This window comes from Paenibacillus sp. LRG-1 (genome assembly GCF_057220305.1).
On sequence record NZ_CM170126.1, the window covers coordinates 5,170,685 to 5,228,355 of the forward strand.

Genomic DNA, 57,671 nt, shown 5'->3' on the forward strand with positions numbered 1-57,671 from the left:
TCGCATGACTATGCGCCCGACCAGGCTCCGGAAAATCAAAGATTTGCGGGCACACAGGACACTTGGGCCGAGAATCTCGATCTGATGTTCACCTTCCGCGGAATACCCGCTATCTTCTATGGTTCCGAAATCGAATTCCAAAAGGGGGCTGTCATTGATCCGGGTCCAAACGCACCGCTAAGCAAAACGGGACGGGCTTATTACGGCGATCACATGGAAGGCAGTGTTACAGTACAAGATTACGGCAAATACACAAATGCTACCGGCACGCTTGCGGAATCGCTCAACCATCCTCTGGCCAAACATATCAGACAGCTTAATTTAATCAGAAGAGCTGTTCCCGCCTTGCAAAAAGGACAGTATTCCACAGAGAATGTAACGGGCAATCTGGCGTTTAAGAGAAGATATACCGACAGCGCCAAAGGCATTGACAGCTTTGCATTGGTCACGATTTCAGGAAACGCCACATTTACCGGAATTCCGAACGGAACCTATGTGGATGCGGTGACTGGTAATTCCAAAACCGTTACTGATGGCAAGATTACCCTGACATGCTCCGGCAAAGGAAACGCAAGGGTATATGTATTGAATGGCAGCGGTGGAATTGGAGAAACGGGAACCTATCTGAAGTAAACGGCAGTATGTCTTAGTTAACTGAAGCAACCTCAGTTCGGTATTGCACCGTGCTAAGGTTGCTTCCAATTAAAAAGTATATCCAAGAGAGAGAGTCAGGATATTGCTCTGGACTAAATTTTTAACGGATGGGGAGTGAACCAAGATGCACCAACGACAGCTTCTATGTGCGTACATTCCTCCGTATATTTAATGACCAACAACCATCAAGTATTAACGGGTTCTGACCGGTCATCCGGATATGTTCTACCGCATACAACGGGTACAAGCGTTAGACCAAAAGTACCTAAAGCATATGATAATTGAGGATGTCCTTCATGAATGTATAATGCTATTGCCATAATAATGATAGGCAAAACTGTAATACAATCATTATAGTTGTTTCCTCCATTTGCATTGTATTTCACACACGTTTCTTCAACAATTTTTTCAGCTGTGTGTTCGGGTCAGCAAAAGACTGAATAATCTCCTTCATGAAAATATCTAATATATCCCTTAGCTTAGGGATAGCCCAGGTGATTTGTATAAATTTAACCCACGAATTTTTCCTTCTAAGCAACGATTTTGATTTGAATTACGGATATGAGATTATAGGGGGTGTAAAAAACGCCGGTGACCTTAAGCAGGTGACCGGCGTTTCATATTAGCGTTTCGGCATTTTGCTCTCATCCATGTACAGCAGGTTCCAGCGGTGACCGTCCAGGTCGGCAAATCCTGCGCCGTACATCCAGCCGTCAATTTCACTCGGTTTGCCAAAGATGTTTCCTCCGGCAAACTCTACTTTTTGAATAAAGGCATCTACTTCTTCTCTGCTTTCAGCGCCAATGGAAAATATTACTTCTGCGGTATGGGAAGTATCTGCGATTTTTGAACCTGTAAATTTCTCAAACGCCGCATCCGGGAACAGCAGAATCGTTGTTTGGCCTATGGCAAGCTTGGCTCTCTCGTTACCAACGCTAGCCGCATGTAATCCAATCTCATTGAAAAAGGCAGTTGACCTCTCAACATCTTTGACCGGCAGATTAATCCAGATCTCCTGTGACATGGCTGTAGCCTCCTGGAATATATTTTCAACTACTCCTACTATACTCTACTTCTGGCAGCAGAAGCGAATCTTATAAAAGAAACCGCAAGGTATCGATCTAGCCAAGAATGGATTTCGCATCAAAGTAATGACTCTCTTACAACAATTCTGCACTCTTCAAGTTCTTCGGAATCCGTATCTAGGTAAAGAAGCTTCCAGTCAGTTGGGTATATTGAATGCGCATGCTGATAATGGATACCCAAAGGTGTCACTGAAGCAAAATCATATATTTTCAAAGAATCTGATTTTAGGGGCATCATCGTTCTTCCCTTTAGCTTATAACTATATTTATTGGTAATAAGATTTTTTATATTCACAAAACAATAAAATATCCTAGTATCAATAAACCAAATACGATTCAGTCAAGAATATATTCAACTCTTCATGCGTAGCTAGAGCTTTCACACTGAATTCCGTCTTCTAACCGAGATGGGGGGCGCTGAAGCTTAATCATGGAGCTTGCAACTGGAGCACTTGCGTAGGAAGCCCTGTTCAACTTTAACGGTGGAGAGTCTTAGCGAAAGAATCTCCATTTCAAGTTATTACTTAGTTATACAAATTCTTTAGATTTTCTTTAGAAATATACTCATTAATTCCTTAGTTTTTTTTATTATGCTTTCTGAAAGAAAAAGAGAGAAGTTCAAAATGGTCAGTAATAACTTAATAAATCTAATTAACGCTATGCCTATCTATTCTTATTTCGCCCTCTCTCTGAGTTCTTTTAGAATACAATCCCATATGAAACTACATCTAATATCCTCGTATCTGGCCCACGGTAAGGATGAAGCGTACGTAGCCACAATAATTGAACATAAACCCGCTTGTATACTCCCATCAACAATGCCGATCGTACGGAGTTGTTCATAGAGATTGCGCTAGGTGTAATCATCACACAGTACCCCGCAGGCAGCTTATTCACAGCCACTGCTAACTGAACCAAGTAGTTTGCTTGCCAGGCGGATATGGAAGCTATACTTAACCTGCTAGTTTATTTTGCTGACGCTATTTGTCCTAGCAACGCAGTTTGAATGAAAATGCTAACGGTTTACTGCTGGGTTCCTCCCCAAGAGTACTGATGGCTTGGGTCACGGACGAAGATCTCCTTCATTTACTGGATCTAATTAACCCCCGACCCCGAAAATGTCTGGATTGGAGGACCGCTCACGAATCTTTCACAGAAGTCCTGTCGCATTTGGTTTGACAATCCGTCTTGTATTAAAAATATCGATATTATTTTGTCCGAAGGTGGAGTCGACGACACAATGAGAGAATTGCTTCGAAAGCTTAAAATTTTACAGCTATTTTTGGCTTTGTACCGTGCTAAAATTATTAGGATACTGATTCCTGTAGCTATTTTAGTCATTATCTATGTGTATGGAAGACACGAGATTCAGAATATTAACTTAGCTAAAATTATTCATGAATTACGCATGATGCCCGTTCATGTCGTTATTCAATTGATCATTGCTTCTTTTATAGCGGTATCTGTAATGAGTACTTATGATTATTTAATACGAAAACAATTTAAGCTTGATATCAATTGGAAAACGACTTATCGATATGCATGGATAGCCAATACATTTAATAATATGATTGGGTTCGCTGGTCTTACCGGTCTAGGACTACGTACATTACTGTATAAGAGAAGTGGCGTTCCTATGAAAACAATGGGAGCTGCTGCACTCTTTTTATCGCCTATCGTATTAGTCGGTCTATCTTTACTTGGCTGTCTTGTACTGGTCGGTGTTTTTCCTGTAGAACCTATTTTTGAACAACTTCCTTGGCTTGGTATCGGTGTATGGGGAGTTTCATTGTACTTACCGTTCTTCCTATTAATGCAACGATCTTCCCTGTTCACCAAATGGTTTCATAAGGGCGAGGGCAAGTTACCTTGGAAAGTAGTCATCGCTTCTCTAGGTTCCTCTGTTCTAGAGTGGGCTTGTGCAGGGGCATTATTTTGGTTATTCACTTTTTATGATCTGAATCATTTACCGTTTGCCCCGGTATTCGGTGTGTATATTGTAGCAGCAATTGCAGGGATTATTAGTATGGCGCCAGGTGGTATTGGAGCATTTGATCTGATCGTGTTGCTTGGACTTCAGACATTAGGTGTTGATTCATCACGTGCACTAACGATTTTGTTATTATTCCGCATTTTTTACTTTGTAGTTCCTTGGTTGATCGGTCTTGTGCTAGCTACGTTTGAGATGAGTCCGAACAGTAAACAAATGCGTGAAATGATTACAACTAGTCTGGACGCTTCACGTAACACATGGGTCAAATTCTGGGGCTGGCCTTCTCATTTCGGTCTACTTAGTGATCTAGGAGCATGGGCACTTGGAAAGTTAGTATTCACCAGTGGTATCATATTACTACTTTCTGCGGCTACCCCAGGCCTAATTGCTCGCCTACGTTTTATGGAACATGTGTTATCTTTACCTATTATGCGTTTTTCAGAACAGTTATCTGTGACTATCGGTATTATGCTTATTGTCGTATCACGTGGTATTTCAATGCGCACTCGTCGCGCTTACATATGGACAGGAGCATTGTTGTTAGCAGGTGCTATCTTCACATTTGCCAAAGGGTTCGATTACGAGGAAGCTATTATTTTACTTATTGTTGCATTGGTGCTATGGATATCTCGGGCTCGATTTAACAGTGAAAGTGCTAGTATTTCTTTACGTAGTATCTGGATTTGGGCGTTCCTTGCTTTTATCTCATCGTTATCGTATTACGTTATTGGTACACATATTCATCCAGCTATTTTGCGACATCTACCAATGCGTGCTCAACAATGGTTTTTGAACCCGCATGAATATGCAGTGACGGCCCTTGTTGGATTAATCGGTGCTTTAATTTTAATGGCATCTATATTCACATTACGCCCGCATCGCTACACAGGAATACGTCCAGATGAGGCGGGTATAGAGAAATTAACTCAATTTATTGCCAAAGAAGACGGTAATCTTTTGACTCATCTTCTCTATCTAGGAGACAAAAATTTTTATTGGGCGCAAAATGATCAAATTTTAATTCCCTATTCTCGAATGCGTCACAAATTAATTGTACTTGGCGACCCAGTTGGTAATAAAAATCTTGTCTCTGCTGCGATTCAAGAATTTCAGAGGTATGCGGATCAGTATGCATTAACCGTTGTTTTTTATCAAGCAACACCTGAATATCTATCGATCTATCATGAGAATGGTTACAAATTCTTCAAACTAGGCGAAGAAGCTTTGGTTCCTCTAACTACATTCACATTAAGTGGGAAAAGTAAGCAGAACTTGCGAACTGCTAAAAATAAATCAGATCGTGAAGGTCAAATATTTGAAGTGCTTGCCCCACCCTATCATTCAGAATTACTGTCTGAATTACGTCAGATTTCGGATGAGTGGCTAGGCGATCGTAAAGAAAAAGCTTATTCTTTAGGCTGGTTCAACGAAGCGTATATTCAACGCTCTCCCTTAACATTGCTTCGTAATTTTGAGGGTCACATTTTGGCTTTTGCAACATTAGCTCCAGCTTATGACCAAAATAAAGTGATCTCAATTGATCTGATGCGCCATTTGAATGATACACCGAATGGAACGATGGATGTGTTATTTGTACGTATAATTGAATGGGCAAAAGAACAAGGTTATTCTTATTTCAATTTGGGTATGTCTCCTCTCTCCAGTGTGGGTGAAAATCAGAATGCGCATCGTGAAGAAAAATTAGCTCGGCTGGTGTTCCGATATGGTGGGCACTGGTATGGATTTGAGGGATTGCGCCGTTACAAGGAAAAATTCTCACCTGAATGGCAAGCAAGATATTTAGCTTATCCGGCAGATATGACACTTCCAATGCTTACGCTGGATCTTGTCCGACTAGTATCTCGTCGTCCAGAACAAGTAGAGCTTCTTTAACCTTCAGAATAAATTCTTTGGATAGGCTACAGTTACGTGGACTGAAAAAATGAGGGCAATAGAAAGAAAGCAATTATTTTTCACGGTTAGATATTCGGAATTCCTTCACATCCTAAGGTGGTCATTTGACCACCTTAGGATGTTTTGACTCAACTATTCTACCTACACTCTTCTAGACATAAAAAACGTGGTTTATTGTATTAGATAACAGATAAACTAGAGGTATTGGTTGGATCAATAAAAAGATATTTAAGGATCAGAGCTTGAAAAAAAAGCTTTTTTAGCAAAAAGAATACTGTCAGTCCTACTGCTTATTAGGTTCTTCCCAATCAGTTCATGAAATATATCTTAATTTAATATGTTTAGTAGCTCTGTACAGCGACGACTTCACGGCAGCTTCGCTCTTGTTTAAAATTTTAGCTGTTTCTTTTATGGAGTATCCTTGGACTAGGCGCAATTCGAGTACAGTCCTTTGCTCGTCATTACTTACCATCAAAAGAATTCGCTCGACTTCCTCTTGAATTACAAAATCGAGGGTATCCCAGTGATAATCAAATAGTTCTCTATGTGAAGAGTATTCTCTCGTCTTTTTTCGTTTTCTTAATACATCTATAACAAGATTTTTGGCATTACTTTTCCTTCCTGTTTCGATTGCTTTTCAACAAATACTGCACCCTCAACAATACCTATTTACGTTTCATGAACATTTTTCAATAAAATTATTCGTATCTCAATGCATCTATCGGCTTCAATCTCGCTGCTTTATAAGCTGGGTATACCCCAAATAAGATACCTATACCTGCAGAGCTAAGAAACGAATATATGATCGGCGAGACCGTGAATTCAATGGTCATACGAGTTGTTGCTTCAATTATTTTAGACGCTCCTATGCCAGCAGCAACCCCAAGTATACCTCCCATTAGACCGAAAATGACTGCTTCGAACAGGAATTGAATCATAATATCTCTAGGCTTGGCGCCAATCGCTTTGCGAATACCGATTTCTCTTGTACGCTCTATAACGGAGACCATCATAATATTCATAATTCCGATTCCCCCTACCACGAGCGATATTGCGGCTACACCTCCCAGCAATTTGCTCATGATATCATCTACACCCAAAGCTGCACCTGCTGCTTCGGACAGACTCATAGTTTGAAATTGATCCGGTTCTGAGGGTTTTAGCTGATGCGTCACACGCAAGCTATCCAATATATCTGAACGAGCTTGATCCATCATAGCTGGTGACTTGGCGGAGACATCCAGGCTGGTGATATTTCTCTCACCCAGACGGTTCATCATGGTTGTAGCAGGGATGTAAATTTGATCATTTGTACTGCGGCTTAAATTCGTAACGGGCTGAGAATTCAATACTCCGATCACTTTGAAGGGGATCTGTTTAATTTGAAACGTTCGTCCCACCACGTTTTTGGTATCCCCACCAAAAAGACGTACAACCGCTTGGCTTTCCAGAATAGCAACATTCATACGTTTATCCAACTCATCGTTGGTAAATGTCCTGCCTTCAGCAAAGGAAAACTTTTTAACTTTATAAAATGAAGCGGATGTTCCTATAATAGTTGCATTATAGTTATATCGACCCCATACAACTTTTGAATTGCTCGAAATACTGGGCATTAATGCCGCAATCGAACTCTTTTGTTCCATTGCCTTGATATCAACCCACGTAAAGGAGGGCAAGTTGTCCCCATTGACTTCTTCCTCGGTCATTGGCATGGCTGGAGCAACCATAATCACGTTATTCCCTAGACTATTTATTTCCTCCTTAATACTGGCTTTAGAACCGTTTCCGATTGCCATAATGGCAATAACCGCTGCCACCCCAATAATAATACCGAGTATCGTTAAAAATGAACGCATCTTGTTGGTGGTTAAGCTATTCATTGATACACGGATCGTTTCCATCACATTCATAGGCTTATCATCCTTGATGAAATTCGTCTATTCGTAATTTGCTCATCCCGCTCAATATTGCCATCCCGAAAACTAATCAATCGTTTGGCATATTCAGCTATTTCCAGCTCATGAGTAACCAGAACTATAGTTTTTCCCAGCTCATTCAACCCTTGAAACAGTTCCATAATCTCAATACTCGTTTTCGTATCCAGTGCGCCCGTAGGTTCATCTGCCAGCAGAATAACAGGATTATTCACCAATGCTCGGGCAATGGAGACACGCTGCTGCTGACCACCAGAAAGCTCGTTAGGCTTGTTATACATCCGTTCGGCAAGGCCAACGCTTCGTAGCGCCTCCACGGCTCGTTCCCGGCGTTCCTTGGCAGGTATACCTGCATACATCATAGGTAGCTCTACATTGGCTAATGCTGTAGTTCGGGGAAGTAAATAAAATTTTTGAAACACAAAACCTAGTTTCTGATTTCTAATCTCCGAAAGTTCGTTCTCACGAGCATCCAATATGGAATACCCATCCAGGTAGTATTTTCCGGTATCCGGATGATCCAGGCAACCAATGACATTCATCATGGTAGACTTGCCCGAACCTGAGGGTCCCATAATGGCAACAAACTCACCTTCGCTAATGGATAAATTCACGCTGCGCAGAGCCTGAATCTCCTGACCGCCTACTTCATACATTTTTTTCAGTTCTTTAATTTCGATCATCGTTTTATTGGATTGAGTTTCGCTCATTGTGCCTGCCCCCCTCCACTGCCATTCGGATCAGCACTGCTGTTCTGAGGAGGAATAACAATAGTTTCGCCTTCCTTGACACCAGACTTGATTTCGGCCTGATCCGCTGTATAGACGCCTAGTTTCACCGGTCTAAATCCATAATCAGCAGGATTTGCCGCGTTCTTCGCCACATATACTCCATCTACACCACCTTCAGATCTCAATGCAAACAATGGCACAGACAGCGCGTCTTTGTGTTCAGCTAACAGAAGGGATACATCCATGTTCATCCCCGGTTGCAGCCTTATTTTTTGGCTATCCAAAGACAATTCAACTTTGTATGTAGTCACATTGGATTCCACAACTGGCTCTGGAGAAACAAAAAGGACTTCTCCTTTGAATTGCTTGTCCGGAAATGAATTGGTATGCATTGTAGCCTGAAGTCCGGTCTTCAATTTGGCGATATCACTTTCGTTAACCTTGGCACTAACCTTCATGACCCCTGTATTGGAGTTATTCATTATGATAAAAGGTGCAGTAGGACTGGTGCCCACATCGCCGTTGACCTTCAAAACCATCCCATCCCACGGCGCCGTAACCTGTAATTTATTCAGAACACTTTTCTTTTGCTCCAATTCTGTTTCGGCCTGCTGTAAAGAAGCCTGTGCAGATTGAATGTTGGAAGCTTCAGGCGGGGACTGTGCTGCCTTTAATTGAATTAAAGCGGTTTTATAACCCATTTCAGCATCTTCAATAGCCTGGTTTTGTCTGATCTGTGCCTTCTTGTATTGAAGCTCGGCATTACTCATATCCAATTTTGCCTTATCCAAGCTTTGCTTGGCCGTCGCCAGGTCACTTTCTGCGGCCGCATCATTCTGAACTAGATAAGTCTGGTCATCATAATCCTTCTGGGCTTTATCCAAGGTCACCTTGGCAACCTCTTTTTGTGCAGCGGCTTCCTCTAACTCCGTCCCGTCCTTGGCTGTTTTAATCGCCATCTGTGTCTTTAGGACATTTGCCTTCTGGAGCTCAATATCACTTTGCTTTGGTCCACGCTTGGCTTCCTCTAGCTTGGCCCTTGCAATCGCAACATTGGACTGGGCATCTTTAATTTGTAATTTGGCATCTGAATCATCTAAACGAGCTAAAACCTGGCCCGCCTTAACACTATCTCCTGCTTTGACATTGACCGCAATGAGCTTGGCACCCTCGACATTTGTAAAATTAATATTCACTTCCTTGGAAGCCTGAACGGTCCCAGTCACGGCAAGCGATTCGGTTATATTGGTTTTTTTCACCTGAACAATCTGATTCGCAGGACCCTCCACGGGCTTTTCCTGCCCCCTATTCATATAAACAGTACCACCGATTCCCACTATAATGATCAAGGCCAGAATGCCTATGATCACTTTTAATCTTCTTTTTTTTCTTAATATTTGCAATGCATCTTTTTTTACTGTTTCCGGCAATGTCATATCCCCTTAAATATATTTTTTTAAATCCTATACACTCCACGGTTTGTTTAAAGCATGTTGTAACTGTGTCATTTGAACAATCAATTCATCCATATTCCGTTCTATTTGCTTCACTTTTAACTGATTAGTAGCGACCTCCGTACCTGTGGCAAATCCCCGTTCCTTTTTTTTACGAGAAATGTTTAATACTTTATTAGCGTTCTGCAGATTACTTTGGAGTTGTTCGTATTGCTCATCATTTTGCTGTAAATTAAAGTACATACTCTTCAATGTTTCTGCCAATTGGTCTTTGGTATTTTCCAGTCCACCTTGTGCTGAATCTACATCAATCTGTTTAATTTCATAATCATCATTCCCTGAGTTCCACGTGTAATATTTAACTTCCATCTTTGCCAGCTTGACAGCCTCCTCCTGTCTCCATACCGAAGGACTCGCCGAAATGGCACGTGTCACAAGCGTATCCAAATTCGTGCTATCCATTTTTCGGTAAACAGGTCGATCCACCAGTTCATAGACCGTACCTTGCGGTTGCCCCATTTGGGTATTTAGTGAATCCATCGCTTTTTGCAACGCAGCTTTTGCAATCTCTATATTTTTTTGTGCTTCTATACGAGTCTGAATAATGCTGCTTTGATCACTTGGAGAAATTTTTCCACGGTTGGCTTTTGCCTCAGCAGCTTTTTCCTCCAATAATGCAAGCGAAAGTACATCCTCACTGCTCTTCACCTTGTTATCAGCCAGAAGTACCTCATAATAGTTCTTCATTGTAGTGTAGTCTGTCTGATCTTGGGCAAGCTCGATTTGCTTCTTGGATTCCAGATAAGAAACCGTCGATGAGGCATACCCCTTCCATGCTGAACTACTGGCCGCATCCTCTTCTCCATTACCTGTACCTGCGGGAATGAAGTCCAGATTCTTACCTGCATTTTTCAAGTTAATCCGATTGCGATCTATCGTTTGCTGGGCCTCCTTCAAGCTAAAGCTATTGGATCGCGCCCATTGCTGGGCTTGACTCAATGTTAGTTTCACACTTGCATTGGAAGCCAATTGCTGCCCCTCTGCTTGAACAAAGGACCCTGAAAAAGAACTGGTTGATAAGGCCAACAGCAATAAAATGAACATACGTTTTTTCATAGAACCCCCTCTTTCTATTTTTAAATAATTGTACAAACACATTCTTATATGAATTATCTATTGTTCTCTTTTGAGCAACTACAAATGAATCATAGACACGTGCAGATTGCTTTCTGCTTTGGCTAAAAGTATTTCGGGATGAAACGATCTAGCAATGTAATCATATGTCAGGGTTTTCTCATAAAATGAGATATGAATGAGCGTCTCTCTTTACTCAGCAGAAACATGACGCTCGCCTCCTTTCAGAGTCAGGCGATTTCTATGTCCCTGTAGGTATGATAAGGCTATGCCCGCAGATCGGTACAACAGCTCTCCGGCTAGGATACCGCCAACGACATCCGCTAGTACATGCTGCTTGACCAGCAAAGTGGACGCTATAATGACAATAGACATCGCGGTGACTGCCCAGCGAATCGTTCTTCCGAATACCCTTGCTCCACGAAGCATCAGGTAGCTGGTTAGCACATGAATGCTCGGGAAACAGTTAAACGGCTGGTCATGGCTGTACACCAACCAGACCAAACGGTTGATGACGCCTGTCTGGGCTAGATTGTCTGGACGGTGAACAGCCGTTTGGAAAAGGGCATAGACGATATAAGAAAGGATCAGCCCTCCACAGAGCGCAAGTAGCGTCCGGTAATAAGCTGTTCTGTCCTTGAACGCAAGTCCGATCAGTACAGATGCAATGAACGGGTACCAAAGAACATAAGGAATAATAAAGGACGGAACGAATGGCGTTAGGCGATCTAGATCCGTTACGAGGCTATAGACGTGTTCGGTAGGATGGTTAAGTATACCGTAGAAAATATACAATAACGGAACCACTGTAAGCCATAGAAGAGACAGCCAAGTTGAAAGGAAGGTTTGTTTTGTAGGGTGAGTCACGTTATCATCTCCTGATTAGGTTCATCTATAGCAATGAACCCATCATAATGATAAACTCTGAAGAACTTTAGAGGATTTTTCTAAAGAATTTCTTAACATTAGTTGGTAAGGGGTATTCCCTCTCGCATCTTATTTATAGGGAATCTTATCAACAATTTACGTAATAAAAAGCCTCGCCAACTTTTTTGTTGGCAAGGCTTTTTGGGTTCTTCAATCAGATCAGCTTTCTGATTTTCATGCACTTCTTGCAAACTTCGAGTCTGAATAGTGTACATATCTTCAGATTTTCTTTAGATATATCCTCGTAAAATCCTTAGATTTTTTCGTTACTATTTTTATATTGATATAAATAACAAAACGAGGAGATATGGCAATATGTTTTGGATTATTCCTTCCAGTTGTTCGGTATATCATCCCTTTATTTGTTGGGTACCCAAAAGGGAGAAATTAAATAATGGGGGAAAAACAGTTGAATATCAGTGAATGTCTACTTTTTTTGCAAGGATTTCTCACAAATCCACAACGAGTAGGAAGTGTTATACCTAGCTCCCGATTTCTAGCAGCTAAAATCGTTGAGTCTATACCATGGAATGAGGTAAAGGCAGTCGCAGAACTCGGGTCAGGTACAGGTGCTATTACACGTTTCATGAAGCCACATTTAACCGGATCAACAAGAGTGCTATTGTTCGAAAGGGATAAGAAAATGAGAGCTACTCTGAAGAAAAAATACTCGGATTTCGCGTGTCATTCAAACGCTTGCCAATTAATCAAAAAATTGAATCAAGATGACATCGGCCAGCTTGATTGTATTATTAGCGGATTGCCATTTTTTAATTTTACGAGTGAAATGCGAGAAACCTTACTCAATGAGATTATTAAGGCACTAAAACCAGAAGGGATTTTTGTCGCTTATCAGTACTCACTTCAAATGAAAAAAAAATTTGCCGAAGATTTAATCATCGAAAAAATCGAGTTCGTACCTTTCAATTTCCCTCCAGCTTTTGTATATACCTGTCGCAAAAGGGGAGGCAATAATCGGTATTAATAAACTTTTCGTAGCAATCATTGGGTTTGCCTTAATTATAGAATTTTAGTAGCCGTAATCATAAAAAGTAGGAAAGGAGCATCATGTAATGGATACAATACTTGTTGTAGGTGACGATACAGAGATTCGAGATGTCATTCACGTTTATTTGCGCAATGAAGGATACTTTGTCATAGAAGCTGCAAATGGTCTGGAAGCGTTAGATTTAATAAGATCAATCTCTTTCGAACTTGTCATCTTAGATATTAAGATGCCACAAATGGATGGCATTAATGCTTGCATTAAAATAAGGGAAATATCGAGCACCCCCATTATCATGCTATCGGGGGAGGAAGAAGATATTGGTAAAATTTCGGGTCTTACTCCCGGTGCGGACGATTACATGATAAAACCTTTTAATCCTTTAGAATTACTCGCTCGAGTAAAAGCTCATTTGCAGCGACAATCATTAATAGGAAAAGAAGAATTTAATTCTGTTATATTCATCAAAGATCTTGTGATCGATAAGAGTAAACATTCCGTTACATTGAAAGAAAATAACATTTCGCTGACCCCTCTTGAGTTTTCAATTCTAGAGTTGCTTGCAAGCCACCCTGGGCAAGTATTTAGCTTTGATAAGATTTACGAAAGCGTGTGGAAAGATCCTATTGGGTATTCCGATAATACCGTGATGGTCCATATTCGTAATTTACGAGAGAAATTAGAGGAGTTTCCCAGAGATCCTCAGTATATTAAAACAATTTGGGGAGTTGGTTATAAAATTGACTGAACATGTGCAAAAACCAAAACGAAAAAAAAGGATGATTCAGGTCAATATTTTAATCAGAATGATGCTAAGTCTCATTATCGCCACAACCATAAATAACATGCTTATTTTACTTTTACTGGATATTGGCCATGGCATGGAATCCGAGTGGCTCCTCAATTTCATTCCGTATATTTTCCCCCCCCCTGTTTATGGTTAACTTTATTATTACTTTCCTAGCTTTAACTCGACGAATCGTAAGAGACTTAATTTCGTTGGAGCAGGGGCTTCAAATTATATCCGAGGGTAATTTAAGCTATCGAGTGCCTGTCATGCGAAATGATGAGCTTGGGAGGGTTGCGTTTAATATCAACTTGATGGCGGAACGTCTACAACAGCAGATCGAAAAGGAACGTGAACTAGAAATCTCCAAGTTGGAAATGATAACAGGCATATCACACGACTTGCGTACGCCACTTACAAGCATTATTGGCTATATAGAACTCTTAAGAACAAATTCATTTCAAAATAAAGATGAATATACGCGATTTGTTCAAAACACTTATAACAAAGCTATTCATTTAAAAAAATTGCTCGATGATTTGTTTGAATATACCCGACTTACTTCGGTCGATACCCGCCTGGACCTAAATAAAATCGATGTATTCCAGCTTCTAGATCAATTAATTTTTGAATTTGAACCGATCGCTCAAGAGAACGGTATCCATATTATTAAAGACTTAGGTAACTCTCCTATTATAACCGTTATTGACAGTAAAAAAATTGCCAGAGCAATCGATAATCTACTCATGAATGCCCTTAAGTACTCTGTAAAGCCAGGAACCGTACGTATTTTAATGAAGTTGGATAATAAGCAAATTAGTATTGAGATCGAAAATAAAGGGAATCCCCTCACACAAGAGCAAGAAAATAAACTCTTCAATCGTTTTTATAAAGTAGACCATTCAAGAAGTAGTGAAGGCATTCAAACGGGAGCAGGTCTGGGCCTTTCTATTGCTAGAAACATTATTGAGTTGCATGGAGGAACCTTAACGCTCATTCATATAAATAACATATTTAAATTTACTCTTACTTTGCCTTTCGAAGGAGTTCTGACCCGTTCCATTGGATCAGAAGAAGGCCACTCCGGCAACCTTGATGTATAAGTAAAAAAACTTAAGCCCCGAACAATACTTTGTCCCGGGCTTAAGTTTTGATTTTTAGTATCCAAATTAAACTTACTCTGTTTTTTAAGTATAATCTTCGAGAGTGCTGACAGATAATGTGTTTATGTAAAACAAAAAAGCCGCGCTTTTCACGGCCGTACCATAATTAATGCTCATATATTTAGCCTGTTCATTATGCAGCTCTTTTCTCATCTACTCTCTGAAAACAATACCCCGTATATAATGCTTCAATGATAAATTCATTTAATGCCTCCAACATGTATGCAGGTGCATCCCTGTCTGCTCCAAACGTTTGCCCGCTATCATGAAGAACGATAACAGCTCCACCCCTTAGCTTGGACAGCAGCCTTTGCTTAATTTTTTGCTTGCCGCCAGAGCTCTTCCAGTCACCTACAATAACAGACCAAAGAATCATGCGAAATTGCTTCATCAGAAAAAAATCAAATAGGTTAATGACTCCCCACGGGGGCCGATAATAGAAGGCTTTCTCTCCAATAATACGATTAATGACATTGGCCGTTTTGTTTACCTGCTCGCGAACCCTCTTAGGACTCATTAAAGCATTTGACCAATGTACATAATTATGGATTCCGACAAGATGTCCTTCATTGTGCATCCGTTGGATTAAATCGGGATATTTCTCTGCTTTGCGACCAAGGACAAAAAAGGTACCCTTTATATTATATTTCTTTAATAAATCAAGCAAAAGAGGCGTAAATTCTGGGTCTGGACCGTCATCAAAAGTTAACGCAATGGGCTGCTCGCCCGTTCCCCTTTTATAAACTCCGATTCCAAATAGTCGGATTATAAGGGTCGGGATAATCGTGTATACGAGTAATGCACTAATGAGAATTATGAATGTCTGCTTCATGATCCTGCTCCTTTTTAACAGTAATAAATCCATGCTTGCCTTTTTTCTAGGAGCATATCTTTATTTCACTGGATCTATTATTCATTGCAATAGTTCCAAAAATAACTTCTAATGAAGCAAACGCGGACTCTTTAGGATGGAACTGTTTAGTATTTTCTATCATATGTTGAAGAAGTTTTGCATCATCTAGTAATTCCGATAGGCGCTCGGTTAGATCCCCAGATGTCTCTGCATGAATGGCTACCCCAGAACGAACTAAAAATTTGGCATTATCCTGTTCTTGACCAGGGATTGGTTTACAAAGTAGCATCGGCAGTTCCATAGCAATCGCCTCAAAAGTCGTGACTCCTCCTGGTTTGGTAATCATAATATCAGATATAGCCATTAACTCATGAACATAGTTAATATAACCTGTTAAATAGATGCGATGTTTGGAAATTTTCAGACTCTCATTCAATTTCATTCGAAGTTTTTCATTATGCCCACAAACAAGGATGAATTGTACAGGCTGTGACAATAGATCAAATTTCTGAATAGTAGAGCTTCCATCGCCAATCATGCCGCAACCTCCTCCCATCACAAGCACAGTAGGCATATGAGGATCTAAACCATACTTCTTAGCTGTTTTCTCTCTTTCTATGGACTGAGAAAATTGCGGGCGAATGGGAATTCCCGTATCTGCAATCCGAGTCTCTTCAACACCTAATTGAATTAAAGAATCACGTACACTTCTGGAACCCACAATATATTGATCTGTATATGGATAAATCCATGAACTATGATCCGTGTGATCGGTAATGATAGTAACAGTATGAATATCGATTGAACCATATGATTTCAACTTCGACATCACGCCTGCCGCCAAGGGGAAGGTGCATACTACAATAGCTGGCTGTATTTCATTAATCAATTTCATCATTCGTCCGATTCCTGTAGAAAAAACGGTCTTTATAATATAGGATAGGGTGTTTTGTCTCCGCGTTTTCTGATATAGATATCCATAAACTTGAGGGAATGTTTTTACGGCTTGGAGATAAACATTTCGACTCAAATGATTCATATAAGGATGGACCCATTCCATAAAATCAATAATGACAGGTTCCATATGAGGAAATCGAATTTGCATCGCATCTTGTATCGCTTGGGCTACTTGAATGTGACCATCTCCATAATTTCCGGTAAGAATCAACATTTTTTCTTTCGTTCCTTTTTTCATGGAACACAGCTCTCCTTTTCAAAAAATCAAATCTCAGAAACGTTTAAGAATTACTTTCCTTTTATGTTAAGAGAAATTGGCATAAACTGAAGGCACAGAAAGGATGCTTTCATATGCCAAAGAAACGATTCTTATTATTGATGATGAAATGAAATTCGGGATTTGGTGGGGGTATATCTGACTATGACGATTAATATTTTTAAATCAGCATTTCGCCTTATGTGAAAATCGTTTGAGCTGCTAGAATATATAGCAACAGTGAAATCATAACTTTGTTGTATTTCCTTTAAATCTATCAAAAGTGAACTTGCGAACCTTCGGCCAAATCAAAAATGTATTTAAACATGTTTCGGGTCAGTTTAAAAAAAGGGGGAAATAAAGGCTGGTCTAGCTTTAGAAAAAAATATCCCGCTTGTAATCGATTTACAAACAAATTGATACAAGTTATTACAATGGTGAAACTGAGATATGCAATGACGAGACTGAAAACTAACGCCAAAAATATCTCAAAGCAAACATTTCTTTTGCCGTTTATCAGTTTCAATTTTCTACCCAACTCCCCAAACGGTTTTTATATATCGCGGCTCTCTTGGGAGATCATCTATTTCTCGTGTAAATTCAGAATTTGAACTCCTACCGTATTATCTAAATCTCCTAAAGGTTGATTCCACACATCACGCTTTGCTCCTTTTCCGACTTTTAAGAAACATGAATATGACAATTCCTATGATTAAGGCAAGTCCCACATATATACCGTAGTGATAAATCATTGTCCCGATTGTTTCCACATGACCACCTGCAAATTGGCCAACTACAAAAAAGACAGACGTCCAAACAAGACCGGCTGTATAGGAATAAAGAATATAACGGCGAAATGACATTTTATTAATTCCGACTAAATAGGGAACAATATGCCTCACCACCGGAAAAAAGTAGCTAAAACTCAATGCAATATTTCCATATTTATTTAGAAGGTGTTCTGATGTTTGTATATGCTTCCCCAAATTTTTTTTATGGCGAAGTTTATCCAGCACCGGCGAACCGAAAAACCTGCCTAGAATATAACCAAGAGATAGCCCGGAGATAACTCCTAAATAAGTGATAATAAATGCTGGGAAATAATGGAGTAATCCTACTTTGCTAACGGCTCCGCCGGTCATAACGACAACCTCGTCCGGTATTGGCATTCCAACAATTCCGAGCCATAATGCAAAGAATAAAGCAGCATAACCAAACTGCGCAATCCAATGAATTAGTGTGTCATAACTCACTTAAATCCCCCCCTTCTTACGGCATGTATAAACAAAAGCAGGAGGAAAATTGAGGGGCACAAAATCGATTTTATCAATAGCAGATCGATTTACTCGCAGTTCGATAAAGCGTGTGATAGCTCCTGTGCCAGAACCGAATTCTGCAATTGTGCTCACATCATCCCATGACACAGATTGAACCATTTTACTCGCCAGAAACCGTGAACTGGGCAAAACACTTCCAACTCGCTTTGGATTTTTAATAAATCGTTGCAAGAACATTGCATACTGATTTGAAGTCAAATGACTCTCCCCCTTTCTTCTATTTTTTTCATTTGTTCACCAGCTTATGCAGTAAAGTTGGATAATTTCGACTTGAACCACTTGGTTGTGATAAAGGTGCCAACGGCTATCATTAGAGCAACCACGGCCAATTTAGGATCGATCAAATCTAGCAAAGCCAATATATAATGTCCAAGGAACTTGCCAAAGGTAAAGAACGTAGCGGTCCAAACAAACGCGCTGGAATACGAAATCAAAGCAAACTTCTTGTATGAGGTACCGTTTAGACCAACGAATACAGGCAAAATATACCGAATGACTGGTATGAAATGTCCAAGACACATTGCGATATCTCCGTGCTGTTCAAAAAATTTCTCTGCTTTCTGAAAGTGACGGTTGTTTTGAAACTTTAGTTTAAATTTTTCTCCAAAGATTCTGCCCGCAAAATAAGCAATTGTAATTGCTGTAAATAAGCCAGCGAGAATAACAATATATACAATCCACGGGTTTAAAGCTCCGTTGTTACTCAAAATTCCACCTGTTAGTATGGTTATTTCATTTGGAACCGGGACGCCGAATGGGCCTAGGCAGAAGGCTAAGAAAAAAAAGAGATATCCATAATGATCGACTAGCTGTAAGACGATATCACTAATCATGTTCTAACCTCCTCGTTAATGTCGATGAAAGTATATTATTATAAAAATCTTAGGAGCTTATAGGGATATTTCTAAAGAAATTCTGAAGTAATACAAAAACGCCTTTAATTCTCCCCTCCAAGCCATGGCTTGACATCTTAAACTGTTTTACGCCCAATGTAGGAAAGGTCTGATCAGCTTTTAACCAAGCTAATCAGACCTCAACTTTATCCTAACACTTTGGTAATTCTACTTCTTTAGCACTGATGGAAATTGAAAAAGAGAGAGTTCACTCTCCTATTCCCACTCGTACTAGTGAAAACATAGCTTCACATACAAGTAGAAGAAAATACACGATCTCATAAACATCCCCCTCCCAACATTATGAAGGGATACAAATTAGAGTCGCACTAGGTCTTTCTATAGCCATAAATATCATTGAGTTGCGTGGCGGAACAGTTTGCCCTTATAAAAAAGCCTTACCGACTTGGTTGGTAAGGCTTTTTGGGTTGGATGATATAGATTTTAAACCTTCTATAGATGAATCTTTAGATTTTCTTTAGAAATATACTCATTAATTCCTTAGTTTTTTTCATTATGATTTCTGTATCGAAACAATAAAGAGGTGCAGAAATAGAGAGATTGGGCCATGTGCATCGGTATGTTCTTCCCAATCGTACGATATTTTCTCCCTATGTCTTCACTTCAATTTTCTCATTTTTAATCGTTTCGGTATCCATCCGTTTCGATAAAAGAAATAAATTTGTTTAATATTTGTGCCATATTCAGCATTGTTCCTGACAATAAAAACAGTAATGGAGGAAAATCAGTTGAAACTTAATGAATACCTTTTATTTTTGCAAAGCTTTATTCACAGCCCAAAAAATGTAGGCAGCGTTATACCAAGCTCCCAGTTTCTAGCGACCAAAATGGTTAAACAAGCCCCCTGGAACGAGATTAAGGCAGTCGCAGAACTCGGATCGGGTACAGGTGCCATCACCCGCTTTATCAACGCCCAGGTGAGTGAACCCACGAAAGTGTTATTGTTTGAGATGAATGAGACTATGAGGAATAATTTACAGACAGAATACCCAGACTTCTCCTGTCATCCGAACGCTGCTCAGTTACTAGAAGCAATGAAGAAAGAGAACATTCATCAGCTGGATTGTATTTTTAGCGGACTACCTTTTTTTAATTTTGAGCGTGAATTGAGAGATACCTTGGTTGAACAGATCTATAAAGCACTCAAACCTGGAGGCTTGTTTATCGCCTTTCAATATTCGCTTCAAATGAAAAAGCAGCTTTCCGAAAAATTTATCATTGAAAAAATTGATTTAGCACCTTTCAATATCCCTCCCGCTTTCGTTTACGTCTGTCGCAAAAAGGAAACAATTTAAATGATGATGACACTTTCATTCACTCCATTAAATGTTTCGCTTATGCCTATGTAGAAAAAGTGAAGACTTTACCTTATTATCAAGATATCTATACTAGTTGCGTAATTTCAGGTACCTTAAATACCTTAATTCTACCCAGTCAAAAAAGAAGGAGCAGTCAGTAATGAATACCATTCTTGTCGTGGATGATGATTCCGAGATTCGGGATGTCATTCATGTATATCTACGTAATGAAGGATACCATGTGATTGAAGCAGCCGATGGTGAAGAAGCCCTGGATGCCATAAAGACAACACCGATTCAACTGGTTATCTTGGATGTCATGATGCCACGAATGGATGGAATCAGAGCATGCCTTAAAATAAGGGAAATATCGAATACTCCGATTATCATGCTGTCAGCCAAGGAAGAAGATATTGATAAAATTAACGGACTGACTACCGGGGCCGATGACTACATGATCAAACCGTTCAATCCATTAGAATTGCTTGCTCGCGTAAAAGCGCAGCTACGTCGTCAAACATTAATAGGAAAAGAAGAATTTAATTCCCTTATTCTTATTAAAGACCTGATCATCGATAAGAGTAAACATTCCGTAAAGTTAAAGGGCAACGAAATTTCGTTGACTCCTCTGGAGTTTGCTATTCTGGTCTTGCTTGCCAGCCATCCTGGACAGGTTTTTAGTTCGGAGCACATTTACGAAAATGTATGGAAGGCACCATATGGATTTTCTGATAATACCGTAATGGTTCATATTCGTAATTTACGAGAAAAATTAGAGCAGTTCCCAAGAGATCCTCAGTATATTAAAACGGTGTGGGGAGTTGGCTATAAAATTGAATGAACATGTACAAAAGTCAAAACGAAAAAAACGGATTCAAGTCAACATTTTAATCAGAATGGTGCTAAGTTTTATTATCGCCACTGCTATAAATGATATTCTCATTTTACTTTTCTTGAAAATTAGCAGTACTATGGAATGGCATTGGTTTCGCAATTTTTTTCCTTATCTTCTTACCCCCTTGTTTATGGTAACGTTTATTTTTACTTTTTTAGTTTTGACACGGCGAATCGTTAGAGACTTAATTACATTGGAGCAAGGGCTTCAGATTATTTCCGAAGGTAATTTAAAATATCGGGTACCTGTTGTTCGGCAAGATGAACTTGGACGGGTTGCGCTCAACATCAATCGAATGACAGAACGTTTAGAGCAACAGATTGTAAAAGAACGTGAAATAGAGAAATCCAAGATGGATTTGATCACAGGTATTTCACATGACTTGCGCACGCCTCTGACAAGCATTATCGGCTATATCGAGCTTTTAAGAACAGACTCATATCAGGATAAAGATGAATATACGCGCTTTGTTCAAAACACCTATAACAAAGCGATTCATTTGAAGAAGTTGCTCGATGACTTGTTCGAATATACTCGGCTCACTTCAGTCGATACCCACTTAAATCTGAGAAGGATCAATTTATTTCAACTCTTGGATCAATTGCTGTTCGAGTTCGAACCCATTGCTCAAGAAAACGGTGTATATATCGTAAAAGATATCGGTGACTCCCCAGTGGTTACCTCCATTGATAGCGATAAAATTGCTAGAGCAATCGATAATCTTCTCATGAACGCCTTAAAGTATTCCTTGAAGCCGGGAGGCATTTGCATTCGACTGAAAACGAGTCATGAGCAAATTACGATTGAGGTCGAAAATAAAGGAGCTCCCCTCACGCAAGATCAAGAGGAGAAGCTATTTGATCGTTTTTATAAGGTTGACCATTCAAGAAGTAGCGAAGGTATCCAAACTGGAGCAGGACTGGGTCTTTCCATCGCTAGGAATATTGTTGAGTTACATCAAGGCACCCTAACGCTCAATCATAGTCATAACGTATTTACATTCCAATTGAATTTACCTTTTGTAAACAACTCAAGTAGCTAACCGCAGTCCTTAAAGAATATTTATACAGTGGCGGATTATTATAATTTTACATCTTAATAAATCCATTTACAGCGACTCAGGATATTCCTATTTCATAACCATTTCCTCAATATACTGAATGTCGCATATAACGTGCTTAAATGATCAATTTTCTTTTTCAAAGAATTATCTCTAATAATCTGTCCATCTTTAGTCCATTGTCCATATATTTGAACTAACCGCCCTGTAGTTCGTGAGAGTTCAAGAAGAAGTGCTGTCTTCAGATGCTCTTTTTGAACTAAAGTTAGGTTATTATCCATTTTTATTTTATTAAATTCTTCTATCAAATCTCTTACTAGTTCATTATTCACTTCTTTCAATGAAGCCATTGTCTTCTCCAAGAGCTTCACGTTTCCTTTTTATCTCTTGATACCCTGGAACTAAACATACTTCGGTTTGGACATCTTTGTACTCTAATTCAGCAGATTTATAGATTGATTTTCCGCAAATAGTTAAAAAGTAGCTCAATTTATCTAAGTTTGGTTTCGCTAAATTCTTTTTCCCATTAAGTTGACCCTTGTGAACATAGTCCTTAAGCGAATCAATTATATCCACCATTAAACCGATAAACTCTTCCTTCTGATCTTCCTTAAAATTTTTTTACTCTCTCAATTAAATTGTCATAATAAACTGACAATTGGTTCTCGTTCGAGATATTTGAGACAAGTGTATTTATAAGTAACGAAAGATGTAATACGCAACAATTAGCAATAATAAGAATTTATAACAGTTTGAACTCTTCTGTCATCTAGTGAATTCAAACTATCTATTATTGGTTTAATATTAGTAGGTAATGGAACAAAGTAATCACCCCCTTCATCATATTCTTCGTAATCGAGTTCAGTTCCGTTAACGTCTTCTTTTCTAATTGTTGATTCTTCCTCTTCAATGTTATAAACCAGTTTACCAATTGCAGGTACAGGTATTATATCCTCTTCGTCTGTAATCGTTCTAACTTTATAAAGTTCCATTATCGTGCTTTATTACTTTTATTTGTTGTTCTAAGGCTTCCAAGGTATCTAGTGTCACGGGAGCCGTACAGTCTTCGTGCCATCATACGATATTAAAAAACCTAATGAGGTAAGCCTATTGTTCGTTCAATTAACCGTGAGTGAGATAATGATCTGAAAACAAAAAAACTGGCACAAAAAATATCTCGATGGATAAGCCTTGAAAAAACAGCATCATTTTATGATAAATCTAAATGGGATTTATGCAGGAAATGCAGGGTATAAAGAGAGTCTTAAAAATCTCAATTCAGCTTATTCGACCCCTTTTACAAAAAAAACTACCAAGCAGATTTGGATGGTAGTCTGTTGTGTTTTGTCGATTTTCCAATAAATTGAAATAGTTACTCAGCGGCACTTGACGTCAGATTCCTGTGGTGGATTTTTCCCTTTCATTTGGAAAAAAACACCCGGCAGGATGCGTACCGAGAGAAATACGGCATACACCCAAGCCGGGTAAGGGATTAGAAAATAATATCAATGGCCTCTAGCACATCTTGCTCCTGTTCGGATTGCCCGTTCAGGGAAATATCCTTCAACAGCACCGAAGGCTGTTCGCAAATTTGGGTGATGATCACGAGCAGGTCCTGAGCGAAATTGTCGATCAGATTGAGCGTAAACAACTTGGTGGCATATTCAAACTGCCCGTTCATTCCCTCATCCAGCAACGAGATGACCAAGGTAAGATCAAATTGGGAAACCGTATGAGTTTCCGGATAAGATTCGATCTTGATATCCCCGAAGCTTTGAACGTTATCTTCCTTGGTTTCCAAAGCAAACATGACATCGAATACAGGATTGCGGCTTTGATCTCGCGGCGCCTGCAGCTTTTTCACAAGCTCCTCGAACGGATAATCCTGGTGGTCGTAGGCCCCCAGCATCGTTTCTTTGACTTCGTTCAAGTAAGCGAGGAACGTCTTCTCCCCGGACGGATAATGGCGAATCGCCAAAGTGTTGACAAACATTCCGATGAGCGGCTCCAGGTCGGCATGTGTGCGGCCCGAAACCGGCGTGCCTACAATGAAGTCTTCTTGTCCCGAGTACTTGCTGAGCAGGATTGAATAGGCCGCCAATAACACCATATAAAGGGTGGCACCGTTCTCATCGGCGATGCGCTGCAAGCTGTCGGTCATCTGCTTGTCGATGCTGAAAGGCAGCACATCTCCCTCAAAGCTGCGAGCGGCAGGTCTGACAAAGTCCGTAGGCAGTTCAAGCGTCGGCAGTTCGCCTTCCAGCACGTCCAGCCAGTAGGCTTCCTGACGTTTCAGCCGCTCTTTTACAGGTTCGGACTGCTGCCAAGCGGCGAATTCCTTGTATTGAATCCGAAGCGGTTCCAGAGTCTCGCTGTTATACAGGCGCAGCAGCTCTTCGACGAAGATGCCCATCGACATGCCATCCGTGACGATATGATGAATGTCCAGCATGAGCAGATGCCGTTCCGCTTCCCATTCGACTAAGCCCACACGCAGCAGCGGCGGCCGCTCCAAATCAAAGACGCGTACAAAGCCGTCTACGATGCTCTTCGTTTCACTTTCCGTCGCTTTCGTATACTCGACGGCAAACTTCAAGTCCGGATAAATCCGTTGTACCGGTTCGCCGTCGACCATTTCGAAGCCGGTTCGCAAAATTTCGTGACGAGCTATCAATCCTTTGAGCGCCGCCTCGAATTGATTCCGTTCCAAACGCCCGACGAGAACCGTCATGCCGGACATGTTGTAGCTAAGCTCGGCGCCTTCCATCTGCTGCTGGATGTACAGCCGTTTTTGCACGGAGGAAAGCGGATAGTAATCCCTCTTATCCAGAACCGGAATGGAGAGGTATTCCTGCCGCTCCAATTGGCTGATCGCTTCGGCCATCGCTTCGATGGTCGAGTGCCGGAACACATCGCGCAGCGGCAGGTCCACGCTCAGCTCCTTGTGCACCTTGCTGACCAGCGTCGTCGCCCGCAGGGAGTGCCCGCCGAGGTCGAAGAAGTTGTCCGTCACGCCAATCGTGACCGGCCCGAGCACGTCCTGCCAGATGGCGACCAGTTTCGCCTCCAGTTCGGTGCGCGGCGCCACGTATTCGCGGCCTGAGCTTGCTCCCCCTTCCGGCGCCGGCAGCGCCTTCCGGTCGATTTTCCCGTTCGGCGTCAGAGGCAGGCGCTCCAGCTCCACGAAGTACGACGGGATCATGTAACCCGGCAGCTCGCTGGAGATCGCCCGTTTCAGGTCTGCCGCCGTCAGTTCGCCATCCGTTGTGTAGTACGCGCACAGCGCTTTCTGCCCGTTCGCGTCACTTCGAACCAGCACCACCGCTTCGCGCACGCCTTCCACCCGCAGCAGCTGCGACTCGATCTCGCCCGTCTCGATCCGGTAGCCCCGGATTTTCGCCTGGTTGTCGATCCGGCCGATGAAGTCCACGTTGCCGTCCTCCATCCACCGCGCCAAGTCTCCCGTGCGGTACAGCCGCTCGCCCGCGGCGAACGGACTGTCTACGAACTTCTCTTCTGTCAGCTCCGGACGGTTCAAGTACCCGCGCGCTACCCCGACTCCGCCGATAACCAACTCGCCCAGCACCCCGACCGGCACCGGGTTCAGATGCGCGTCCACGATGTAGAATTTCGCATTCAGCCACGCTTTGCCGATCGGCACATGGCCTGTCTGCGGCAGCTTCGCCAGCTCCTCGTCGTAGAAGCTTGAGTCGATCGCCGCTTCCGTCACACCGTAGGCGTTGATGATCCGGAACAACGAGCCGAAGCGTTCCTGCAAGGTCCGGTAATCCGCCACGCTGCAGCTGTCCGAGCTCGTGATCAACAGTTCCATCCAGCTCATATCCAGTTGCTGCTCGTGCACGTACTCCAGGAACGGCACGATCAGCGCCGGCGTCGATTCGAAGATGGTGACCCGCTCCCGCTCCATCCAGTGGTGCAGACGAGACGGATCGATCCGGTCGTCCTTCGGCACAATCACCATCGTGCCTCCGTTGTACAGCGTCCGCGCGATATCTCCCACGAACACGTCGAACGAGAAGCTTGCGAGCTGCAGCAGCCGCACCGGGAACTGATCCAACCGGTATTCCCGCCGGTAGCCCGCCGCCGTGTTCACCAGGCTGCGGTGCTCGATCATCACGCCCTTCGGCTTGCCCGTCGTTCCCGACGTATAGATCACGTACGCCAGATCCTCTGGACGGGCTTCATGGAAGCTGTCGATGCCAACATTCTGATGGCTCTCATCGCCGTCGTCCACAGCATCCGTCAGCTTGCCGGAGACCATGCCGGAGCCAATCGGCGCATTCGCCCGCTCCTCGCTGTACGACGCTTCGTCGTCGAGGTACAGCACCGCCGCCAGCGCCAGCTCCTCTTCGCCGAGCCAGGCTTCGGCACGCTCTCGCAGCGGCGTTTGCGTCAGCAGCACCTTCGCTCCGCTGTCTTCAAGCATGAACCGCACGCGGTCTGCCGGATAATCCGGGTCGAGCGGCACATACGCCCCGCCCGCTTTCCAGACGGCCAGCACGGCCACCAGCAAGTCCACCGAACGCTCGGCGAGAATGCCGACGATTGACTCCCGGCCGATGCCGCTTGCGCGCAGCGTAGCCGCCAAGCGGTTCGCCCGCTCGTTCAGCTTCGCATACGTCAGCCGGTCGTTCTCGTACACGACGGCCGCCTCTTCCGGCGTGCGCTCCGCCTGTTCCTCAAACAGCCGGTGGAACGCGGCCGTAGGAGCCGCCTCCGGCTGCGCCGGGTTAAACGCGCCGAGAATTTGCTCTTTTTCCGCCGGTGTCAAAATGCCCAGCTCGGCAATAGTCGCCGATGGGTTGCGAAGAATGGATTCAAGCAGCTGCAAGTAGTGAGCGGCCAATTTCTCCACCGTTTCGGTTTTATAAAGAGCAGTGGCGTATTCAAACAGATATTCCAAGCCTTCCTCGATCTCCGTGACGTCCAAGCTGAGATCGAATTTAGAAACAATTTCTTCGCTGGCATACGTCGACAAATGGAGTCCGGGAAGCTGGATTTCCAAATTCTCTGTATTCTGCAAAGCAAACATCGTATCGAACAGCGGATTGCGGCGTAAATCACGAGCCACGTTCACCTTATCCACCAGTTCCTCAAACGGATAATTCTGATGTTCAAAAGCGCCCAGCATCGTCTCCTTGATTTCCTTCAAGTAGTCAAGGAACGTCTTACCGGCAGCCGGATAACTGCGGATGGCCAGGGTATTGACGAACATCCCGATCAGCGGCTGAATGTCGCTGTGATTTCTTCCCGCAATCGGCGTACCGACCACCACGTCTTCTTGCCCTGTATATTTATGCAATAATATTGTATAACCAGCAAGCAGAACCATGTAAAGCGTTGCGCCGTTCTCGGCTGCAAGCCGTTTCAGACCCTCGCTTTTCTCGCTATGCATAAACAATTGCAGCGTGCGGCCCTCGTAGCTCTGCATAGCCGGGCGCGGATAGTCCGTCGACAATTCCAAAACCGGCAGCTCTCCGCGGAACATGTCGAGCCAGTAGGCTTCCTGCTTGGCAAGCTGAGCTTTCTGCACGTCCGATTGCTGCCATACCGCATAATCTTTGTACTGAATGCGGAGCGGCTCCAACTGCTCCCCGCTGTACAAGCGGACGAACTCTTCGATCAGTACGTCAATCGAAACGCCGTCAGATACGATATGATGCGTATCGAACATTAGAATGTGCCGGTCCGGCGCCAGTTCGGCAAGGCCTACCCGCAGAAGTGGCGGCTTCGCTAGATCAAACGGACGAACGAATTGGCGCACCGTTTCTTCCGCCTGGTCCCCGCTGATCTGCACATATTCCACCTGGAAGGCGGCTTCTTCGTAAATCCGCTGAACCGCTTCGCCTTTTACCATCTCAAAGCCGGTACGCAGCGTTTCATGACGAGCTACGAGCCCGCGGAACGCTTCTTCAAACCGCTGCCGGTCGAGCTCCCCTTCGAGCAGCATAGCTCCCGGTATGTTGTAGCTCAGCTCGGCTCCTTCCAGCTGGTTCAAGATATAGAGACGTTTCTGAGCGGAAGAGAGCGGATAATACTCGCTAGGTTCCGCAGCCGGAATAGCCGTGAACGAGCCGATCTCCAGCCGCTCCATAGCCGCGGCCATTTCCTCAACCGTCGAGTAGCGGAATACGTCGCGAAGCGGGAATTCAACGCCTAGCTCCTTATGCATTTTGCTGACAAGCGTCGTCGCCCGCAGGGAGTGTCCGCCGAGGTCGAAGAAGTTGTCCGTTACGCCTACCGCCTTCTCCCGAACAAGCACATCGTGCCAAATGGCGGCCAGCTTCGCCTCCAGTTCGGTGCGCGGCGCCACGTATTCGCGGCCTCCGCCTGCTCCCCCTTCCGGTGCCGGCAGCGCCTTCCGGTCGATCTTTCCGTTCGGCGTCAGAGGCAGGCGCTCCAGCTCCACGAAGTACGACGGGATCATGTACCCCGGCAGCTCGCTGGCAATCGCCCGCTTCAGGTCCGCCGCCGTCAAGCCTTCTTCCGCTGTATAATAAGCGCACAAAGCTTTCTGACCTTCTTGATCTTCCCTGACGACGACGACCGCTTCCTTCACGCCACCTACACTCAGCAGCTTCGCTTCGACTTCGCCCGTCTCAATCCGGTACCCCCGGATTTTCGCCTGGTTGTCGATCCGGCCGATGAAGTCCACGTTGCCGTCTTCCATCCACCGCGCCAAGTCTCCTGTGCGGTACAGCCGCTCGCCCGCGGCGAACGGGCTGTCTACGAACTTCTCTTCCGTCAGCTCCGGACGGTTCAAGTACCCGCGCGCCACTCCGACTCCGCCGATGACCAGCTCGCCCAGCACCCCGACCGGCACCGGATTCAGATGCGCGTCCACGATGTAGAATTTCGCATTCAGCCACGCTTTGCCGATCGGCACATGGCCTGTCTGCGGCAGCTTCGTCAGCGGCTCGTCGTAGAAACTTGAGTCGATCGCCGCTTCCGTCACGCCGTAGGCGTTGATGATCCGGAACAACGAGCCGAAGCGTTCCTGCAAGGTCCGGTAATCCGCCACGCTGCAGCTGTCCGAGCTCGTGATCAACAGCTCCATCCAGCTCATATCCAGCCGCTGCTCGTGCACGTACTCCAGGAACGGCACGATCAGCGCCGGCGTCGATTCGAAGATGGTGACCCGCTCCCGCTCAATCCAGTAGTGCAGACGAGACGGATCGATCCGATCGTCCTTCGGCACAATCACCATCGTGCCTCCGTTGTACAGCGTCCGCGCGATATCTCCCACGAACACGTCGAACGAGAAGCTTGCCAGCTGCAGCAGCCGCACCGGGAACTGATCCAACCGGTATTCCCGCCGGTAGCCCGCCGCCGTGTTCACCAGGCTGCGGTGCTCGATCATCACGCCCTTCGGCTTGCCCGTCGTTCCCGACGTATAGATCACGTACGCCAGGTCCTCTGGACGGGCTTCATGGAAGCTGTCGGCATTCGTCCCCTCCTCGCTGTACGAAGTTTCGTCGTCGAGGTACAGCACCGCCGCCAGCGCCAGCTCCTCTTCGCCGAGCCAGGCTTCGGCGCGCTCTCGCAGCGCCGTTTGCGCCAGCAGCACCTTCGCTCCGCTGTCTTCAAGCATGAACCGCACGCGGTCTGCCGGATAATCCGGGTCGAGCGGCACATACGCCCCGCCCGCTTTCCAGACGGCCAGCACGGCCACCAGCAAGTCCACCGAACGCTCGGCGAGAATGCCGACGATCGTCTCCCGGCCGATGCCGCTTGCGCGCAGCGTAGCCGCCAAGCGATTCGCCCGCTCGTTCAGCTCCGCATACGTCAGCCGGTCGTTCTCGTACACGACAGCTGCCGCTTCCGGCGTGCGTTCCGCCTGTTCCTCGAACAGCCGGTGGAACGCCGACGCAGGAGCCGCTTCCGGCTGCGCCGGGTTAAACGCGCCAAGAATTTGCTCTTTTTCCGCCGCCGTCAAAAGCTCCAACTGATTCACGCGGATGTTTGGGTTAGCCGCAACCTTCTCCAGTGCCCGGGCAAAATGACCGTGGATCAGCCTGATGTCTTCCTCTCTGAACGTCAGCGCATTGTACGTAAACCGCAGCAAAATATGCTCTTCCGGAATGACGGTAATGTCCAGGTCGTAGTTCGTTTGCTCCGGCGACTGGATATTAGCGATTTTCAGCGCTTCTTTGTCTCCGCCGACGACCTGCTCAATCTGTTCTTCCATCGGATAATTTTCGAAGACCATGATATGGTTGATCAAATCGCGCTTTTGCTCGCTCAGCGACTGAATTTCGAACAGCGGGAACGTTTCGTAAGCTCCCGATGCCAGCGCTTGATCCTGGGTTTTTCTCAAGATATCGGCTACCGTCTCCTCGGCTTTGCCTTGAATACGGACCGGGATCGTATTAATAAACAGGCCGATCATGCTTTCGATGCCCGGAATTTCCGCCGGACGCCCGGATACGACGGAGCCGAATACGACATCCTCGCTGTTGTTGTATACCTGCAGAACCAGTCCCCATACGGTCTGCATGAACGTATTGAGCGTCACCTGCTGCTGGCGCGCCACCCGCTCGATTTGCCCGGTCAGTTCCTTGCTGAGTTCCACATCGATTTCAGCCGCTTCAAAAGCGCCCTGCTTCAGCTGCGTTTTCTCCTGGGGCAGCTTGGTCTGCTGATCGTAACCCGCCAAATACTCGGACCAGTAACGCGAAGCTTTCGCGGCATCTTGAGCTTCCAGCCATTCGATATACCGGGAGTACGAGGTAACCGGAGGAAGCTCCAGCGTCCGCTTCTCCTGGAACGCGAAGTAGGTGTCGAACACTTCCTTGATCATGAAGGACATGCACCAGCCGTCCATCAAAATGTGATGGTGACTCCAGATCACATGGTAGGACTCGTCGCCCGTGCGCAAAACTGTCACGCGCATAAGAGAGCCTCGGGCCAAATCGAACTTGTTCGCTTTATCCGCGCTGACGAAATCGGCTATCGTCTTCTCCGGGTCTTCATCGCTTACCGAGCGAATATCTTCGAAGTACACTTCACACTTCCGCTCGCGGAATACCACTTGAATCGGCTCGTCTCTCCAGCCGGTAATAAAGTTGGTCCGCAGCGCCTCATTCCGCTGCACCAGCGTATCCAATCCTTGGGTGAAGGCTTCGACATTCAGGCTTCCGTACAGATCGAAGGTCACCTGTTCGAAGTAAGCTTCCGAATCGGCATCTAGCAGGCTGTGGAACAACATCCCTTTTTGCAGCGGAGTCAGGGTGTATACATTCTCCAGTTCGCCAAGCGCCGCCGTATGTTCGGCCAGCCGCTCCAGTTCCTCCAACGTCACATCTTGAAGCAGTACGTCGCTAGGCGTAAGCTCCGGCCGCTCTTTCGATACGCAATGGCTGATGACTTCACGCAAGCTCGAATGAAGCAGGGTGCCCAGGCGCTCTACCGTTTCCCGTTTATACTGGGTTTCCCCATAACGGATCGTGAGTTCCTGCACTCCTTCCGACACCATACCGTTGATATCGAGGACATAATCCATCACTGCATTCGGACTTGAATCGGAGCCCGGGCTGAACGGAGACGGCCTTGAGCCGCTGCTTTCGTAATCCTGGTCGAACTGACCCAAATAGTTAAAGCTGATCTCCGGCTCCAAAGCGAAGCGCTCGCCGTCACGCGGCGCCGACAAATAACGCAGGATGCCGTAGCCGATTCCTTTGTTCGGAATGCGGCGCAAGCTTTCTTTAACCTGTTTCACCTGATGACCGAGCGCCTGGGCGTGACCCGGCTCCAGAACGACAGGGAATTGGCTTGTAAACCAGCCTACCGTGCGCGTAATGTCCACATCCGGCAAAATATCTTCCCGACCGTGGCCTTCGAGATTCACCAGCACGCGTTCCCGGCCGCTCCAAGCTTGTACCGCGAGGCCAAGCGCGGCAAGCAGCAAATCGTTCATTTCCGTATGGTAAGCACGGTGTGCCTGCTTCAGCAGCTGTTCGGTTTCCTCCGCCGTCCAGCGAACGGTCACGAGCCCGCTGTCCTTCAGCTTGGATCTGCCTTGTTCAAAATCTTTCGGAAGCGGCTCATAGGTCAATTGCTCGATATGCTGCCAATACTCTCTCTCGCTTTCCATCGCCGGACCGTTCGCATAATCAGCGAGCTGTTTCGCCCACGTTTGGAATGAATCCGTTTTGAGCGGCAGACGGATCGGCTGCCCTTGCAGCGCCTGCTCATAGCCGGCAGCAAAATCCTCAAGCAGAATCCGCCAGGATACGCCGTCTACGACCAAGTGATGGATCGCGATGAGCAGGTGGTCGCCGTCGTCGCAGCGGAACAAGCCGAGCTTCACCAGCGGACCGTTTTCCAGATCGATGCTCGCTTGAATGTCATTCGCCTTAGCCTCTACCGCTTCTTTCACGTCGCCGACTCCCTTGAAATCGACAACTTCCAGATCGAACAGCGCTTCGTTCTCTCCGGCGCCGCGGTTCCAGGCGGTATAGCCGTTCTCGGTTTGGCGGTAAACCGTACGGAGAGCATCGTGATGCACGACAAGCTGACGCACCGCTTGGCGTAAAGCTTCTTCGTCAAAGCCTTGCTTGGAGAACTGCATGAACGCCTGGTTGCTGTGATGCACGTCGGCCGGATTTTGTTCAAAGAACCAGCGCTGAATCGGGGTCAAGATGACCTCTCCCGTCACTTCGGCCTGGCTTGCCGTTCTCTCCGCCGTTTGCAGCTGCAAACTAAGGGCGGAAATCGTCGGGTAATGGAACAAATCTTTCATGACCAGCTTGTACCCCGTTTGCAAAAGACGGGACGATACCTGCAAGGCCTTGATCGAATCGCCGCCGAGCGCAAAGAAATTGTCCATCGTGCCGACCTGATCCACGCCCAGCACCGACTGCCAGACCGATGCAAGTGCTTGCTCGGCAGGAGTACGAGGCGCCGTGTATGCAGCCTCGGCACGAATGCTTCCTTCCGGCACAGGCAGCGCTTTACGGTCGATCTTCCCGTTCGGCGTAAGCGGCATTTGATCCAGGCGCATGATGCGCGAAGGCACCATATGGGAAGGCAGCGCGGCGTCCAGATGGGCCACAAGCCCTTCCAGATCGAAGCTGGAATCCGCTACGACATACCCACACAAATATTTCTGCCCCCGCTCGTCCGTCCGGTCGATGACAAGCGCTTGACGCACGCCAGCAACATTTTTCATGGCCGCTTCAATTTCACCAAGCTCGATCCGATAGCCGCGAATTTTCACCTGGTTGTCGATCCGGCCGATGAAGTCCACGTTGCCGTCCGGCATCCAGCGCGCCAGGTCGCCCGTCCGGTACAGACGCTCCCCAGCGGCGAACGGGCTGTCTACGAATTTCTCCGCCGTCAAATCCGGGCGGTTCAAGTAACCGCGGGCCACACCCGCTCCGCCGATAACCAGCTCGCCCAACACCCCGATCGGCACCGGCTTCAGATTCGCATCCACGATGTAGAACTTGGCGTTCAGCCACGCTTTCCCGATCGGCACGCTGCCCGTCTTCGGCAGCTTCTCCAGCGGCTCGTCATAGAAGCTGGAGTCAATCGCCGCTTCCGTTACGCCGTAGCTGTTAATAATACGGAACTGCGAGCCGAAGCGCTCCTGCAAGGTGCGGTAATCCGCTACGCTGCACGCATCCGAGCTTGTGATCAGCAGCTGCATCGAGCTGAGGTCCAGACCCTCGGCATGCACATGCTCCATGAACGGCACGATCAGCGCCGGAGTCGATTCGAACACCGTCACGGCGTAGTCGCGAATCCAGCCGTAGAGGCGGGTTGGATCAATCCGGTCGTCCTTCGGCACGATGACCATGGTGCCGCCGTTGTACAGCGTCCGCGCAATGTCGCCGACGAACACGTCGAACGAGAAGCTGGCGAGCTGCAGCAGCCGGATCGGGAACTGATCCAGGCGGTAGTCCCGCCGGTAGCCCGCCGCCGTGTTCACCAGGCTGCGGTTTTCCACCGCCACGCCCTTCGGACGGCCCGTCGTACCGGAGGTGTAGATGACGTAAGCCAAATCGCGCGGCTTGTTCACATTCGCTGGATTCGATGCGAGATCCGCCGCTAGTACGTTCTTCTCGGCTTCTGCCGTGGCGGACGTTTCGGCGGCAGCCGTTTCCGCTTGCGCCAAAGCCTCCGCCTCTGCGCCTGCTTCGCCCACAGCCGCTTCCGCCGCTCCGAGGCTGTACGTCGCGGCGTCGTCAAGCGCAAGCACCGTTTGCAGCACTAGAGCTCCGTCGCTGCGCCAAGCTTCCGCCTGCTCCAGCAGGCGGGTCTGCGTGAGCAGCACCGACGCCCCGCTGTCCGCGAGCATATACTCGATCCGCTCCGCCGGATAGTCCGGGTCGAGCGGCACATAAGCGCCGCCCGCTTTCCATACGGCGAGCACCCCGATCAACAGCTCCGCCGAACGGCCGGCCAGAATGCCGACCACCTGCTCCGGCTTCACCCCGCGCGCCCGCAGTGCATACGCCAGACGATTCGCTTTGGCGTTCAGCTCCGCATACGTCAGCTTGCTGTCTTCGTAGACAACCGCCAGCGCTCCCGGAGTGCGCTCCGCCTGCTCCTCGAACAGCTCGTGGAACGTTCTCTCTCTCCACGACTCATCCGCTTCCAAACCTGTACCCTCTGCGGCGGGTTGCTTCGCAAGAGCCGAAGACGACACGTCAAACCCGACCAGCAAATCATGCTTTTCGCTGTCCGTCAAGATATCCAAATCCGAAATCCGTGCACCCGGCTGAGCCAGGATCGACGCCAAAAGCTGCTCGTAATGACCCGCCAGCCGGACCATCGTTTCCTGTCTAAACAACGAGGTAGCGTACTCGATCTTGCAAACCAGCTCGTTATCGGCTTCCACGATATCAAAGCTAAGATCAAACTTTGCCGTCTTTTCCTCAATGTCGAACAGCGACCATTGCAAGCCTTCCAGGGTTAAATCCAAGCTTTCGTGCTTTTGCAAAGAAAACATGGTGTCAAACAGAGGATTCCGGCTTAAATCCCGGCTCACCTGAAGAGCTTCCACCAGCTCCTCGAACGGATAGTCCTGGTGCTCGTAGGCTCCAAGCGTCGTTTCCTTCACTTCCTGCAAGTAATCCAGGAACGTCCGCTCCGCCGCCGGACCCAAGCGAAGGGCCAGCGTATTGACGAACATGCCGATAATCGGCTGCAGGTCGGCGTGAGAACGGGCGGCAATCGGAGTGCCGACCACTATATCTTCCTGTCCCGCGTATTTATGAAGCAATACGGAGTACGCAGCCAGCAGAAGCATGTACAGCGTCGCTCCCGAATCGCCGGCAAGCCGTTTGAGAGCTTCGCTTTTCTCCGCATCCAGCGTAAACGTGAGCGTTTGACCGTCAAACTGCTGGACAGCCGGGCGGGAGAAGTCGAGAGGCAGCTCAAGAACCGGAAGCTCGGAGTTGAATACCCCGCGCCAGTATTCCTCCTGCCGTTTGATGCGCTGCCGCTGCTCCTCGGATTGCTGCCAAACGGCGTAATCCTTGTATTGAATCCGCAGCTCCGGCAATTCTTCCCCATTGTAAAGCCGCACGAATTCACGCAGCAGCACGTCCATGGAAAGGCCGTCGGAACCAATATGATGAATATCCAGCGCGAGCAGGAATTTCTCTTTCTCCAGTTCGATCAGCAGGGCGCGCAGCAAAGGCGGCTGGGTCAAGTCAAAAGGCTGAATGAAGCCTTCAAGAATGGCTGCAACCTGATCTTCGCTTGCTTGAAGCTTCTCGACCTTGAAAGCTACGAGCGGGTGAATACGCTGAACCGGCTCCCCATTCACGATTTCAAATCCGGTGCGCAGCATATCGTGCCGGGCCACCAAAGTAGTCAGCGCCTTTTCCACTTTGGCCTCGTTCAAAGCCCCTCTCAATTGCAAGGCGCTTGGGAGATTATAATTCAGCTCCAAGCTATCCAGCTGGTGCAGGACGTACAGCCTTTTTTGCGCGGAGGAAACCGGATAGTACGCTTTCTCTTCCGCTTTCGGAATCGAGCTGTGCTGCGATTCTTCCAAGCTGGCAATAGCCCCGGCCATCGATTCTACCGTCATATAGCGGAACACATCGCGCAGCGGAAGTTCGACGTTCATTTCCTTCCGAATCTTGCTGACAAGGTTCGTCGCCCGCAAGGAGTGGCCTCCGAGCTCGAAGAAATTGTCCAGGACTCCAATACCGGAGTAACCCAGCACTTCCTCCCAGATCTTCACAAGCTCGGACTCCGTCCGGTTACGCGGCGCTACGTATTCGACGCCCGTTTGTATGCCGCCTTGCGGCTCCGGCAGCGCTTTGCGGTCCACTTTGCCGTTGGTCGTCAGCGGCATGCGCTCCAACTGTACGAAGTACGACGGGATCATGTACCCCGGCATTCCCTGGGCCAGCGAGGTTCTCATTTCGCTGACCGTCAGTGTCCGGTCCGCCACAAAGTAGGCGACAAGCGCCTTCTCGCCCCCCCCGTCCTGACGGGCAAGCACCACCGCTTCTTCCACGCCCTCGACGTTCAGCAGCTGCGTCTCGATTTCGTCCAGCTCGATCCGGTAACCGCGGATTTTGACCTGGTGATCGATTCGGCCCAGGTATTCGATATTGCCGTCCGGCAGCCAAGCCGCCAAGTCGCCCGAGCGGTACAGTTTCTCCCCCTCCGCAAACGGGGAATCGACGAACTTCTCCGCCGTCAGATCCGGACGGTTCAGGTATCCTCTCGCAAGGCCTTCCCCGGCCACGTACATTTCGCCCGCTACGCCGATCGGCACAGGGCGGCAGCTTTCATCAAGGACATACACGCTCAGCGTCGGGATCGGCTTACCGATATTGCTCTTCGCCGCCTCTATTTCGACCCATGTGATTTCCTTATATGTCACGTGGACCGTCGTCTCGGTAATGCCGTACATATTGATTAGCTTCGTCTCCGGGTACTTCGTCTTGAAGCCCTTGAGCAGCAGCGGACTCAGCGCTTCGCCCCCAAAGATCACATTGCGAATCCGCAAATCGTATGGATGATCCGTCAAGACCTCACGCAGCAGCTGGTAGAAGTACGTTGGTGTCTGGTTCAAAATGGTAACCTGTTCGCGGCCCAGCAGCGCCAGGAAATCGGCCGGATTTTTCGCCGTGAGCGGCGGTACGATGACCAGCTTGCCTCCGTTCAGCAGCGCTCCGTACATTTCCCAGACGGAGAAATCGAAGCAGAACGAGTGGAACAGCGTCCACGTGTCGGACGGCCCGAAGTCGAACAGGTTCTTGTCGTTGAACAGGAGCCGCACGACGTTCTTATGCTCGATCAGCGTTCCTTTCGGTCTGCCGGTCGTTCCCGACGTGTAGATGACATATGCCAGGTTATCCGGCCCGGAAATCGGCTCCAGGTTCGAAGCGTCCAGCGCACCTTCGGAGCCCGCCCCTCTGTCCCTCCAAACGAAATCATCCAATTCGAGGCGCGTTCCTGCGAAGTCAGTCTTCTCGTGCAGATGCTTTTGAATCAGCAATAACGGCGCGCCCGAATCCTCGATCATGAAGCGGATGCGCTCCTCCGGGTAGTCGGGATCGACAGGCACGTAGGCTCCGCCCGCTTTGAGAATCGCCAGAATGCCGACAACCATATCGAGCGAGCGTTCGGCCAGAATCGCTACCAGCTGGTCCGCTTCTACTCCCGTCTCCCGCAGCTTCCGCGCAAGGCGGTTGGATCGCTCGTTCAGCTCGCGGTAGGTCAGCTGCCGCTCGTTCATGACGGCGGCCACGTTGTCCGGGTAAAGCTCCGCCTGCTCTTCGAACAAGCCGTGAATCGTCTGCTGCCGCGGGTAGTCCGCCTCCGAATCGTTGAAACCGCGCACCAGCTCGCGGATTTCCTCCTCCGTGAGCATTTCCAACGAGGCAATATCCCCGTCCGGCGCTGCTGCGATGGTTTCGAGCAGCTTGTCATAATGTCTGGCGAACCGCTCCGCGGTCTCTTGTTTATACAAAGCCGTAGCGTACTCCAACCGGCATTCGAGCTGACCGTCCAGCTCCGAAATATCCAGGAGCAGCTCGAACTTGGATGTTTGGTTTTCCAGTGGATAAAACGATTGCTCCAGCCCCTCGATGACAATTTGCTCGTTCTCCGTATTTTGTAGGGAGAAGAACGTGTCAAAGAGCGGATTCCGGCCGGTCGCGCGCGGAATGTGAAGACTTACTACCAAGTCTTCGAACAAATAATTTTGGTGTTCGAAAGCCCCGAGCGTGATGTCCTTGATTTCTTCCAGGTACGAAAGGTACGGCTTGGAACGCCCCGGACGGCTGCGAATGGCCAGCGTGTTGATAAACATCCCTACGATCGGCTGCACTTCTTCCTGCGTTCTTCCGGCAATCGGCGTTCCTACGATCAGATCTTCCTGACCCGAATATTTATGCATAAGGATGGTGTAAGCCGACAGCAGCACCATGTACAGGGTCGTCCCCGTCCGTGCCGCCAGTTCTTTCAGCTTCTCCGTCCGATCTTTCTCGATATAAAACTTCACGGTTCGGCCGTCAAAGCTTTGCACCGCAGGCCGCGGGAAGTCCGTCGGTAGCTCCAAGACCGGCAACTCGCCCGACAGCTGTTCCAGCCAATACTCCTTCTGCGGCTGAAGCATCTGCCCGTAAGCTTCGGAATGCTGCCAAACGGCATAATCTTTGTATTGAATGCGCAGCGGGGTCAGCTCCTCGCCCCGATACAGGCGGCTGAACTCGTCGAAGAGCAGCGCTGTCGAAATGCCGTCCGAGACGATATGGTGCATATCGAACAGCAGAATGTGGCGATCCTCGGCGACTTCGATCAGGCCGATGCGGAGAAGTGGGGGCTTGGTCACATCAAACGGATGATAGTAAGCTTCCACCACTTGGTCCACTTCCCGCTCGCTCCCCTGGAAATAATCGACAGCAAACTCCACCTCGTCATAGATGCGCTGGACAAGCTCGCCTTGAACCTGCTCGATCCCGGTACGCAGCGTCTCATGGCGCTGAATCAGCGCCCGGAACGCGTGCTCGACGCGCGTGCGGTCCAGCTTGCCTTCGAGAAGAAGCGCCGCCGACATATTGTAGCTGCGCTCGGCCCCGTCAAGCTGGCGCAGGACGTACAGACGCTTTTGCTCGGATGAAACCGGATAGTACTCGGCCTCAGCCGCCTTTGTGATCTCATACGTCTCCTGCTGCCTTAAACCGCTGATTCTTTGGGCCAGCTGTTCGATCGTGGTGTAGCGGAAAACTTCCCGCAACGGAACCTCGACTTGCAGCTCTTTCCGAATCTTGGAAACAAGCGTGGAGGCCCGCAAGGAATGACCACCCAAGTCAAAGAAATCGTCTTGGACTCCAACTCGCGCAATACCCAGCACCTGCTGCCAAATGAGGGCAAGTCTTGTTTCCAGCGTTGTGCGAGGAGCCACATACTCACGGCCTGCTTCTACCTCTCCGGTCGGTTCAGGCAGCGCTTTACGGTCAATTTTACCGTTCGGCGTGAGCGGAAGCTTATCAAGAGACACCAGCCGGGCCGGGACCATATGGGCCGGCAGCTCTTGCTTCAATTGGGACAGCAGATCGCTCAGCTGCAAGGAAGCATCCGCCGCCACGTAGCCGCACAAATACTTTTGCCCCTGCTCATCCGTACAGTCGGTCACCACAGCCTGCTTGACGCCCGGGAAACGCAGCAGGGTCGTTTCAATTTCGCCGAGTTCGATCCGGAACCCGCGAATTTTCACCTGATAGTCGATCCGGCCGATGAAGTCGACGTTGCCGTCTTTCAGCCAGCGGGCCAAATCGCCTGTCCGGTACAGACGTTCGCCCGGCACAAATGGGCTGTCCGCAAACTTCTCGGCGGTTAGGTCCGGACGGTTCCAGTACCCGCGCGCCACCCCGGCGCCGCCGATGACAAGCTCGCCCGGAACCCCTACAGGAACCGGCTTTAACGCGGCATCGACAATGTAAAACCGGGCGTTCAGCCAAGCTTTGCCGATCGGCACATGACCCGACGGCGGCAGCTTATCCAGCGGCTCACCGTAAAAGCTGCTGTCAATGGCCGCTTCGGTAACGCCATAGCTGTTGATGATGCGGAATTGTCCGCCGAATCTTTCCTGCAGCAATCGGTAATCGGTGACACTGCAAGCATCCGAGCTGGTAATCAGCAACTGCATGGAGCTAACGTCCAGCCCTTCTTCATAAATATGCTGCATGAACGGCAGGATGAGCGCAGGCGTCGATTCGAATACCGTAATGTTTTGGTCCCGAATCCAGCCGTACAAGAGGTTCGGATCAATCCGGTCATCCTTCGGCACAATCACCATCGTGCCTCCGTTATACAGCGTCCGCGCGATGTCTCCGACGAACACGTCAAACGAGAAGCTGGCCAACTGCAGCAGCCGCACCGGAAACTGATCCAACCGGTACTCGCGACGGTACGCATCCGCCGTATTCACGAGACTACCGTGCTCGATCATGACGCCTTTCGGGCGTCCCGTCGTACCCGAGGTGTAAATCACATAAGCCAAGTCTTGCAGGGCGCTGCCGGCAGATTCAAATTCCACGGCTAAGGCATCCCCGTTATAAATCTGTTCATCGTCCATGGCATAGACAGCTTGAAGCTTCAGCCGGTCATCGGCCAACCAACCTCCGGCCCGCTCCAACAGATGACGCTGCGTAAGCAGCACCGATGCATCGCTATCGCTGAGCATGTACTCAATCCGCTCCGCCGGATAATCGGGGTCCAGCGGTACATAGGCTCCGCCGGCTTTCCAAACGGCGAGCACCCCGACCAGCAGTTCCACCGAACGCTCCGCCCAGATCCCCGTAATCGTCTCCCTTCCCACGCCCTGTTCGCGAAGGAGAGAAGCCAGCCGCTCGGCGCGTTCGTTCAATTCGCCGTAGGTCAGCTGTTTGTCCATGTAGACGACTGCCGGATGCTCCGGAATTTCCCGGGCAAACTTTTCAACATACCGATGAAACGCTTCTCCCTCGCTCAGCCCTGCCACCGGCGGGTTAAAAACGTTGAGAATGCGGTGTCTCTCCTCATCGCTCAGCAGAGAAATCTCGCGTACCGGCAGTTCGGGAGTCTGAAGAAACTGGTCCAGAACGGTTACATACTGTTCCATAATCCGATCAATCTCGGCCGTCTCGAACAGGCCGGTACGATAGGAAGCATGGAGAATTACATGGCCTTCATTCAGCATATGGTCGAAGCGCAGCAGCAAATCGTCCATCTCGTGCCTAGCGAAGTGAGCCTCCAGGCGTACCTTGATTTCTTCGTACTCCACGATTTTCAAAGGCAGATATTCCAGAGACGTGCGGAACAGCCCCGAAAGATCGTTGCGGCCGTGTTGTTCGCGTAAATCCTGGATCAATTGGTTATAAGGGTATTTCTGATACCTCAGATCCGCCGTATTTTCCTTGGAAACCGTTTGGATCAAGGAAAGCACGTGCCTGTCTGGATTCAGACGAATCCGCGTAGCCACGGTGCTGACGAACATGCCGATCGTTTCTTTTTCCTTCTTGCTGGTGCGATTGGCGAAAACCGTGCCGACCGGAACATCGGTGCTGTCGGTCAGCTTGTACAATAAGGCGTACATGGCGGACAGAAATAACGTATATAAGCTGACCTGATATTGTTCGCTAAAGGCCAGAATGCGTTCATACCGGGAACCGTCCAAAGTGATGGCCAGTTTATTGGATTCGCTGCCGATCGAGAATGGCGGATACGATTTAATGCCGGTCGTTTCAGGCAAAGTGTTGTACTTCGTCAGCCAGTATTCCTTGCCTTTTTGATAACGCTGCGATTGCTCATATTCACGCTCCGCGGAAATATAATCCAGATAGGAAGGGGCCTGGTAACTGCTGGAGATGCCTTTGCGCAGTTCCAGGTATTTTTCCATCACCGCATGCAGCAAAGCATTGACGGACAAGCCGTCGGCGATAATATGATTTACCGTCAAATTGAGCCATACTTGGCCGTTCGCAAAATGGATCATCGTAAATTGGTAGAGGTGTTCGTCGAACACGCTGGCCGGTTTTTCGCTTACTTCTTTCACCCAAGCATAGAATTGTTCGGTTGTGCCTATTTCGAGGCGGCTTATCCTAGCTTGGACATTCTCCGGCTCTTCGAACCACTGCGTTGGATTTTGCAAATCCCCGCTAATGCGGATTCGGAAAACGTCATAGGTTTTGACGATCTCTGCCGCCGCTTGCTCCAGAAGCTGTGTGTTGATCTCGCCCGTAATCTGGTAGGTCGCGGAAAGCATCGTGATGGACGTTCCCGGATTCATAATTTCCATGAACCATATTCGGCGCTGGGCTTGCGTTAATCCATATTGCTCGTTGGTATTCTCTCTCACATCGACACACTCCCGGTTTAGAGATTCTTTATAGATAGGCTTTGTACCTAGATGTCACTTAGTCACTCTTAGAAGAACCGCGCAGGCCATTCCCGGAACGGCTCCTTCGGACTTTTCCTCCTTTTTCGTGTCTACGTTTTCTGGTAACTACCGGTTATAAAGTCATACCTTGGATTACTAAAAGACTCTGTCGCATTCGCAAGCAGGAAGCCGCCCGCCGTAAAGCGGGTCTAGCCGTACAGCCGGGCGTAATAACCCCCGAGCGCCAGCAGGTCCTGATGGCGGCCCCGCTCGACGACCGTCCCTTGGTTCATGACGGTAATCAAATCCGCATGTTCCACGGTGCTGAGACGGTGGGCGATCAGAATGGTGGTGCGCCCCTTCATCAATACGTTCAGGGCCTGCTGTACCCAATGCTGGGATTCATTATCCAGCGCGGAAGTCGCTTCGTCCAGCAGCAGAATCGGGGCGTTTTTGAGAATCGCCCGGGCGATCGCAATTCGCTGCCTTTGTCCGCCCGACAACGACGCTCCTCTCTCTCCCACCGGCGTTTTATACTGTTCAGGAAGTTCCTGAATGAAATGGTGAGCGTACGCCGCTTTGGCCGCTTCGATCACTTCTTCATCCGTTGCATCCGGGTTGCCGTAGCGGATGTTTTCCTCAATCGTGCCGGTAAACAAGAACGGCTCCTGCGGAACGTATGCAATCTGCCTGCGGATTTCGTCCAGCGTGTAATGGCCGAACGGTTTGCCTTGGAGCAGGATTTCTCCGCTGTCCACAGGATAAAAGCCGAGCAGCAGCTTGATCAGCGTACTTTTGCCGCTGCCGCTGGCCCCCACGATAGCGGCGACCTGGCCGGGAAACACCTGCATGGACATGTCGACAAGCACCTTTTTATCCGCCTGATAGGAAAATTCCACATCGCGAAACTCCACCGCAGCCTCCGACACGAGCTCGCTGTGAGGAGATCCCAAACTCTCCGGTTCCTCTTCCTCTCTTAGTACCTCTTGAATCCGGTGAGCGCCTGCGAGCGAATTTTGGGTCATCGACAGAACCATCCCCAAGTTCAACAAGGCGTGCGTCAGATTCACTTGCAGAACCGCCAGGGCGGCAACGCTTCCCATTCCCATCAGTCCGTAGGCATAAAGAAGACTGCCGATGACGATAATGCCGCAGAACGTGACGTAACTGATAAAATGGTTCACCGCAGCCTGCATGCCATTCTTCTGCGCGGTTTGCCGAAGCGTCTGCGTCATTTGTTCGTTCAACGCCTCATACTGGCCGTAAATCGTGCGGATGCGGAACAGCTTCACCAATTGAATGCCGCCCATAAAATCTTTGAATTTTTCGGTCATTTTACCAAGCGTTTGCAAGCCTTGTTCGGACAAGGCGCGAATATCCCGCGCAAATTTCAGGCTGACCACGGAGGACAGCAGCAGAATGACGAAGGATACGCCGGCAAACCGCCAATCGATCAACACCATAGAGACAATGGAGCCGATGCAAAAGACAACCTGAAGCAGCAAAACGAAGTAAACCTGCGAGAATGTAAACTCAACGGTCGTTACGTCGTTGTTCACCCGTGACAGCAAGTCCCCATGGTGGGTCTGCTCCAGGAATCTCGGCCGCACCCGGCACAGCTTGTCATAAAGACGTTCGCGGATATTCAGCACAGTCAGCTCGACACTGCGCTGGTATAAGTAAATGAACCAGGGAGAAATTATATTTTCCAGGAACAGGGCCGCGCCCAAAATAATAAAGGCTTCGACCATCAGGGACGTATCTCGGGACACGGCGAAATCAACCAAGTTATGTACGACCAAACTGAAGGCGATCAGGAACAATGTCTGGGTGAGCGCCGTCACGGCCAGGCCAATGGCGTACTGGGTTTTGCGCTTGCGGTTCATAAACATCAGCAAGTAGCCGAGTTCTTTCACTTGCGAGAGCCATCCGCCCTTTTTCATGTGTACGCCACCTCCCTGCGTTCGGCAGACTCGGTAAATTCCTGGTAGTACGACTGGGCGTACAGTCCCTTCATCTCCAGCAATTGTTCATGAGTGCCCTTTTCAACAATATTCCCTTGTTCCATGACCCAAATTTCGTCGGCGTTTTGTACTGTAGAAAGCCGGTGGGCAATAACCATGGTCGTTCTCTGCTTCATCAATACGCCCAGCGCTTCCTGAACCGCGCTTTCCGACTCCGGATCAAGAGCCGACGTTGGCTCGTCCAGCAGCAGAACGGGAGCATCCTTCAGAAAAGCCCGGGCCATTGCAATGCGCTGGCGCTGCCCACCGGACAAGAAGCCTCCGCGCTCTCCGACATACGTCTGGTAGCCGCCCTCAAGCTGCATAATGAAGGAATGCGCCTGAGCAGCTTTAGCGGCTTCGATAATCTCTTCCATCGACGCTACTTCCCGCCCGTAACCGATATTTTCGGCGATCGTGCCGCTAAACAAATATGAATCCTGGGTTACCACGGAAAAATGTGACCGAAGCTGCTCCGGATCGGCGCCGTGGATCAGGCTGCCGAACACGCGGATCTCGCCCTGATCTTCCGGAAGCGGATAAAAGCCGCATACAAGCTTAAACACCGTACTCTTCCCTCCGCCGCTCGCTCCGACAAGCGCGATCGTCTTCCCTTCCGGCACCGAGAAGCTAACATTCCGCAGGATCGGGGAGCTCTCCTCATACCCGAAGGTTACGTTCTGAAACTCGATGGGGGCGGCGCTCGCTTTCGGAAGCGAACGGCCATTTTCCGTTTCGGTCGGCTGCTCGACGATTTCGGAGACCCTTCTCAGGGCACCGGTCATTTCGAACGTCCGTGTGACGAGCTCGGGAATATGCTCCAGCGGCTCCAGACACAGATTCAGCAAGTACAGGAAGGCGATCAGCTCTCCCGCGCCTAGCTGCCCTTTGTAGATCAAATAGCTTCCGTAACTGACGGCGAAAATGATCGGGCTGATCATCAGCGTGGAAAGCAGCGGGTTGACCCAGGCTTCCCGTTTTTTCACGGCCAGCTTTTTTTGAGCCGTCAATTGCAGCAGCACTTGGTAGGAGCGAGATAGCATGCCGGATAGCAGGTAGCTTTTTACAATAGGCATACCCCCAAGCGTATCCTGGAGGTTGACGTTCATTCGGCCCATGTTCGCCTGGACTTCCTCCGTCAACCGCTCCAACTGCTTGCCGATCCATTGGGAAACCAGCAGCGCTACGGGAAATAACAGCAGGCTGTACAGCATCAGCTCCCATTGGAGGTAGATCAAATAAGCGAAACAGCCGATGAACAATAGCGGATGATAAAACCACTGGGCGAGGTCCCGAATCATAAACTGCTGGATGAGCTGCAGGTCGTTGTTGATCCGCGACAACACGTCGCCGGAGTGCTGCTTTTCCAAATAGGAGATCGGGAGTTTGCCGATATGACGCATGACATGGTTGCGGATATCCTGCACCGCAGAGGCGCTGCTTCGCTCCACGCCGAAGCTCATGAAAAACTTCGCCGGCACACCGATCAAGATGACCACAAAGACCGTGTACACGATTTGCAGAACGATTGGCCCCGCCCCCTTCTCGGCCTGGGTAGTCAGCTGCTCGATCAAACTTCCCGTCCATATCTCAATAACGGCGGCGGCAATCGCGGACAAGGTACCGACGATCATCCAGCCTTTGTGACGGCTTACATAGGACATCAGCCAGCGGAACGCTTTCCAGGCGGCGTAAGCGGTTTGGCGCTTGGAAGGCGCCGCTGTGCCTTGTTCTTGAACAGACGGCTGCCGGTCAGCTTCCATGCAGTACCCCGGCCTCCGCTTCGATCTGCCGCTTGACTTGCTCTAAGATGTCCCGGATGACAACGGCCGTTTCGTCCACGCGCGCGAGTTCCAGCAATTCCTCGTGCGCGCCCTCCAGCCGGTAATCGGCGTAAGCTTGCGTCGTTGCCCCCCGCCAGGACGGCAATTGGTGCTCCAGGCGGAACGCTTCGCTGTCCTTCGCAATCAGTTCGTAAATCCGGGCCGGGATCGTGCCGGAATTAATAAGCTGCGCTTCGTACGCCAAGGTCGCTTTGACCTTCCGATGAACCCGCTCCCGCACGAGCGGGTTGCTCATTAATTCCTTCTCTTCTTCGTCGAAATCAGCAAGCATTTCTTCAAGCTCTTTCTCCGACGTTTCGGAAGGCGTCAGCGCGTCCTTAATCCACGAGTCCACCATGAGCACGTCCGTTACGGAATACCCTCTTTTCTCCATCGTTTTGGCTACCTCGAACGTCAGGTTGCCTCCGAAGCAGTAGCCGAGCAGCACGTAAGGTCCTTCCGGCTGGATGCGGACGATCTCGTCCACATAACGGTTCAGCATGGCCTTGTAATCGACGGCATCGTCGATAAAATCAATGCCGTAGAGCACGAACCGGCCGTCGAGCCTGCTTGCGAGCTCTCGATAACCGATGCCGAAGCCGCTGCCCGGAGGGAAGCAGAACACGTTCAGATCTCCTGCTTTATTCAGTTTAATGAAGGAGTCTCCTCCTTTATCCAGGCCGAGATCCCCCTCTCCGAAAGCCATGGCTTCAACTGTTACATTATGGAATTGGCGGTTCAGCGGTATCTCAAATCCCGTTTCATCATAAACGGCTTGAACGAGCCTCATCAGACTTAACGAATTGCCACCCAACTCAAAAAAGTTATCCTTTACGCCGACCTGCGGAACGCCAAGCGTATCCTGCCAGACGCGGGCGATCTTCATTTCAAGCAGCGTTCTCGGCGCGACATATTCCGCTCCTCCGACCGCGGCTTCCTCCGGCGCGGGCAGCGCTTTGCGGTCGATTTTCCCGTTCGGGGTCAGCGGCATCCGCGAAAGCTGCACGAGGTGCGAAGGAATCATATACCCCGGAAGCTGCTTGGCGAGCTCCTCCTTGAGTTCATGCGCCGCCAGCCTCGTTTCCGCGACGTAGTAAGCGACAAGCTGCTTTTGGCCGTTCGCGTCGTCGCGGTCGAGCACCTTGGCTTCTTGCACGGCGGCGATCTTCAGCAGCTGCGTCTCGATTTCGTCCAGCTCGATCCGGTACCCGCGGATTTTCACCTGATGATCGATCCGGCCCAGGTATTCGATGTTGCCGTCCGGCAGCCAAGCCGCCAAGTCGCCCGAGCGGTACAGTTTCTCCCCCTCCGCAAACGGGGAATCGACGAACTTCTCCGCCGTCAGATCCGGGCGGTTCAGGTATCCTCTCGCAAGGCCTTCCCCGGCCACGTACATTTCGCCCGCTACGCCGATCGGCACAGGGCGGCGGTTTTCATCCAGGACGTACACCCTCAGCGTCGGGATCGGCTTGCCGATATTGCTCTTCGCCGCCTCCATTTCGACCCACGTTATTTCCTTATACGTCACGTGAACCGTCGTCTCGGTAATGCCGTACATATTGATCAGCTTCGTCTCCGGGTACTTCGTTTTGAAGCCCTTGAGCAGCAGCGGACTGAGCGCTTCGCCCCCGAAGATGACGTTGCGAATCCGCAGATCGTACGGATGGTCCGCCAAGACCTTACGCAGCAGCTGGTAGAAGTACGTTGGCGTCTGGTTCAAAATCGTGACCTGTTCGCGGCCCAGCAGCGCCAGGAAATCGACCGGATTTTTCGCCGTGAGCGGCGGTACGATGACCAGCTTGCCTCCGTTCAGCAGCGCTCCGTACATTTCCCAGACGGAGAAATCGAAGCAGAACGAGTGGAAAAGCGTCCACGTGTCGGACGGCCCGAAGTCGAACAGGTTCTTGTCGTTGAACAGGAGGCGCACGACGTTCTTATGCTCGATCAGCGTTCCTTTCGGTCTGCCGGTCGTTCCCGACGTGTAGATGACATAAGCCAGGTTGCCCGGCCCGGAAATCGGCTCCAGGTTCGAAGCGTCCAGCGCATCGGCGGCGTCCGCCCCTCTGTCGCCCCAAACGAAATCGTCCAATTCGAGGCGCGTTCCTGCGAAGTCGGTCTTCTCGTGCAGATGCTTTTGAATCAGCAATAACGGCGCGCCCGAATCCTCGATCATGAAGCGGATGCGCTCCTCCGGGTAGTCGGGATCGACAGGCACGTAGGCTCCGCCCGCTTTGAGAATCGCCAGAATGCCCACAACCATATCGAGCGAGCGTTCGGCCAGAATCGCTACCAGCTGGTCCGCTTCTACTCCCGTCTCCCGCAGCTTCCGCGCAAGGCGGTTGGATCGCTCGTTCAGCTCGCGGTAGGTCAACTGCCCCTCGTTCATGACGGCGGCCACGTTGTCCGGGTAAAGCTCCGCCTGTTCTTCGAACAAGCCGTAAATCGTTTTCCCCCGCTCGAACCCGGTTTCGGTGTCATTAAATCGCTTCAGCAGCGTCTCCCTCTCGTCTGGGGACAGCACATCGGCTTGTCCGAGCTCCAGATCCGGCTGAAATAAAAGCACGGACAGCAGCCGAACAAGATGGTCGGCCGCCTGTTCCACAAATGCCCGCTCGTACCACTGCCCGTCAAAGCTTATTTCCAGCTCGATGGAATGGTTTTGGCGGTCGAAGCGAAAAACCGTATCGGCCGCCACCCGGTTGCCCAGCGGTTCCGGATGAATCGGTGCAAAGGATGCGACGGTGTTGATGATTGGTAGGCCGTCCCCCGTATAGTCCAGATGGAGCGGCTCCACCATTTTCCGAAAAGGCAGGTGCTGATGCTCCAGCGCCTCGCCGATGGAGGCTTTGATGCCCCCGAGCAGCGTTTTCAGCGTAGTCTGGTGGCTTACGGACGTCTTGATTACCAAAATGTCCTGCGGCGGCGGAGTCCCGTCAGGGTCTGCGCTATAAGAAGGCATGCCCACCAGCACTTGGTCCCGCCCGGTATATCTGAACAGCAGGCTTTTTACTCCTGCCAAAACAATCATGTACAAAGCCAAATCCGAACCGTTGGCGAGGCAAATGATTCTCTCTGAGAGTTCGCTCGGCAGAGTACGGTGAAGCAAGCCCGGCTCGGCCGCAGCTTCCCCGTCGGCGGATAATTTGGAGGATTGACTGTAGGGAAGGAAGCTCAGGCTGTCATCGGCATCAAACTTGCCGCTCCAGTACCGTTCTTCCTTTTCAAACAAAGATTTCATTTGTACCTCCCCTAAAAATGAAGTGACCGCATGCCCTGGCGCAGGTCCGAAAAAGCTTGCTTTCGGCCTGCGCGTTTACGGGCTTGGACGTTGTTCGCCGTCTTCCTTGGGATGCGCGCCGCTTTCGCTTGACGGCGGAGGCGCGCTTGTAGGATTAGAACGCGAATTCGATCGTATCGACGGCACTCTTTGCGCCTGCCGCCGGTTTATGACATTCAATCCTGCTTAGCTCAAGTTGTGGATTTTCCGCAATTTGAGACAGTACCCGCAGGTAATCCTCGGTCAAGGTGCGGATCATCGCCTCTTTGAACAGCTTGGTGGCGTAGAAGAAGCCCCCGCTCAGCGCCCCGTTGTTTTCATACATAAACAGCGTCAGATCGAACTTCGCTTCTTCCAAATGGTCAAGCTCGTAAGTCTTCAGGCTGACCCCTTCCAGCTCGGCGTCTCGTTCTTCGATATTTTGCAAGTCGAAAACGGCATCGAACAGCGGGAAGCGGCCCGGCTCCCGCTTCACATTCAAGCGCTCCACAAGCTCGTCGAATGGATAATCCTGGTTCTCAAAAGCACCCAAAGCCGTTTCCTTCACTTCTTCCAGGTAGGACAAGAACGTTTTGTCGCCCGACGGACGATTGCGGATCGCCAGCGTATTGACAAACATCCCGATGACCGCTTCCAAATCGGCGTTCGTTCTTCCCGCCACCGGGGTGCCCACGATTAAGTCCTCCTGCCCGCTGTACTTGGACAGCAGCACGGTATAAGCCGCAAGCAGCACCATGAACAGCGTGCTTTCACGCTCGGCTGCCAATTCGCGCAGCCGCGCAGAGAGAGAAGCTTCGACGTCGAACTCCAGATGCGCGCCTTCGTAGCTGCGAGCCGCAGACCGTTCGTAGTCCATCGGCAGGTCCGCCGTCGGCAGCTCGCCTTCGAAGGTTTGCAGCCAGTACGCTTCCTGCCGCCCGATCCGCTCTCGGTGGGCCTTTGACTGCTGCCAAACGACATAATCCTTGTATTGAATGCGCAGTGGCGGCAATTCTCCCCCGGCGTAGAAACTCGAGAACTCATCGATCACAATCGCCATCGATACGCCGTCGGACACCATATGGTGCATGTCGAAAAGGAGAATATGCAGGTTCGGCTCTAGCTCGATGGCCCCGGCGCGCAGCAGCGGCGGCTTGCCGAGATCAAACGGACGAACGAAGCTACGGACGATCTGCTCGATTTGAGCCGCATCCTCTTTATCCGCTTGATGATGCTCGATAGTAAAATCGACCTGCGGGTAAATCCGCTGAACCGCTTCGCCCTTCACGATTTCAAAACCGGTGCGCAGCGATTCATGCCGTGTTATCAATTTCCGCAAGGCGGCTTCCAAGCGGTCTAAATCAAACTCGCCTTCCACCTGCACCAGCTCCGGCATGTTGTAAAGCTGATCCGCTCCATCCAGCGTGTGCTGAATGAACAGCCGTTTCTGGGCGGAGGACAGAGGGTAGTACTCTCTCTCCTCAGCTTGAGGAATGGCCTCATGCTCCCGCCGTTCCATCCGTGCGATCGCCTCGGCCATCGCCGCAATCGTCGAGTGACGGAATACGTCGCGCAGCGGCAGGTTGACGTTTAATTCCTTAAATACCTTGCCCGCCAGCGTTGTCGCTCGCAGGGAGTGGCCGCCGATGTCGAAGAAGTTGTCGTGAACGCCAATCTCCTTCGCAAGCCCCAGCACCTCCTGCCAAATCGCCGCCAGCTTCGTTTCCAGCTCATTGCGCGGTGCGACGTACTCCGTTCCGCTTCCCGCTTCCCCTTCCGGCGCCGGCAGCGCCTTCCGGTTAATCTTTCCGTTCGGCGTCAGAGGCAGGCGCTCCATCTCCACGAAGTACGACGGGATCATGTAGCCCGGCAGCTCCTGCGCCAGCGCGCTGCGCAAATCGTTCACCGCCAGCTCCGCTCCGGTATCCGGCGTGTAATACGCGCATAGCGCCTTCTGCCCGTTCGCGTCACTTCGAACCAGCACCACCGCTTCGCGCACGCCTTCCACCCGCAGCAGCTGCGACTCGATCTCGCCCGTCTCAATCCGGTAGCCCCGGATTTTCGCCTGGTTGTCGATCCGGCCGATGAAGTCCACGTTGCCGTCCTCCATCCACCGCGCCAAGTCTCCTGTGCGGTACAGCCGCTCGCCCGCGGCGAACGGGCTGTCTACGAACTTCTCTTCCGTCAGCTCCGGACGGTTCAAGTACCCGCGCGCCACCCCGACTCCGCCGATGACCAGCTCGCCCAGCACCCCGACCGGCACCGGGTTCAGATACGCGTCCACGATGTAGAATTTCGCATTCAGCCACGCTTTGCCGATCGGCACATGGCCTGTCTGCGGCAGCTTCGTCAGCGGCTCGTCGTAGAAGCTTGAGTCGATCGCCGCTTCCGTCACGCCGTATGCGTTGATGATCCGGAACAACGAGCCGAAGCGTTCCTGCAAGGTCCGGTAATCCGCCACGCTGCAGCTGTCCGAGCTCGTGATCAACAGCTCCACCCGGCTCATGTCCAGTTGCTGCTCGTGCACGTACTCCAGGAACGGCACGATCAGCGCCGGCGTCGATTCGAAGATGGTGACCCGCTCCCGCTCAATCCAGTAGTGCAGACGAGACGGATCGATCCGATCGTCCTTCGGCACAATCACCATCGTGCCTCCGTTGTACAGCGTCCGCGCGATATCTCCCACGAACACGTCAAACGAGAAGCTTGCGAGCTGCAGCAGCCGCACCGGGAACTGGTCCAACCGGTATTCCCGCCGGTAGCCCGCCGCCGTGTTCACCAGGCTGCGGTGCTCGATCATCACGCCCTTCGGCTTGCCCGTCGTTCCCGACGTGTAGATCACGTACGCCAGGTCCTCCGGACGACATTCGTGCAAGTGATCATCCGCTTCCAGCGGCGCATTCGCCCGCTCGTCGCTGTACGACGCTTCGTCGTCGAGGTACAGCACCGCCGCCAGCGCCAGCTCCTCTTCGCCGAGCCAGGCTTCGGCACGCTCTCGCAGCGGCGTTTGCGTCAGCAGCACCTTCGCTCCGCTGTCTTCAAGCATGAACCGCACGCGGTCCGCCGGATAATCCGGGTCGAGCGGCACATACGCACCGCCCGCTTTCCAGACGGCCAGCACGGCCACCAGCAAGTCCACCGAACGCTCGGCGAGAATGCCGACGATCGTCTCCCGGCCGATGCCGCTTGCGCGCAGCGTGCCCGCCAAGCGGTTCGCCCGCTCGTTCAGCTCCGCATACGTAAGCCGGTCGTTCTCGTACACGACGGCCTCCGCTTCCGGCGTGCGCTCCGCCTGTTCCTCGAACAGCCAGTGGAACGCGGCCGCAGGAGCCGCTTCCGGCTGCGCCGGGTTAAACGCGCCGAGAATTTGTTCTTTTTCCTCTGCCGTCAGCAAGTTCAGCTCGGCGATCTTCGCATCCGGACGGCTTACGATCGTTACGAGCAGCTGCTCGTAATGTTTCGCCAGCCGTTCGATCGTCTCCCTTTTGTAGAGAGCCGTCGCATATTCGAAGCTGTAATCCAAGCCGCCGTTCTCCTCGCCCACATCCAAGCTGATATCAAACTTCGCGGTATCCAGTGCGCTCGGATAAGGAATCAGGCGAAGCCCTTCCAGCTCAAATTCCTCGTTCTCCGTATTCTGCATTGTAAACAGCGTGTCGAAGAGCGGATTGCGGCTTAAATCACGGGTGACTTGCACCTTGTCCACCAATTCTTCGAACGGATAGTTTTGATGCTCGAAGGCGTGGAGGGTCGTTTCTTTGACTTCGTTCAGGTATGACAGGAATGTCTTCTCCGAAGCCGGATAACTGCGGATAGCCAGCGTGTTTAAGAAAATCCCGATCAACGGCTGCACATCCCCATGATTCCTTCCGGCAATCGGCGTACCGACGATCACGTCTTCCTGACCTGAATATTTATGCAGAAGGACGTTATACGCCGCAAGCAGCACCATAAACAGCGTTGTGCCCGTTTCCGAGGCCAGCTGCTTCAGGCCGTCGGTTTTCGAAGCGTCGAAGAAAAACTCCAGCGTTTGGCCTTCGTAGCTCTGCACGGCCGGACGCGGATAGTCCGTCGGCATTTCCAGCACCGGAAGCTCGCCTTGGAACATGTCCAGCCAGTACGCCTCCTGACGCTGAAGCCGTTCCTTCTGCTCCTGCGAATGCTGCCAAACGGTGTAGTCTTTGTACTGAACGCGCAGAGGCTCCAATTGCTCGCCGCCGTACAAGCGGACGAATTCTTCAACAAAGATTTCCATCGAGACGCCGTCGGAAATAATATGATGCATGTCGTACATTAGAATATGGCGTTCCGGAGCCAGCTCGATAAGGCCTACCCTCAGCAGCGGAGGCTTCGCCAAGTCAAACGAACGGACGAAACGGCGAACCGTCTCTTCGGCCTCTTGCTCATCCACTCGATAGAACTCCACAGCAAAATTCACGTCATGGTATAACCGCTGCGATGCTTCGCCATCCACCATTTCGAACCCGGTGCGCAGCATTTCATGCCGCGCCACGAGCTTACGGAACGCTTCTTCGAACCTTGTCCGATCCAAAGCACCCTCCAGCAGCATCGCTTCCGGCATGTTGTAGCTAAGCTCCGCGCCTTCCAGTTGATTCAGGATAAAGAGACGTTTTTGAGCAAAAGATTGCGGGTACACCTCCCGGTCATCCGCCACCGGAATGGCAACGAATGTCTGCTCATCCAGCCGGGAAATGGCGGATGCCATGCTCTCGATCATGGAATGGCGGAACACGTCACGCAGCGGCAGATCCACGTTCAACTCTTTATGAATCTTGCTGACCAGCGTCGTCGCCCGCAGGGAGTGGCCGCCGATGTCGAAGAAGTTGTCGTGAATGCCAATCTCCTTCGCAAGCCCCAGCACCTCCTGCCAAATCGCCGCCAGCTTCGTTTCCAGCTCATTGCGCGGTGCGACGTACTCCGTTCCGCTTCCCGCTTCCCCTTCCGGCGCCGGCAGCGCCTTCCGGTCAATCTTTCCGTTCGGCGTCAGAGGCAGGCGCTCCAGCTCCACGAAGTACGACGGGATCATGTAGCCCGGCAGCTCCTGCGCCAGCGCGCTGCGCAAATCGTTCACCGCCAGCTCCGCTCCGGTATCCGGCGTGTAATACGCGCATAGCGCCTTCTGCCCGTTCGCGTCACTTCGAACCAGCACCACCGCTTCGCGCACACCTTCCACCCGCAGCAGCTGCGACTCGATCTCGCCCGTCTCGATCCGGTAGCCCCGGATTTTCGCCTGGTTGTCGATCCGGCCGATGAAGTCCACGTTTCCGTCCTCCATCCACCGCGCCAAGTCTCCCGTGCGGTACAGCCGCTCGCCCGCGGCGAACGGGCTGTCTACGAACTTCTCTTCTGTCAGCTCCGGACGGTTCAAGTACCCGCGCGCTACCCCGACTCCGCCGATAACCAGCTCGCCCAGCACCCCGACCGGCACCGGGTTCAGATGCGCGTCCACGATGTAGAATTTCGCATTCAGCCACGCTTTGCCGATCGGCACATGGCCTGTCTGCGGCAGCTTCGTCAGCGGCTCGTCGTAGAAGCTTGAGTCGATCGCCGCTTCCGTCACGCCGTAGGCGTTGATGATCCGGAACAACGAGCCGAAGCGTTCCTGCAAGGTCCGGTAATCCGCCACGCTGCAGCTGTCCGAGCTCGTGATCAACAGCTCCAATCGGCTCATATCCAGCCGCTGCTCGTGCACGTACTCCAGGAACGGCACGATCAGCGCCGGTGTCGATTCGAAGATGGTGACCCGCTCCCGCTCAATCCAGTAGTGCAGACGAGACGGATCGATCCGGTCGTCCTTCGGCACAATCACCATCGTGCCTCCGTTGTACAGCGTCCGCGCGATATCTCCCACGAACACGTCGAACGAGAAGCTTGCGAGCTGCAGCAGCCGCACCGGGAACTGATCCAACCGGTATTCCCGCCGGTAGCCCGCCGCCGTGTTCACCAGGCTGCGGTGCTCGATCATCACGCCCTTCGGCTTGCCCGTCGTTCCCGACGTGTAGATCACGTACGCCAGATCCTCCGGACGGGCTTCATGGAAGCTGTCGGTGCCAACATTCTGATGGCTCTCACCGCCGTCGTCCACAGCATCCGTCAGCTTGCCGGAGACCATGCCGGAGCCAATCGGCGCATTCGCCCGCTCCTCGCTGTACGACGCTTCGTCGTCCAGGTACAGCACCGCCGCCAGCGCCAGCTCCTCTTCGCCGAGCCAGGCTTCGGCACGCTCTCGCAGCAGCGTTTGCGTCAGCAGTACCTTCGCTCCGCTGTCTTCAAGCATGAACCGCACGCGGTCAGCCGGATAATCCGGATCGAGCGGCACATACGCCCCGCCCGCTTTCCAGACGGCCAGCACGGCCACCAGCAAGTTCACCGAACGCTCGGCGAGAATGCCGACGATCGTCTCCCGGCCGATGCCGCTTGCGCGCAGCGTGGCCGCCAAGCGGTTCGCCCGCTCGTTCAGCTCCGCATAGGTCAGCCGCTCGTTCTCGTACACGACGGCCGCCTCTTCCGGCGTGCGCTCCGCCTGTTCCTCGAACAGCCGGTGGAACGCTGCCACAGAAGCCGCTTCCGGCTGCGCCGGGTTAAACGCGCCGAGAATTTGCTCTTTTTCCTCTGCCGTCAACAAGTTCAGCTCGGCAATCTTCGCATCCGGACGGCTTACGATCGCCGCAAGCAAATGTCCGAAATGAGTCGACAGCCGCCGGATCGTGCTTTCTTTATAAAGAGCCGTTGCGAATTCAAAGCTGCACTCCAGGCCGCCGTTTTCTTCCGTAACATCCACACTCAGGTCGAACTTGGCCGTGCCGTATTCGCTAGGGTACGGGGACAATTTCAGCCCTTCCAGCTCAAACTCTTTATCCTCCAAGTTTTGCAGGGAGAACATCGTGTCAAACAGCGGGTTGTGGCTCAAATCCCGGCTAACCTGCACTTTATCGACGAGCTCTTCGAACGGATAATTCTGATGCTCGTAAGCGCCTAAGGTCGTTTCTTTCACTTCTTCCAGATACGACAGGAAGCTCTTCTCCGAAGCCGGATAATTGCGGAGCGCCAGCGTATTGACGAACATTCCGATCAAAGGCTGCGTGTCTCCGTGCGTTCTGCCCGCAATCGACGTTCCGACGATCAAATCGTCCTGACCTGTGTATTTATGCAAAAGCACGGTATATGCCGCAAGCAGCACCATATACAGCGTCGTTCCTCTTTGAGCGGCCAGCTGCTTCAAGCCTTCGTTCGTTGCCTCGTCCACGAAGGACGTCAGCGTTTGTCCCTCAAAGCTCTGCACGGCAGGACGCGGATAGTCCGTCGGCATTTCCAGAACCGGCAGCTCGCCCCGGTAACGGTCCAGCCAGTAAGCTTCCTCGCGTTTCAACTGCACTTTTTGCTCGTCCGACTGCTGCCATACCGCATAGTCCTTGTATTGAATGTGCAAAGGCTCTAATGACTCGCCGCCGTACAGACGAACGAGTTCCTCGACTAACACGTCCATCGAAACCCCGTCGGAGACGATATGGTGCATGTCGAACATCAGCAAATAACGTTCGGCTGCCAGCTCTACGAGCTCCGCCCGCAGCAGCGGAGGCTTCGCCAAGTCGAAAGGTCGGATGAAGTCCTGCACGACTTCAGGCGCTTCTTCCTCGCTCGTATGACGGTACTCGACGGCAAAGTCGACGCTCTCGTAAATGCGCTGTATTGCTTCGCCTTGTACGATCTCAAGGCCGGTTCGCAGTGTTTCGTGCCGTGCGATCAGTCCGCGGAAAGCCTTCTCCAGCAGGCTCCGGTCAATCGATCCTTCCAGGAGCAGCACGCCCGGCATGTTGTAGCTCTGATCGGCCCCTTCCAGCTGATTCAGGATAAACA

Annotated in this window: 27 protein-coding genes and 1 pseudogene (2 of these 28 running past the window's edge); 8 read left to right on the forward strand and 20 right to left on the reverse strand. The window is 50.1% G+C overall.

Annotated features, from left to right (window positions below; translation table 11 throughout):
• On the forward strand, positions 1-633 hold the 3' end of the coding sequence (locus ACUUJN_RS23010; RefSeq protein ID WP_484668965.1) for an alpha-amylase family glycosyl hydrolase. Its footprint begins 2,217 nt before the window's first position; only the last 633 of its 2,850 coding nucleotides appear in the window; its start codon lies off the left edge, out of view; it ends in the stop codon at positions 631-633.
• A gap of 643 nt (positions 634-1,276) precedes the next feature.
• Here the strand turns inward: ACUUJN_RS23010 and ACUUJN_RS23015 are convergent.
• Positions 1,277-1,678, reverse strand: coding sequence for a VOC family protein (locus ACUUJN_RS23015; RefSeq protein ID WP_028541752.1), 402 nt, complete (start codon positions 1,676-1,678; stop codon positions 1,277-1,279).
• A gap of 1,301 nt (positions 1,679-2,979) precedes the next feature.
• Here ACUUJN_RS23015 and mprF point away from each other — a divergent pair.
• Entirely contained in the window at positions 2,980-5,625 is a 2,646-nt protein-coding gene (gene mprF, locus ACUUJN_RS23020) for a bifunctional lysylphosphatidylglycerol flippase/synthetase MprF (protein WP_484668966.1), read from the forward strand.
• 334 nt (positions 5,626-5,959) lie between these two features.
• Here mprF and ACUUJN_RS23025 read toward each other — a convergent pair whose 3' ends face one another.
• The 6 genes from ACUUJN_RS23025 to ACUUJN_RS23050 form a co-directional block, all read right to left on the reverse strand.
• Entirely contained in the window at positions 5,960-6,277 is a 318-nt protein-coding gene (locus ACUUJN_RS23025; protein WP_484669771.1) for an RNA polymerase sigma factor, read from the reverse strand.
• Between the two features lie 67 nt (positions 6,278-6,344).
• Positions 6,345-7,559 carry an ABC transporter permease gene (locus ACUUJN_RS23030; RefSeq protein ID WP_484668967.1) on the reverse strand — a complete coding sequence of 405 codons (1,215 nt, stop codon included), beginning with the start codon at positions 7,557-7,559 and terminating at the stop codon, positions 6,345-6,347.
• On the reverse strand, positions 7,556-8,293 hold the full coding sequence (locus ACUUJN_RS23035) for an ABC transporter ATP-binding protein (protein ID WP_484668968.1): 738 nt from the start codon (positions 8,291-8,293) through the stop codon (positions 7,556-7,558). The genes ACUUJN_RS23030 and ACUUJN_RS23035 overlap by 4 nt, the downstream gene beginning before the upstream one ends.
• Complete coding sequence (locus ACUUJN_RS23040) at positions 8,290-9,744, reverse strand: efflux RND transporter periplasmic adaptor subunit (protein WP_484668969.1); 1,455 nt, start codon at positions 9,742-9,744, stop codon at positions 8,290-8,292. Before ACUUJN_RS23040 ends, ACUUJN_RS23035 begins: the two co-directional genes overlap by 4 nt.
• Before the next feature lie 33 nt (positions 9,745-9,777).
• On the reverse strand, positions 9,778-10,884 hold the full coding sequence (locus tag ACUUJN_RS23045; protein WP_341063813.1) for a TolC family protein: 1,107 nt from the start codon (positions 10,882-10,884) through the stop codon (positions 9,778-9,780).
• Between the two features lie 210 nt (positions 10,885-11,094).
• Positions 11,095-11,769: a phosphatase PAP2 family protein gene (locus ACUUJN_RS23050; protein ID WP_484668970.1), complete on the reverse strand. Its 675-nt coding sequence runs from the start codon at positions 11,767-11,769 to the stop codon at positions 11,095-11,097.
• A gap of 454 nt (positions 11,770-12,223) precedes the next feature.
• On the opposite strand from ACUUJN_RS23050, the gene ACUUJN_RS23055 reads away from it, so the two are divergent.
• The 3 genes and pseudogenes from ACUUJN_RS23055 to ACUUJN_RS23065 all read left to right on the forward strand — a co-directional run bounded on the left by ACUUJN_RS23055 (position 12,224) and on the right by ACUUJN_RS23065 (position 14,725).
• Positions 12,224-12,814: a class I SAM-dependent methyltransferase gene (locus ACUUJN_RS23055; RefSeq protein ID WP_338532874.1), complete on the forward strand. Its 591-nt coding sequence runs from the start codon at positions 12,224-12,226 to the stop codon at positions 12,812-12,814.
• An 88-nt stretch (positions 12,815-12,902) separates the two neighbouring features.
• Positions 12,903-13,583 (forward strand): response regulator transcription factor, encoded by a 681-nt coding sequence (locus ACUUJN_RS23060; RefSeq protein WP_023990449.1) that lies wholly within the window; start codon positions 12,903-12,905, stop codon positions 13,581-13,583.
• Positions 13,576-14,725: pseudogene (locus ACUUJN_RS23065) on the forward strand (sensor histidine kinase). The gene ACUUJN_RS23060 and the pseudogene ACUUJN_RS23065 overlap by 8 nt, the downstream one beginning before the upstream one ends.
• 193 nt (positions 14,726-14,918) lie before the next feature.
• Here the strand turns inward: ACUUJN_RS23065 and ACUUJN_RS23070 are convergent.
• The 5 genes from ACUUJN_RS23070 to ACUUJN_RS23090 form a co-directional block, all read right to left on the reverse strand.
• Positions 14,919-15,617: a polysaccharide deacetylase family protein gene (locus ACUUJN_RS23070; RefSeq protein WP_023990451.1), complete on the reverse strand. Its 699-nt coding sequence runs from the start codon at positions 15,615-15,617 to the stop codon at positions 14,919-14,921.
• A 46-nt stretch (positions 15,618-15,663) separates the two neighbouring features.
• Complete coding sequence (locus tag ACUUJN_RS23075) at positions 15,664-16,833, reverse strand: MGDG synthase family glycosyltransferase (protein ID WP_484668971.1); 1,170 nt, start codon at positions 16,831-16,833, stop codon at positions 15,664-15,666.
• A 674-nt stretch (positions 16,834-17,507) separates the two neighbouring features.
• Positions 17,508-18,104, reverse strand: a complete 597-nt coding sequence (locus ACUUJN_RS23080) for a DedA family protein (RefSeq protein WP_484668972.1) — start codon at positions 18,102-18,104, stop codon at positions 17,508-17,510.
• Complete coding sequence (locus tag ACUUJN_RS23085; RefSeq protein WP_484668973.1) at positions 18,105-18,386, reverse strand: hypothetical protein; 282 nt, start codon at positions 18,384-18,386, stop codon at positions 18,105-18,107.
• 44 nt (positions 18,387-18,430) lie between these two features.
• Entirely contained in the window at positions 18,431-19,021 is a 591-nt protein-coding gene (locus tag ACUUJN_RS23090) for a DedA family protein (protein WP_023990456.1), read from the reverse strand.
• Positions 19,022-19,830: 809 nt separating this feature from the next.
• On the opposite strand from ACUUJN_RS23090, the gene ACUUJN_RS23095 reads away from it, so the two are divergent.
• The 3 genes from ACUUJN_RS23095 (at position 19,831) to ACUUJN_RS23105 (ending at position 22,337) form a co-directional block, all read left to right on the forward strand.
• Positions 19,831-20,397, forward strand: a complete 567-nt coding sequence (locus ACUUJN_RS23095) for a class I SAM-dependent methyltransferase (protein WP_103744692.1) — start codon at positions 19,831-19,833, stop codon at positions 20,395-20,397.
• Positions 20,398-20,560: 163 nt separating this feature from the next.
• Entirely contained in the window at positions 20,561-21,241 is a 681-nt protein-coding gene (locus ACUUJN_RS23100) for a response regulator transcription factor (RefSeq protein ID WP_023990458.1), read from the forward strand.
• On the forward strand, positions 21,234-22,337 hold the full coding sequence (locus tag ACUUJN_RS23105; RefSeq protein WP_484668974.1) for a sensor histidine kinase: 1,104 nt from the start codon (positions 21,234-21,236) through the stop codon (positions 22,335-22,337). Before ACUUJN_RS23100 ends, ACUUJN_RS23105 begins: the two co-directional genes overlap by 8 nt.
• 92 nt (positions 22,338-22,429) lie before the next feature.
• On the opposite strand, the gene ACUUJN_RS23110 is transcribed toward ACUUJN_RS23105, so the two are convergent.
• The 8 genes from ACUUJN_RS23110 to ACUUJN_RS23145 all read right to left on the reverse strand — a co-directional run.
• Positions 22,430-22,705 (reverse strand): hypothetical protein, encoded by a 276-nt coding sequence (locus ACUUJN_RS23110; protein ID WP_023990460.1) that lies wholly within the window; start codon positions 22,703-22,705, stop codon positions 22,430-22,432.
• Entirely contained in the window at positions 22,680-22,934 is a 255-nt protein-coding gene (locus ACUUJN_RS23115; protein ID WP_338532878.1) for a hypothetical protein, read from the reverse strand. The genes ACUUJN_RS23110 and ACUUJN_RS23115 overlap by 26 nt, the downstream gene beginning before the upstream one ends.
• Positions 22,935-23,080: 146 nt before the next feature.
• Positions 23,081-23,347 carry a hypothetical protein gene (locus tag ACUUJN_RS23120; protein ID WP_338532879.1) on the reverse strand — a complete coding sequence of 89 codons (267 nt, stop codon included), beginning with the start codon at positions 23,345-23,347 and terminating at the stop codon, positions 23,081-23,083.
• A gap of 500 nt (positions 23,348-23,847) precedes the next feature.
• Positions 23,848-42,690, reverse strand: coding sequence for a non-ribosomal peptide synthetase (locus ACUUJN_RS23125; RefSeq protein WP_484668975.1), 18,843 nt, complete (start codon positions 42,688-42,690; stop codon positions 23,848-23,850).
• 230 nt (positions 42,691-42,920) lie between these two features.
• Positions 42,921-44,654, reverse strand: coding sequence for an ABC transporter ATP-binding protein (locus ACUUJN_RS23130; RefSeq protein WP_264454488.1), 1,734 nt, complete (start codon positions 44,652-44,654; stop codon positions 42,921-42,923).
• Complete coding sequence (locus ACUUJN_RS23135) at positions 44,651-46,477, reverse strand: ABC transporter ATP-binding protein (protein WP_071558196.1); 1,827 nt, start codon at positions 46,475-46,477, stop codon at positions 44,651-44,653. The genes ACUUJN_RS23130 and ACUUJN_RS23135 overlap by 4 nt, the downstream gene beginning before the upstream one ends.
• Positions 46,467-49,775, reverse strand: coding sequence for a non-ribosomal peptide synthetase (locus ACUUJN_RS23140; protein WP_340981722.1), 3,309 nt, complete (start codon positions 49,773-49,775; stop codon positions 46,467-46,469). The genes ACUUJN_RS23135 and ACUUJN_RS23140 overlap by 11 nt, the downstream gene beginning before the upstream one ends.
• Before the next feature lie 154 nt (positions 49,776-49,929).
• Positions 49,930-57,671, reverse strand: partial view of an amino acid adenylation domain-containing protein gene (locus tag ACUUJN_RS23145; RefSeq protein WP_484668976.1) — the 3' portion only. It continues 7,225 nt past the right edge of the window; the window shows 7,742 of its 14,967 coding nt (coding positions 7,226-14,967); its start codon lies beyond the right edge, outside the window; its stop codon occupies positions 49,930-49,932.

What these genes read in the sequence shown, in the direction of transcription:
- ACUUJN_RS23015 (WP_028541752.1), bottom strand. Translation starts at nt 1,678, where the DNA reads ATGTCACAGGAGATCTGGATTAATCTGCCGGTCAAAGATGTTGAGAGG.
- mprF (WP_484668966.1), top strand. Translation starts at nt 2,980, where the DNA reads ATGAGAGAATTGCTTCGAAAGCTTAAAATTTTACAGCTATTTTTGGCT.
- ACUUJN_RS23030 (WP_484668967.1), bottom strand. Translation starts at nt 7,559, where the DNA reads ATGAATGTGATGGAAACGATCCGTGTATCAATGAATAGCTTAACCACC.
- ACUUJN_RS23035 (WP_484668968.1), bottom strand. Translation starts at nt 8,293, where the DNA reads ATGAGCGAAACTCAATCCAATAAAACGATGATCGAAATTAAAGAACTG.
- ACUUJN_RS23045 (WP_341063813.1), bottom strand. Translation starts at nt 10,884, where the DNA reads ATGAAAAAACGTATGTTCATTTTATTGCTGTTGGCCTTATCAACCAGT.
- ACUUJN_RS23055 (WP_338532874.1), top strand. Translation starts at nt 12,224, where the DNA reads ATGGGGGAAAAACAGTTGAATATCAGTGAATGTCTACTTTTTTTGCAA.
- ACUUJN_RS23060 (WP_023990449.1), top strand. Translation starts at nt 12,903, where the DNA reads ATGGATACAATACTTGTTGTAGGTGACGATACAGAGATTCGAGATGTC.
- ACUUJN_RS23070 (WP_023990451.1), bottom strand. Translation starts at nt 15,617, where the DNA reads ATGAAGCAGACATTCATAATTCTCATTAGTGCATTACTCGTATACACG.
- ACUUJN_RS23075 (WP_484668971.1), bottom strand. Translation starts at nt 16,833, where the DNA reads ATGAAAAAAGGAACGAAAGAAAAAATGTTGATTCTTACCGGAAATTAT.
- ACUUJN_RS23090 (WP_023990456.1), bottom strand. Translation starts at nt 19,021, where the DNA reads ATGATTAGTGATATCGTCTTACAGCTAGTCGATCATTATGGATATCTC.
- ACUUJN_RS23100 (WP_023990458.1), top strand. Translation starts at nt 20,561, where the DNA reads ATGAATACCATTCTTGTCGTGGATGATGATTCCGAGATTCGGGATGTC.
- ACUUJN_RS23110 (WP_023990460.1), bottom strand. Translation starts at nt 22,705, where the DNA reads ATGGCTTCATTGAAAGAAGTGAATAATGAACTAGTAAGAGATTTGATA.
- ACUUJN_RS23115 (WP_338532878.1), bottom strand. Translation starts at nt 22,934, where the DNA reads ATGGTGGATATAATTGATTCGCTTAAGGACTATGTTCACAAGGGTCAA.
- ACUUJN_RS23120 (WP_338532879.1), bottom strand. Translation starts at nt 23,347, where the DNA reads ATGGAACTTTATAAAGTTAGAACGATTACAGACGAAGAGGATATAATA.
- ACUUJN_RS23130 (WP_264454488.1), bottom strand. Translation starts at nt 44,654, where the DNA reads ATGAAAAAGGGCGGATGGCTCTCGCAAGTGAAAGAACTCGGCTACTTG.
- ACUUJN_RS23135 (WP_071558196.1), bottom strand. Translation starts at nt 46,477, where the DNA reads ATGGAAGCTGACCGGCAGCCGTCTGTTCAAGAACAAGGCACAGCGGCG.
- ACUUJN_RS23140 (WP_340981722.1), bottom strand. Translation starts at nt 49,775, where the DNA reads ATGAAATCTTTGTTTGAAAAGGAAGAACGGTACTGGAGCGGCAAGTTT.